This is a genomic window from Mesorhizobium sp. M0514, from assembly GCF_040321145.1.
Taxonomy (GTDB): Bacteria; Pseudomonadota; Alphaproteobacteria; order Rhizobiales; family Rhizobiaceae; genus Mesorhizobium.
Genome location: NZ_JAMYQZ010000015.1, coordinates 1 through 56,187 on the forward strand (window position 1 = coordinate 1; position 56,187 = coordinate 56,187).

The 56,187-nt window shown below is 64.0% G+C and carries 55 protein-coding genes and 1 pseudogene (1 of these 56 only partly in view); 29 read left to right on the forward strand and 27 right to left on the reverse strand.

Annotated features, from left to right (window positions below; translation table 11 throughout):
- Positions 1-645: cupin domain-containing protein (locus NKI61_RS08880; protein ID WP_352839202.1), on the reverse strand; the 645-nt coding region annotated here is incomplete at its 3' end.
- Between the two features lie 126 nt (positions 646-771).
- Between NKI61_RS08880 and NKI61_RS08885 the strand changes: the two genes are divergently transcribed.
- Both NKI61_RS08885 and msuE read left to right on the forward strand, forming a co-directional pair.
- A complete protein-coding gene (locus tag NKI61_RS08885; protein ID WP_352839203.1) occupies positions 772-1,428 on the forward strand; it encodes a glutathione S-transferase family protein in 657 nt (218 codons plus the stop codon).
- Positions 1,429-1,553: 125 nt separating this feature from the next.
- Positions 1,554-2,114 (forward strand): FMN reductase, encoded by a 561-nt coding sequence (msuE, locus tag NKI61_RS08890; protein ID WP_352839204.1) that lies wholly within the window; start codon positions 1,554-1,556, stop codon positions 2,112-2,114.
- A 160-nt stretch (positions 2,115-2,274) separates the two neighbouring features.
- Here msuE and NKI61_RS08895 read toward each other — a convergent pair whose 3' ends face one another.
- The 9 genes from NKI61_RS08895 to pcaQ form a co-directional block, all read right to left on the reverse strand.
- The gene (locus NKI61_RS08895) at positions 2,275-3,306 is read right to left on the reverse strand and encodes a hydroxyacid dehydrogenase (protein ID WP_023712123.1); all 1,032 of its coding nucleotides are present in this window, start codon (positions 3,304-3,306) and stop codon (positions 2,275-2,277) included.
- A gap of 253 nt (positions 3,307-3,559) precedes the next feature.
- Positions 3,560-5,005, reverse strand: coding sequence for an aldehyde dehydrogenase (locus tag NKI61_RS08900; protein WP_352839205.1), 1,446 nt, complete (start codon positions 5,003-5,005; stop codon positions 3,560-3,562).
- A 95-nt stretch (positions 5,006-5,100) separates the two neighbouring features.
- Entirely contained in the window at positions 5,101-5,886 is a 786-nt protein-coding gene (locus tag NKI61_RS08905) for a coniferyl-alcohol dehydrogenase (protein ID WP_031199494.1), read from the reverse strand.
- Positions 5,887-5,888: 2 nt separating this feature from the next.
- Positions 5,889-6,953, reverse strand: coding sequence for a branched-chain amino acid ABC transporter permease (locus NKI61_RS08910; protein ID WP_352839206.1), 1,065 nt, complete (start codon positions 6,951-6,953; stop codon positions 5,889-5,891).
- The gene (locus NKI61_RS08915; RefSeq protein WP_023712119.1) at positions 6,950-7,846 is read right to left on the reverse strand and encodes a branched-chain amino acid ABC transporter permease; all 897 of its coding nucleotides are present in this window, start codon (positions 7,844-7,846) and stop codon (positions 6,950-6,952) included. The genes NKI61_RS08910 and NKI61_RS08915 overlap by 4 nt, the downstream gene beginning before the upstream one ends.
- Positions 7,843-8,571, reverse strand: coding sequence for an ABC transporter ATP-binding protein (locus NKI61_RS08920; protein ID WP_023685278.1), 729 nt, complete (start codon positions 8,569-8,571; stop codon positions 7,843-7,845). Before NKI61_RS08920 ends, NKI61_RS08915 begins: the two co-directional genes overlap by 4 nt.
- On the reverse strand, positions 8,568-9,308 hold the full coding sequence (locus NKI61_RS08925) for an ABC transporter ATP-binding protein (RefSeq protein ID WP_023691339.1): 741 nt from the start codon (positions 9,306-9,308) through the stop codon (positions 8,568-8,570). The genes NKI61_RS08920 and NKI61_RS08925 overlap by 4 nt, the downstream gene beginning before the upstream one ends.
- Positions 9,309-9,331: 23 nt before the next feature.
- Entirely contained in the window at positions 9,332-10,630 is a 1,299-nt protein-coding gene (locus NKI61_RS08930) for an ABC transporter substrate-binding protein (protein WP_352839207.1), read from the reverse strand.
- A 276-nt stretch (positions 10,631-10,906) separates the two neighbouring features.
- Positions 10,907-11,824, reverse strand: coding sequence for a pca operon transcription factor PcaQ (pcaQ, locus tag NKI61_RS08935; RefSeq protein ID WP_352839208.1), 918 nt, complete (start codon positions 11,822-11,824; stop codon positions 10,907-10,909).
- A 92-nt stretch (positions 11,825-11,916) separates the two neighbouring features.
- Here pcaQ and pcaD point away from each other — a divergent pair, with 92 nt between their 5' ends.
- From pcaD to pobA, 6 genes are read left to right on the forward strand one after another with little or no spacing between them, the layout of a single operon-like run.
- Positions 11,917-12,726, forward strand: coding sequence for a 3-oxoadipate enol-lactonase (gene pcaD, locus NKI61_RS08940; RefSeq protein ID WP_352839209.1), 810 nt, complete (start codon positions 11,917-11,919; stop codon positions 12,724-12,726).
- Positions 12,719-13,132 carry a 4-carboxymuconolactone decarboxylase gene (pcaC, locus tag NKI61_RS08945; protein ID WP_023668153.1) on the forward strand — a complete coding sequence of 138 codons (414 nt, stop codon included), beginning with the start codon at positions 12,719-12,721 and terminating at the stop codon, positions 13,130-13,132. Before pcaD ends, pcaC begins: the two co-directional genes overlap by 8 nt.
- Complete coding sequence (gene pcaH, locus NKI61_RS08950; protein WP_352839210.1) at positions 13,122-13,877, forward strand: protocatechuate 3,4-dioxygenase subunit beta; 756 nt, start codon at positions 13,122-13,124, stop codon at positions 13,875-13,877. Before pcaC ends, pcaH begins: the two co-directional genes overlap by 11 nt.
- Entirely contained in the window at positions 13,877-14,491 is a 615-nt protein-coding gene (gene pcaG / locus NKI61_RS08955; RefSeq protein WP_352839211.1) for a protocatechuate 3,4-dioxygenase subunit alpha, read from the forward strand. Before pcaH ends, pcaG begins: the two co-directional genes overlap by 1 nt.
- A 19-nt stretch (positions 14,492-14,510) precedes the next feature.
- The gene (locus NKI61_RS08960) at positions 14,511-15,563 is read left to right on the forward strand and encodes a 3-carboxy-cis,cis-muconate cycloisomerase (RefSeq protein WP_023685270.1); all 1,053 of its coding nucleotides are present in this window, start codon (positions 14,511-14,513) and stop codon (positions 15,561-15,563) included.
- A complete protein-coding gene (pobA, locus tag NKI61_RS08965; RefSeq protein WP_023685269.1) occupies positions 15,563-16,735 on the forward strand; it encodes a 4-hydroxybenzoate 3-monooxygenase in 1,173 nt (390 codons plus the stop codon). The genes NKI61_RS08960 and pobA overlap by 1 nt, the downstream gene beginning before the upstream one ends.
- 13 nt (positions 16,736-16,748) lie before the next feature.
- On the opposite strand, the gene pcaF is transcribed toward pobA, so the two are convergent.
- Genes pcaF through NKI61_RS08980 form a run of 3 tightly spaced genes read right to left on the reverse strand, consistent with a single transcriptional unit; the run spans position 16,749 to position 19,598 of the window.
- The gene (pcaF, locus tag NKI61_RS08970; protein WP_023687925.1) at positions 16,749-17,954 is read right to left on the reverse strand and encodes a 3-oxoadipyl-CoA thiolase; all 1,206 of its coding nucleotides are present in this window, start codon (positions 17,952-17,954) and stop codon (positions 16,749-16,751) included.
- A gap of 1 nt (position 17,955) precedes the next feature.
- Positions 17,956-18,744, reverse strand: coding sequence for a CoA-transferase subunit beta (locus NKI61_RS08975; RefSeq protein WP_023685267.1), 789 nt, complete (start codon positions 18,742-18,744; stop codon positions 17,956-17,958).
- Positions 18,741-19,598 (reverse strand): CoA transferase subunit A, encoded by an 858-nt coding sequence (locus tag NKI61_RS08980; protein WP_023685266.1) that lies wholly within the window; start codon positions 19,596-19,598, stop codon positions 18,741-18,743. The genes NKI61_RS08975 and NKI61_RS08980 overlap by 4 nt, the downstream gene beginning before the upstream one ends.
- A 116-nt stretch (positions 19,599-19,714) precedes the next feature.
- Between NKI61_RS08980 and NKI61_RS08985 the strand changes: the two genes are divergently transcribed.
- The 12 genes from NKI61_RS08985 (at position 19,715) to NKI61_RS09040 (ending at position 31,473) form a co-directional block, all read left to right on the forward strand.
- A complete protein-coding gene (locus NKI61_RS08985) occupies positions 19,715-20,485 on the forward strand; it encodes an IclR family transcriptional regulator domain-containing protein (protein WP_023714833.1) in 771 nt (256 codons plus the stop codon).
- Between the two features lie 206 nt (positions 20,486-20,691).
- The gene (locus NKI61_RS08990) at positions 20,692-21,417 is read left to right on the forward strand and encodes a GntR family transcriptional regulator (protein ID WP_023687928.1); all 726 of its coding nucleotides are present in this window, start codon (positions 20,692-20,694) and stop codon (positions 21,415-21,417) included.
- A 3-nt stretch (positions 21,418-21,420) separates the two neighbouring features.
- On the forward strand, positions 21,421-22,455 hold the full coding sequence (locus NKI61_RS08995; RefSeq protein WP_023696232.1) for an ADP-ribosylglycohydrolase family protein: 1,035 nt from the start codon (positions 21,421-21,423) through the stop codon (positions 22,453-22,455).
- Positions 22,452-23,426: a PfkB family carbohydrate kinase gene (locus tag NKI61_RS09000; RefSeq protein WP_023733150.1), complete on the forward strand. Its 975-nt coding sequence runs from the start codon at positions 22,452-22,454 to the stop codon at positions 23,424-23,426. The genes NKI61_RS08995 and NKI61_RS09000 overlap by 4 nt, the downstream gene beginning before the upstream one ends.
- Before the next feature lie 33 nt (positions 23,427-23,459).
- Complete coding sequence (locus NKI61_RS09005) at positions 23,460-24,521, forward strand: ABC transporter substrate-binding protein (RefSeq protein ID WP_352797077.1); 1,062 nt, start codon at positions 23,460-23,462, stop codon at positions 24,519-24,521.
- Between the two features lie 66 nt (positions 24,522-24,587).
- Positions 24,588-25,457 (forward strand): ABC transporter permease, encoded by an 870-nt coding sequence (locus NKI61_RS09010; protein ID WP_352839212.1) that lies wholly within the window; start codon positions 24,588-24,590, stop codon positions 25,455-25,457.
- Positions 25,457-26,245 carry an ABC transporter permease gene (locus tag NKI61_RS09015; protein WP_352839213.1) on the forward strand — a complete coding sequence of 263 codons (789 nt, stop codon included), beginning with the start codon at positions 25,457-25,459 and terminating at the stop codon, positions 26,243-26,245. Before NKI61_RS09010 ends, NKI61_RS09015 begins: the two co-directional genes overlap by 1 nt.
- A complete protein-coding gene (locus tag NKI61_RS09020) occupies positions 26,245-27,312 on the forward strand; it encodes an ABC transporter ATP-binding protein (protein ID WP_352839214.1) in 1,068 nt (355 codons plus the stop codon). The genes NKI61_RS09015 and NKI61_RS09020 overlap by 1 nt, the downstream gene beginning before the upstream one ends.
- 103 nt (positions 27,313-27,415) lie before the next feature.
- Positions 27,416-28,504 (forward strand): Gfo/Idh/MocA family protein, encoded by a 1,089-nt coding sequence (locus NKI61_RS09025; protein WP_352839215.1) that lies wholly within the window; start codon positions 27,416-27,418, stop codon positions 28,502-28,504.
- 54 nt (positions 28,505-28,558) lie between these two features.
- Positions 28,559-29,473, forward strand: coding sequence for a sugar phosphate isomerase/epimerase family protein (locus tag NKI61_RS09030; RefSeq protein WP_023668170.1), 915 nt, complete (start codon positions 28,559-28,561; stop codon positions 29,471-29,473).
- A gap of 18 nt (positions 29,474-29,491) precedes the next feature.
- Positions 29,492-30,583 carry a fatty acid desaturase family protein gene (locus tag NKI61_RS09035; protein ID WP_352839216.1) on the forward strand — a complete coding sequence of 364 codons (1,092 nt, stop codon included), beginning with the start codon at positions 29,492-29,494 and terminating at the stop codon, positions 30,581-30,583.
- Between the two features lie 86 nt (positions 30,584-30,669).
- A complete protein-coding gene (locus tag NKI61_RS09040; protein ID WP_352839217.1) occupies positions 30,670-31,473 on the forward strand; it encodes a 3-methyl-2-oxobutanoate hydroxymethyltransferase in 804 nt (267 codons plus the stop codon).
- Here the strand turns inward: NKI61_RS09040 and NKI61_RS09045 are convergent, their stop codons facing one another.
- Entirely contained in the window at positions 31,474-32,982 is a 1,509-nt protein-coding gene (locus NKI61_RS09045; RefSeq protein ID WP_352839218.1) for an HAL/PAL/TAL family ammonia-lyase, read from the reverse strand.
- A complete protein-coding gene (locus tag NKI61_RS09050) occupies positions 32,979-33,980 on the reverse strand; it encodes an ornithine cyclodeaminase family protein (RefSeq protein WP_352839219.1) in 1,002 nt (333 codons plus the stop codon). Before NKI61_RS09050 ends, NKI61_RS09045 begins: the two co-directional genes overlap by 4 nt.
- Before the next feature lie 109 nt (positions 33,981-34,089).
- Here NKI61_RS09050 and NKI61_RS09055 point away from each other — a divergent pair.
- The 7 genes and pseudogenes from NKI61_RS09055 (at position 34,090) to NKI61_RS09085 (ending at position 43,263) form a co-directional block, all read left to right on the forward strand.
- A pseudogene (locus tag NKI61_RS09055) lies at positions 34,090-35,522 on the forward strand (DHA2 family efflux MFS transporter permease subunit).
- A 272-nt stretch (positions 35,523-35,794) separates the two neighbouring features.
- The gene (locus tag NKI61_RS09060; RefSeq protein ID WP_023668176.1) at positions 35,795-36,781 is read left to right on the forward strand and encodes an ABC transporter permease; all 987 of its coding nucleotides are present in this window, start codon (positions 35,795-35,797) and stop codon (positions 36,779-36,781) included.
- Positions 36,782-36,841: 60 nt separating this feature from the next.
- Positions 36,842-37,867, forward strand: a complete 1,026-nt coding sequence (locus tag NKI61_RS09065; protein WP_023668177.1) for a sugar ABC transporter substrate-binding protein — start codon at positions 36,842-36,844, stop codon at positions 37,865-37,867.
- A 78-nt stretch (positions 37,868-37,945) separates the two neighbouring features.
- Positions 37,946-40,069: an ABC transporter permease gene (locus tag NKI61_RS09070; protein WP_352839220.1), complete on the forward strand. Its 2,124-nt coding sequence runs from the start codon at positions 37,946-37,948 to the stop codon at positions 40,067-40,069.
- A complete protein-coding gene (locus NKI61_RS09075; RefSeq protein WP_352710906.1) occupies positions 40,066-41,115 on the forward strand; it encodes an SMP-30/gluconolactonase/LRE family protein in 1,050 nt (349 codons plus the stop codon). The genes NKI61_RS09070 and NKI61_RS09075 overlap by 4 nt, the downstream gene beginning before the upstream one ends.
- Positions 41,115-42,611: a sugar ABC transporter ATP-binding protein gene (locus NKI61_RS09080; protein ID WP_352597133.1), complete on the forward strand. Its 1,497-nt coding sequence runs from the start codon at positions 41,115-41,117 to the stop codon at positions 42,609-42,611. Before NKI61_RS09075 ends, NKI61_RS09080 begins: the two co-directional genes overlap by 1 nt.
- Before the next feature lie 244 nt (positions 42,612-42,855).
- Entirely contained in the window at positions 42,856-43,263 is a 408-nt protein-coding gene (locus NKI61_RS09085; RefSeq protein WP_352534406.1) for a carboxymuconolactone decarboxylase family protein, read from the forward strand.
- A 52-nt stretch (positions 43,264-43,315) separates the two neighbouring features.
- Here NKI61_RS09085 and NKI61_RS09090 read toward each other — a convergent pair whose 3' ends face one another.
- From NKI61_RS09090 to NKI61_RS09145, 12 genes are all read right to left on the reverse strand, one after another.
- Positions 43,316-44,203: an amidohydrolase family protein gene (locus tag NKI61_RS09090; RefSeq protein ID WP_352839237.1), complete on the reverse strand. Its 888-nt coding sequence runs from the start codon at positions 44,201-44,203 to the stop codon at positions 43,316-43,318.
- Positions 44,203-45,339 carry a vWA domain-containing protein gene (locus NKI61_RS09095; RefSeq protein ID WP_352839221.1) on the reverse strand — a complete coding sequence of 379 codons (1,137 nt, stop codon included), beginning with the start codon at positions 45,337-45,339 and terminating at the stop codon, positions 44,203-44,205. The genes NKI61_RS09090 and NKI61_RS09095 overlap by 1 nt, the downstream gene beginning before the upstream one ends.
- Positions 45,340-45,574: 235 nt before the next feature.
- Positions 45,575-46,456, reverse strand: coding sequence for an AAA family ATPase (locus tag NKI61_RS09100; RefSeq protein ID WP_023739929.1), 882 nt, complete (start codon positions 46,454-46,456; stop codon positions 45,575-45,577).
- A gap of 7 nt (positions 46,457-46,463) precedes the next feature.
- Positions 46,464-47,468: a xanthine dehydrogenase family protein molybdopterin-binding subunit gene (locus tag NKI61_RS09105; protein ID WP_352839222.1), complete on the reverse strand. Its 1,005-nt coding sequence runs from the start codon at positions 47,466-47,468 to the stop codon at positions 46,464-46,466.
- A 1-nt stretch (position 47,469) separates the two neighbouring features.
- A complete protein-coding gene (locus tag NKI61_RS09110; RefSeq protein ID WP_352839223.1) occupies positions 47,470-48,837 on the reverse strand; it encodes a xanthine dehydrogenase family protein molybdopterin-binding subunit in 1,368 nt (455 codons plus the stop codon).
- Between the two features lie 11 nt (positions 48,838-48,848).
- A complete protein-coding gene (locus tag NKI61_RS09115) occupies positions 48,849-49,331 on the reverse strand; it encodes a (2Fe-2S)-binding protein (protein WP_352839224.1) in 483 nt (160 codons plus the stop codon).
- 60 nt (positions 49,332-49,391) lie between these two features.
- Positions 49,392-50,186 (reverse strand): FAD binding domain-containing protein, encoded by a 795-nt coding sequence (locus NKI61_RS09120; RefSeq protein WP_023815619.1) that lies wholly within the window; start codon positions 50,184-50,186, stop codon positions 49,392-49,394.
- A 16-nt stretch (positions 50,187-50,202) separates the two neighbouring features.
- Positions 50,203-50,646, reverse strand: a complete 444-nt coding sequence (locus NKI61_RS09125; protein ID WP_023746977.1) for an SRPBCC family protein — start codon at positions 50,644-50,646, stop codon at positions 50,203-50,205.
- Between the two features lie 113 nt (positions 50,647-50,759).
- Complete coding sequence (locus NKI61_RS09130; RefSeq protein WP_023673046.1) at positions 50,760-51,587, reverse strand: AraC family transcriptional regulator; 828 nt, start codon at positions 51,585-51,587, stop codon at positions 50,760-50,762.
- A gap of 150 nt (positions 51,588-51,737) precedes the next feature.
- Positions 51,738-52,508 (reverse strand): SDR family oxidoreductase, encoded by a 771-nt coding sequence (locus NKI61_RS09135; protein WP_031246147.1) that lies wholly within the window; start codon positions 52,506-52,508, stop codon positions 51,738-51,740.
- A gap of 39 nt (positions 52,509-52,547) precedes the next feature.
- On the reverse strand, positions 52,548-53,546 hold the full coding sequence (locus NKI61_RS09140; protein WP_023673048.1) for an ABC transporter permease: 999 nt from the start codon (positions 53,544-53,546) through the stop codon (positions 52,548-52,550).
- 41 nt (positions 53,547-53,587) lie between these two features.
- Positions 53,588-54,328, reverse strand: a complete 741-nt coding sequence (locus NKI61_RS09145; protein WP_023673049.1) for an ATP-binding cassette domain-containing protein — start codon at positions 54,326-54,328, stop codon at positions 53,588-53,590.
- Positions 54,329-54,793: 465 nt separating this feature from the next.
- Between NKI61_RS09145 and NKI61_RS09150 the strand changes: the two genes are divergently transcribed.
- Both NKI61_RS09150 and NKI61_RS09155 read left to right on the forward strand, forming a co-directional pair.
- On the forward strand, positions 54,794-55,783 hold the full coding sequence (locus NKI61_RS09150; RefSeq protein WP_023673050.1) for a sugar-binding protein: 990 nt from the start codon (positions 54,794-54,796) through the stop codon (positions 55,781-55,783).
- Positions 55,784-55,962: 179 nt separating this feature from the next.
- On the forward strand, positions 55,963-56,187 hold the start of the coding sequence (locus NKI61_RS09155) for a FadR/GntR family transcriptional regulator (RefSeq protein ID WP_023673051.1). Its footprint extends 558 nt past the window's final position; the window shows 225 of its 783 coding nt (coding positions 1-225); it begins with the start codon at positions 55,963-55,965; the stop codon falls past the right edge of the window.

The following is a 56,187-nucleotide window of genomic DNA, read 5'->3' on the forward strand; positions in this document are numbered from 1 at the left end:
GTCGTGGCCATAGGCTTCATGCAGGGTCGCGAGCGCTCTGGCGATCGCGGGGTCCTGCAATCCCCTCAGCCAACCTGGATTGTCCATGCTTTCCAGACCGGAGCGCAAGGCGCGCGTGACGATGGCCCCAGATAGGCGAGCCATGACCACGTCGCTGCCGGGACCTTCGTCGGTCGCTTCCACCAGCAAGGCCTCGACATAGCCACGCAGCCATTTGGGCAGACGGCCATTCGATCCCCGGATGTGAACGATGCGCGGCAGGCCGGCAAGTGCCGGATGGTCGGCGTCGCGAAAGGCGAAGGCGCCGCACAGGATGACGGTCTTTTCGCCTTCGCCGCCGCTGCGAATACGCCCGGCTGCGGTTTGGGTCGCCAGTTCGGCGGCGGGGACGTTCGCGCTTTTGAGCGCGCCGGGCGACCGCAGCACATGCGGATCGGCGCGCGGTGCAATGATCAGGTCGCCGGCATCGAGAGGCTCGACATCTTCCTCACCGAACACCGCCTCGCATCGCCCCTTGATGACGACGTGAATGCCGCGAAGCCCAGCCTGGCTGAACGAGATCGCCCAGGGCGCGGCCAGTTCGAGGCGCCGGTACCCGGCGGCTGCGAAGTGCAATTCGCGCATGAGGGTAGCCAGGAGGTCCACGCTTCGCTCCAGAAACAGACGATCGATAAATTAATCTAGACGCTGTCGAATAGCGCGCCGGCCTTACTGGACCTAGCTATGCCCGACAGGCCGCTTGTCGGCGATAACGAAACTCAGGAGTTATTCATGCCGCCAATCGAGCTTTTTGTCGCGCAGCTTTGTCCCTATGCGCACCGTGTCAGGCTCGCCCTTGCCAAGAAAGGCCTGCAGGCGACGGAAATCGAAATCGATCTGCGCAACAAGCCGGCGTGGTTCCTGAAACTCACGCCGACGGGAAAGGTGCCGCTGCTGCGCCATCAGGGGCAATATGTCAGGGAGTCGGCGATCATCTGCGAATATCTCGATGATGCATTCCCCGAACGGCCGATTTTCCCCAGGGATGCTCAGGCCCGCGCTGAGGCGCGCATCTGGATCAGCTTCGCCGACACGCAGCTTTACGCCCGGACGGCAACCATGATGCACAGTTCCGACGCTATGGTTCATAAGCGGATCAAGGCCCAGCTTGCCGACGATCTGCGCTTTGTGGAACAGCATGCCTTCGCCCTGCGAGGGGCGGACGAACAGTTTTTGCTGGGCTCGGAATTCAGCGCCGCCGACATCGCCTTCTATCCCTGGTTCGAACAGCTGTGCGTGCTTGAGAAATATCTGGGCTTCGTCATGCCGACCGAATGCGAGCGCCTGCTGCGGTGGCAGGAAACGGTTGCCGCCAGGGAGGCGGTGCGGACCTGCGCAAGGTCGCCCGGCTTCTACCTGGAATCCTATGGCCCGCTTCTCGCGGCCTGAGACGAGCGGGCAAACGGAAAAAAATTCCTCACTATGGTGCTGCAAGGTCAGTCATTTGCTTCTTGCGGCAGGCGCAAGCCTGTAAATATGCGGTATGAAACCCCGCCGCGAGAGGTGAGAGAAACATGCCCAATCCAACCGTCGTCGGGTTTTCCGGCAATTTCACTAGGCCGTCCAAGACGCGTGGTTTTGTCGACCAGGTTGTCAGGGATATTGCGCGCCAGCATGGCCTGTCGGCGAGCACCTATGACATCGAAGACCTCGGCCCGTCGCTCGGCGCTGCCAAATGGGCGCGCGATCTCGACGGCCGGGCCCGGGCAGTCTTCGACAGCGTCGTCAATGCCGATGTGCTGGTGGTGGGGTCACCGACCTACAAGGGCAGCTACACCGGCCTGTTCAAGCACTTCTTCGACCTCTTCGATCCCGCTTCCTTGCGCGGCAAGCCGGTGGTGCTGCTTGCCACCGGCGGTAACGATCGCCACGCGTTGATCGTCGAGCACCAGTTGCGGCCGCTGTTCGGCTTCTTCGAGGCGCTGACGCTGCCGACAGGAGTCTATGCCACGGACAAGGATTTTTCCGATGGCGTGCTGCGGGCAGAACCCATCCTGAAGCGCGTCGAGCAGGTCGTCGGCGAGGTCGGGCTGGTGCTGGCCAATCGCTCAGCTGCCGGCGTCGCGGCCGGATAGCACGCAGATTTTTACGTGATCCGCAAATCAATACCCCGCCGGCCAGGCCTGGCGGGGTATCGCCGTGCAAAGGTTCCCGCGCTTGCGGTCATCCTGAGCGACGATGACAACGCGGCTTGGCCAACTCCGAAATCCATTTCAGACGGATTTATCGCGATAACTAGTTCCTGTCCGCCGGCTTCGAACGCATCCTTGACACGGTCTCGCGCTCGGCGCGCTTGGAGCGCAGAGGCGGCAGGCCGCGGTCGATCAGGTCCATGTCTTCCAGAACCATGTCGCCCATGCGCTTGAAGGCGATGTCGAGCGCGCCGGCGCGGTGGGCGGAGCGCAGGAAGCCGGGGATCGCACGGACCGGATGGTCCGCCGCCAGCGGCTCTTCGGGGAAGACATCGCTGGCGGCAAGGATGTGACCACTCTTCACCGCCGCCATCAAGGCCGGAAAATCGACGACGCCGGCGCGGCTGAGCAGGATGAAGGCGGCGCCCTTGCGCATGCTGGCAAAAGCATCGGTGCCGAGAAAACCCTGGTTCTCCGAGGTCACCGAAGCGACGACGAAGACGAAATCGCTGGTCGACAGCACCTCGTCCAGCGAAGCCGGCTCGACGCCACTGTCGATCAGGATCGATGGCGGCAGCCAGGGATCGAAGACCTTGGTGCGGGTGCGAAAACCCGACAGCAGTCGGTTGAGCGCACGGCCGAGATCGCCGAAGCCGATGATGCCGACATCGGCGCCGGACAGAAGCCGCGCCGTCAAATTGCCGTCGCCGCCCCACAGCTCTTCGCCTTTGCGGAAGGCGAGGTCGGCATCGACGATGTTGCGGGCGAGGTTGAGCGCCATGGCGAGGCCAAGCTCGGCCACCGGCTCGGCGAAGACGAGGCCGGTGGTGACGACATGGATGCCGCGCGCAAACAGCGTCTCATAGGGCATGTTGTTGATGAGGTTGGTCTCGACATTGAAGACGCAACGCAGCGCCTGCATCCGGTCCAAGGTCTCGGGCGAGATCGGCGGCTGGCCGATAATATAGCGGGCTTCGGCAAGCACGTCGGCGGGCAAGTTCGCCACGCCCTCGGCCGTCGTCTCGACGACGCGGTAATGCGCTTTGAGGCGCGCCAGCTGCGGTGAGGTGAAGATCAGGTCGAGCGTGCGTGGTTCCGGCGCGCTGATGACCAGCGGCAGGGTCTTGTTTGGCATGACGATTCCTCCCCGGCGCGATCCGTATCGCGTATTTTGCTTTGCGCTTGTGGTAGTCCCCAAAACCGCTTGCCGCCGTCCGGCGGCATGTGCTTGAGGGGTAAAATACCCACGATTAAACGATTTACAACTCCGGGAGGGGCCGCCGATCGCGTGGCTCGAGCCTTGCCGGGTTTTGATGCGGGAATCCGTTGGCTCGCCAGGCAACGGCCCTGAGGGCTCCTTTCCTTCTCCCCTGTGAGAGAAGGTGGAGTCAAAACGGATAGTGCTGCCCCGGATCCTCGATGGTCAGCCAGCGCAGGTCGGTGAACTCGGCAATCGAGGCCTTGCCGCCGAAGCGGCCGTAGCCTGAACCCTTGACGCCGCCGAACGGCATTTGCGCCTCGTCGCCGACGGTCGGGCCATTGATGTGGCAGATACCGGCTTCGATGCGCGCGGCAACCGCCATGGCACGGCGGATGTCGCGGCTGAACACGGCTGAAGACAGGCCGTATTCGGTATCGTTGGCGACACATACCGCTTCGTCCTCGCCCTTGACGCGGACCACCGGCTTGACCGGGCCGAAGGATTCTTCCGAATAGACGCGCATCGCTGGCGTCACGTGGTCGAGCAATGTCGCCTCGACCACGGTTCCGGTGCGCTTGCCGCCGGCCACAAGCCTGGCGCCCTTGGCGACGGCGTCGGCAACCAGTTCTTCCATCTTGTCGGCGGCTTGGTCGCTGATCAGCGAACCGAGCACGACATGGCCGCGCGGGTCGCCGGCAGGCAGCTGCGCGGCGCGGGCGGCGAGCTTGGCGACGAATTCGTCGGCGACCTTTTCATCGACGACCAGACGCTCGGTCGACATGCAGATCTGGCCCTGATGCATGTAGGCGCCGAAGGTCGCGGCATTGACCGCGGCGTCGATGTCGGCATCGTCGAGCACGACCAGCGGCGCCTTGCCGCCGAGTTCGAGCAGCGCCGGCTTCAAGTGACGGCCGGCGAGTTCGGCAATGATCCTGCCGACCTTGGTCGAGCCGGTGAAGTTGACACGCCTTACGGCGGGGTGCGCGACCAGTGCCTCGACGATTGTCGCTGCGTCGTTGGGATGATTGGTGACGACATTGATGACGCCCTTGGGCAGGCCGGCCTCGACCAGCACCTGCCCGATCAGCCGGTGTGTGCCTGGGCACATTTCCGAAGCTTTCAGCACAACCGTGTTGCCGCAGGCGATCGGCATGGCGATGGCACGGGTTCCGAGGATGACCGGTGCATTCCACGGCGCGATGCCGAGGCAGACGCCGGCCGGCTGGCGGATCGCCATGGCCAGCGTGCCGGGCTTGTCGGAGGGAATGACCTCGCCCGAAATCTGCGTCGTCATGGCGGCTGCCTCGCGCAGCATTTTGGCGGCGAGCATGACGTTGAAGCCGGCCCAGGGGCCGGTCGCGCCGGTTTCTTCCATCATCAATTTGGTGAATTCGCCGACCTTGGAGTCCATGACATCGGCCGCCTTGGACAGCAAAGCGCGGCGCTCGCCCGGACCGGTCTTCGACCACGTCTTGAAAGCGGCAGCAGCGGCTTCGACCGCGGCATTGGCGTCGGCGATGCTGGCTGCGGCAGCGCGGGTCGCCAGCTTGCCGGTGAACGGGTCCATGCGCTCGTAAGAGGCTGAGCCGGAGGCATCCCTTTTATCGCCGTCGATCAGAAGTCCGATGTCCATTGTTCTCTCCCTCGCTCGCCGTCGAGCGTCTTTTCTACCTATTATCGACTACGATCTGATTCCGAACACCGGCTCCCACTTTTCGGGATCATGGTCTAGAAGCCGAGCACCTCGGCATTGATCGATGCTTCAAGCCCACCGTCAACCGGCACATTGGCGCCGTTGATCCAGCGTGCGCCGTCCGAGCACAGGAACAGCACGACAGGCGCGATGTCGCCCGATGTGCCGGCGCGGCCGACACGGGCGATGTCGCTATCGACGCGGGCGTCGCCCAGCACATTGCGGAACTGTTTGAGGATCGGCGTCTCGACCGGGCCGGGGCTCACTGCATTGACGCGGATGCCGCGGCTCCTGAACAGGTCCTGATGCGCGGCGCGCTGCGTCCACAACAGCAGCAGCTCCTTGGAAACGGAATAGCCTTCCTCGTTCTTCACCTGATGGTCGGCGACCACCTCCGCCACATCGGGAAAGCCTTCGATGCCGACCATCGATGCCGCGCGGTTGAGATTGGCGCGCCAGCCATAGCCGGCGATCGAGGCGACGTTGACCACGGCGCCGCCTTCACGAAGTCTGGGTGCGAGGCCTTCCGAGAGCGCGCGCAGGCCATAGAAGTTGACGGCCAGTGTCGACACCGCACCGGTGTTGCCGGGGAGGCCGGCGACATTGCAGAGCGCATCGATGCGCTGCGGCAGGCGCCCGAGGAGATCGTCGACGCCGGCCTTGAACGAGATGTCGGCCTTGACGAAGAAGCCGACCGGTGCGGCAGGTTCACGCACGTCGACGCCGATCACGTCAGCGCCCAGTTGGCCGGCAAGTTCGGCCGTGCGAGCGCCGATACCAGAGGCGACACCGGTGATGAGGATGGTCTTGCCGAACAGCATGGTCACGCCTTTTCTGGATGCGTTGCGGCCTGTTGCGGCGAGGGCGCCGCGTCGCCATCTGCGGCGTTTGGCGGGAGCCTGACGCGATAGCCGACCGGCAGCAGGCGCAGGCCAAAGCGCTCCTCCAGCGTTCCCCACAGGCCGCGCGGCAGGAAGAGCGAGAACAGCACCGCCGTGGCGCCGAGGCCGATCAGATACCAGACGCCGGTGCCGCCGAACCAGGTCTCGATGAGGAAGAACAGCAGCGCACCCAGAATGGCGCCCTCGAAGGTGCCGATGCCGCCGACCAGCACCATGAAGATCATGTAGGCGGTCCACTGGACGTTGAAGTAGGTTTTCGGCTGGAAGGTGATCGACGTGGCCAACCACAGCGCGCCGGCCATGCCGATGCCGAAGGCGGCGAGCACGAAGAGCAGCCGCTTGGTGCCGGTGACGCGCACGCCGACCGATGCCGCGGCCTCCTCATTGTCCCTGATGGCGCGGATGGCAGCGCCCGTGCTGCCACGCAGCAGGCTAAACAGGGTGGCGAGCAGCGCCGTCATCGCGGCCAGCGCCAGCCAGTAGATCGTCGCCCGCCTGGAACCGGCGTCATAGACGTTGAGCGAGATCAGCGACGTCCCGGTCTCGCCTTGCACCAGCCGGTCGAGATTGACCAGGAGATGGGTGAGCGCCGCGATCACCCACATGCCGATGGCGAACTCGCCGTTCCTGAGCCGCAGCATGAACAGCGACATCGGCCAGGAGATCGCGCCGACAATGATCGCCGAGACAAACAGAGAAGCGAACGGGTTGAGGCCGGCATCGGCCAGGCGGATGGTGAAATAGGCGCCGAGGCCGAAGAACACTTGCTGTCCCACCGAAACCAGCCCGCCGAAGCCGGCCAGCGCGTTCCACATCGCCGCCAGGATCACATAGATGAACAAGGCGGTCATGCGGTCGACGGCGCCGGCCGACAGGAAATGCGGCGCAACAGCGAGCAGCGCGATGATGACGACGACCGCGATCGCCGAGATGCGCGAGGCGGAGGTGCCGCGCTCGATGACGGGGGCGTTTAAAACCGCGCTCATGATGCTTTCCTCGCGGGCAGGCGCAGCAGGCCGCGCAGGCCGAGGCCGGAGGTGGAGAGCCGGATGAACAGCACGATCAGGAAGGCGACATGGCCGCCGATCAGAAAACCTTGCGGATGGATCTGCGCGCCGAGGGTCTGGGCGAGCGCCAGCATGATGCCGCCGACCAGCGTGCCCCATAGCGAACCGGCGCCGCCGATCACCGCCGCCTCGAAAGCGAACAGCAATTGAGGTGCGCCGGTATAGGGATCGAAGGTGGCGCGCATGGCGAGGAAGGCGCCGGCCAGCCCAACGGTGACCATGGCGATGGCGGCGGCGAGGGCATTGGCGCGGCGCGCATCGACGCCGACGAGACCGGCCGTGTCGGGATCTTCCGACGTGGCGCGGATCGAGCGGCCAAGCCTGGTGCGGGTGAGGAACAGCTGCAGTCCGCCAAGCAATATGACGGCGGCGGCGAACATGATCACGGCAAGCTTGCCGACATAGATGCTGCCCGGCCATTCCCAGGAATCGTAGGAGAGGCTGCCGATATAGGGCGCCAGCGAACGTGTGTCGGCGCCGAACTGCTCGAACAGCGCATTGTCGATGACGATGGCGAGGCCGAACGTGGTCAGGATCGGCAGGAGCGCGCCGCCGCGGGCGCTGCGCTCGAGCAGGAAGCGCTGCAGCGCCCAGCCGATGGCCGCCATCAGCGGCAGCACGATGAGCAGGCCGACGAAGGGCGAGATATGGAATTGCGAGGCGAGCCACCACAGCGCGTAGGCGGAAAACACGGCCAGGCTGCCATGCGCGAGGTTGATTATGCGCATCACCGAAAACATGAAGGAGAGGCCGCAGGCGATCAGCGCGTAGTAGCCGCCGAGCAGGATGCCCTGGACGATCTGGTTGCTCATGCCGGCACACTCCCGGCGCTTTTCCTGTGCAGGCCGAAATAGGCTTTCGTCACTTCATCGCGGGACATGCCCTTGCTCGGGCCTTCCAGCGCGACGCGTCCTTCGAGCATGCAGATGACCTTGTCCGAGACCGAGAGCGCGCGATTGAGGTCCTGTTCGACCAGGATGATCGTCGTGCCGGAGCTGATCAGGCCTTGCAGCGAAGCGTATACGCGGTCGACCACCAGCGGCGACAGGCCGAGCGAGACCTCGTCGAGCAGCAGCAGTTCGGGATTGCTCATCAAAGCGCGGCCGATGGCGGTGGCCTGCTGCTCGCCACCGGAGAGATGCCCGGTCTTGGCATGGCGGCGCGGCTTCAGATTGGGGAACGTGTCGAGCACTCGTTCCACGCTCCAGTCGCCGGGACGGCCGGCGGTCTTGCCAAGCAGGAGGTTCTCCTCGACCGTCATCTGCACGAACAGTTTTCGCCCTTCCGGCACCAGCGCGACGCCCATGCCGACGCGCTTGTGCGAGGGAACGCCGGTGATATCGGCGCCATTCAGCAGCACGCGGCCGGCCGTCGGCTCATGGGCGCCGGCGATCGCCCGCAGCAGCGTCGTCTTGCCGGCGCCGTTGGCGCCGACCAGCGCCAGCGTTTCGCCGCGCTCGATCGTAAAGCTCACACCGCGCACCGCCTGCAACAGGCCATGGCGGACGACCAGATTCTCGATTGCGAGCAGGCTCATTTCGGGCCTCCGCCGAGATAGGCGCGCACGACTTCCGGGTCGGCCATCACCGCTTGCGGCTCGCCATCGGCGATGATCTTGCCGGCGTCCATACAGATCAGCCGCTCTGCCACCTGCAGCAGGATGTGGACGATGTGCTCGATCCAGACGATGCCGATCTTGCGGCGGCGCAATTCCTTGATGGTATCGACAAGTTCGCTCGCCTCGCCATCGGTCAGTCCGCCGCCGATCTCGTCGAGCAGAAGCAGCGTAGGCCTTGCCGCGAGCGCGCGGGCAAGTTCCAGCCGCTTGCGGTCGAGCAGGCCGAGCGTTTCGGCGCGCCGGTTGGCCACGCCCATCATGCCGCACAGTTTCAGCGACTCCAGCGCCTCTTCATAGGCCTCGTCGCGGGCGAGACCGGCGCCATGCGACGCGGCAACAAAAACGTTCTCGAACGTGGTCATGCCGCTGAACGGCTTGGGCACCTGGTGCGTGCGCACCAGGCCGAGACGACAGCGCGCTGTAGCCGGCATCGCGGTCACATCGCCACCCTTGAAGGCGACCGTGCCGGCGCTCGGCGGGAAGGCGCCTGATAAGATGCTGAGCAGCGTCGTCTTGCCGGCGCCGTTCGGGCCGACGATGCCGACGGCCTCATCGGCATTCATGGCGAAGTCGACATCGTCGAGCACCACCAGCGCGCCGAAGCGTTTCTGGATGCCGGCAGCGCGGAGGATCGCGGCGTTTGCTGAACCGTTCACGATGCGATCCCCGTAGCCGTCCGTCAGCCGTTATACGGCTGGAGCTTGGCCTCGACCGGAACCTTCGGGTCGGTGGCGTTCTCGGTCACGACGTAGTCGAGCGGGAATTTGCCGCCTTCCTTGGCCGCCACCCATTGGGTGCCGATGATCGGGCCGGGAGAGACATTGGCGACCGGGCCGCTGGTGAAGTCGACCTTGCCGATCATGGTCTCGGTGTTGAGCGTGCTCAGCGCCTTGGCGACGGCCGCCTTGTCCTTGGCGTCGGTGCTTGCCTTCAGCGCCTCGAAGCCGGCGTCGAACAGCGACATCGAGGCGCCGAGCTGCTGCGTCCATTGCTTGCCGCTGGCGGCCTCATAACCGTCGGCCAGTTCGATTCCCGAAACGCCGGTCAGCGGCGACTTGTAGGGAAAGGCCTTGTGCCAGTAAGCGGCGCTCGAAATCTTGTTGCCGAGATCGCCCAGCGCCTCGATGTCGGACGGGAACAATCCGGTCTTGGCGACCTGGCAGATCTTGATCTGCTTGATCAGGCCTTGCTGTGCAGCCTGACGCCAGAAGGCGGCGAAGTCCGGCGGGATCGGGAAGGAGTTGAAGATCTCGACGCCTTCCTGCTTGAACAGCGCGATCTGCGAGGAATAGTCGGTGGTGCCGGTCTCGTAGGCGCCGGGATCGACGATGGTGAAACCCTGCTTTGCCAGCAACGGCGCCAGATGGGTGCGGATGGCATTGCCGTCTGCGTCGTTGGGATACATGACGCCGACCTTCTTGTTGGTCTCGATCAGGTTCCATTGCGAGATGTAGGTCCGGAAGAACTCGTCGACGCCGAAGCCGAAATGATAGGTCCATTTGAACGGCGAGGGTTCGCCGGGCTTGGCGCCGCGGCCGAAATACCAGGCCTCCCACGGCATGACGGTGGAGAGGCAAGGCACGCCGGCGGCTTCGCAGGCGTCGGCGACCGGGTTGATCACCTCCGGCGTCGACACCGCCAGCATCAGGTCGACGGCCTGGTTGTTGATGAGGTCCTTGGCGAGCTGGCCGGCGCGCGACGGGTCGGATTGCGTGTCCTGGTCGATGATCTCGACACTGTATTTCTTGCCGCCGATGTCGAGGCCGTTGGCGAGCGCCTTGCGGGCGAGATCGAGCACATAGCCGTCGGTCTGGCCGAAGCCGGCGAGCGGCCCGGTGCGCGGGCTGACAAAGCCGACCTTCAGCGTGTCGGCGGCCTGCGCGAATGCCTGGCCGCGGCTGAGCGCAAGTGCCGCGCCGCCGGCGAGCGATGTGGCGATGAACTGGCGCCGCGAGACGCCGGATTTGCTTGAGGTCATGCTGGTATTCCTCCCTTTCCTGACGGCACCTGGAGGTCACCGCCGGCCTGCTCAAAATCGATGCCGCCCGTTCTTAAGATCGGAGATCGCCCCGGCAGGCCTTGAGGCGGCAGCGGAACGCCGCCAATGCCGATAACGGCACGATTTCGATCCTCCCATCGTCACAGTGCCCTAGGTGTTTGGTTTGGTAAAATGATATTTTGCGGTGTTTCGTTAACCAACAGGTTATGGAAATACGGTTGAAGGCCCGCTCTGCGCCAGATTGGCGAAAGGTGCTCAGGCGTTCTGGCTGGCCGCCTCGCGAATGGTCTGCAGCAGGATGGTGAAGGCCGGCGAAGGCGCAGTGTCGGTCCGCATCGTCAGGCCGACCGGCCCTTTGGTTTCCTCGGTGTTGACGGGCAAGGCGACGAAGGCGCCGCTGGAGAGTTCGTTGGCGACGACGCCTGTCGATATGATCCAGACCGCATTGCTTTGGCGCAGGAAGGCACGGCCGAAGGAATCCGAGACGGTCTCGATCTCGGTCGCAGGCGCCGTCATGCCGTTGGTGATGAACAGGCGGTCGACGAAGGGGCGGATGACCGACTCCCGCGTCGGCATCAGCACCGGGAATTCATCGAGCCGGGCGAAGATGTCCTGGCCCGGCTGCAGCAGCGGATGGCCGGCCCTCACCACGAACAGCACCGGTTCGGAATAGAGATGCTCGAAGAAGAAGCCGGTCATGTTTTCCGGCGCCGCAAGCCGGCCGACGACGAGATCGAGCGCACCGACGCGCAACTGTTCCAGCAGGACCGCGTTCTCGCCGGTGACGATCTTGATCGCAGCACCGGTATTTTCACTCAGGAACAGGCTTATGGCGCGTGGCATCACCTTGGCCGACACTGTCGGGAGCGCGCCGATGCGGATCGGATGCCGGTTGATGGCGCCGTCCTGGCGGACGGAATCGACGCCGCGCTTCAGTGCCGTGATCGCCGTGCCGGCATGGCCGAGAAAGATTTCGCCAAGCCGTGTCACCCTGATGCCGCGGCCGTCGCGTTCGACGACAGCGATGCCAAGCGCCTCCTCCAATTCGCGCAACGTCTTGGTCACGGCCGGTGGGCTGACATGGAGAAAGTCGGCCGCCCTCGCCACGCTGCCTTGCCGCGCTACCTCAAGGAATGCCCGCAGGTGACGGAACCTTATGCGGCTTTCGGACATGTTCTCATAACCTAGCAGTTAATGAAACGGCGTAAAATATCATTTTACCAAACCAAATGCCTTGTGCAATGTGAACACGGAGGATCGAAATCGTGCCATTCGTCAACATTGGCGGCATCACGCTGCACCATGGCCATATCAAGGCGAAGGGAAATGCGCGGCCGATCGTGTTCATCAATTCGCTGGGCACCGACTTCCGCGTCTGGGACGAGGTGTTGTCCGAACTGGGTGGCGAAATGCCTGTGTTGGTCTACGACAAGCGCGGCCATGGCCTGTCCGACATTGGTGGCGTCAGCTCGATCGACGAGCATGTCGATGATCTGTCGGGCCTGATCGATCATTTCGAACTGAACAATGCGGTGCTGTGCGGCCTGTCGGTGGGCGGCCTGATTGCGCAAGGGTTTTATGCCCGGCGCCCCGAAATCGTCGACGGCCTCATCCTGTGCGACACCGCCCACAAGATCGGCACGGCCGACAGCTGGAACACCCGCATCGAAACGGTCGAAAGCAAAGGCATCCAGGCCATCGCCGATGCCGTGCTCAAAATGTGGTTTACGCCTGCCTTCCACGCGGACCGTGTCGCCGAGCTCGACGGCTACTGGAACATGATGACCCGGCAAGCCGTCGCCGGCTATGTCGGCACCTGCGCCGCGGTGCGCGATGCCGATTTTACCGAGGCTGCGCAGGCGATCGCGGTGCCCACGCTTTGCGTCGTTGGCGACCAGGACGGCTCGACGCCGCCGGATCTCGTCCGCTGGCTGGCCGATCTGATCCCAGGCGCACATTTCGAAATCATTCGTGACGCCGCGCACATCCCTTGCGTCGAACAGCCCGAGGCGCTGACCACCCTGATCCGCGATTTCGTCGCGGCGCTTCCCCTGAGAAAGCAGACCCATGGATGAACTGCCCAAAAACGAAACCAGATACCGAACCGGGCTGACCGTCAGGCGCTCGGTGCTCGGCGACCCTCATGTCGATCGCAGCGAGGATGCCGTCACCGATTTCGACCGGCCGTTCCAGGAGCTAATCACCGAGGCAGCCTGGGGCACTGTGTGGGCGCGTCCGGGCTTCAGCAGGCGCGAACGCTCGATCGTGACGCTGGCACTGCTGGCCGCCCTTGGCCATGATGAAGAGGTCGCCATGCATGTGCGCGCCACTGCCAACACCGGTGCGTCGCGCGACGATATCTGCGAAGCGTTCCTGCATGTCGCGATCTATGCCGGCGTGCCGGCCGCCAACCGCGCCTTCAGGATCGCCAAGGAGGTGTTTTCGGAAATGGACGGAAGCAGGGCTGGCCATGCCAGTTGATGCCGGCTCGAACCGCAGGCCCGAGAGCGGAGCCTTCTTCCAGCGCGACCGCGGCTGGCATCCGCCGGCGCTGACGCCCGACTACAAGACGTCGGTGCTGCGCTCGCCGCAAAAGGCGCTGCTGGCCTTCGACAACACGGCGTCGGAAATCACCGGTCCGGTGTTCGGCCACGCCATGCTCGGCGAACTCGACAATGACCTGACCCACAACTTCGCCAAGCCCGGCGAGAGCGCAATCGGCGAGCGTATCATCGTCTATGGCCGCGTGCTCGACGAGCGCGGCCAGGGCGTCTCCGGCGCGCTGCTCGAATTCTGGCAGGCCAATTCAGGCGGCCGTTACCGCCACAAGAAGGACGGCTATCTCGCGCCGCTCGATCCGAATTTCGGCGGCTGCGGCCGCACCATCACCGATGCCGATGGCGGCTATGCCTTTCGCACGGTGAAGCCCGGTCCCTATCCCTGGCCGAACGGGCCCAATGACTGGCGGCCATCGCACATCCATTTCTCGGTGTTCGGCCACGGCTTCGCACAGCGGCTGATCACGCAGATGTATTTCGAGGGCGACCCGCTGATCTGGCGATGCCCGATCGTGCGCGGCATCCGCGACAAGGCGGCGATCGAGACGCTGGTCGCCGCGCTCGATATGCAGGCGACAATCCCCTTCGACGCGCGCGCCTACAAGTTCGACATCGTGCTGCGCGGACGCCGTGCCGCGCTGTTCGAAAACCGGCCGGAGGGCAATTGATGGCGCAATCGCTGACCCGGCTGAAGGAGAGCCCGTCGCAGACCGCGGGGCCCTACGTGCATATCGGGCTGACGCCGAATTTCGGTGGTATCGGCGGCGTCTTCCCGACAGACCTGGGCGCCACGATGCTCAACGACAACGCCAAGGGCGACCGCGTTGGTTTGCGCATTCGCGTGCTCGACGGCACCGGCACGCCGCTCAGGGATGCCTTGATCGAAATCTGGCAAGCGGATGCCAATGGCTTCTACAATTCGCCGGCCGAATTGCGCGGCGATGCCGATCCGGATTTTCAGGGCTGGGGCCGTCAGCCGACCGACATGGAAACCGGCCTGTGCAGTTTTCAGACGATCAAGCCGGGACGCGTGCCGTATGGCGACGGCCGGCTGATGGCGCCGCATATCAGCCTGTGGATCGTCGCCCGCGGCATCAATATCGGCCTCCACACGCGGCTCTATTTCTCCGACGAGGCCAAGGCCAATGCCGAGGATCCGATCCTGGCCCGCATCGAGCACAAGGTGCGCGTGCCGACGCTGATCGCCGAGCGGCAAGGCGACAACTATATTTTCGACGTCCATCTCCAAGGGGAGAAGGAAACGGTCTTCTTCGACAGCTGACGGTCAGGAAACCAATGACATGACCGTATCGCCCTTCGACCATCCGCTGCTCTCCGGCCTGCTCGGCGACGAGGAGGCGGCTCGGCATTTTTCGGTGGATGCGGAAATCGCCGCCATGCTCGATTTCGAGCGCGCGCTGGCGCAAGCGGAAGCCGAAAGCGGGACTATCGGCACGGATGCCGCCGCGGCGATTGTACCTGTCCTGTTGTCATACAAGCCGGACACCGCGCGGCTGCGGGCCGGTGTGGCGAAGGATGGCGTGATCGTGCCCGAACTGGTGCGCCAGTTGAAGGCAGCGGTCGGGGCGCCGCACGACGCCGGCGTGCATTTCGGCGCAACCAGCCAGGACGTCATCGACACTGGCCTGGTGCTTCGGCTGCGCCGGCTCATTGAACATCTCGACCTGCTGCTGACTGAAAACATTCTGCGGCTGGTGGGGCTGGAAGAACGTTTTGGCAGCCGTGCATTGACAGCGATGACGCGCATGCAGCCGGCGATCCCAATTCAGGCGTCGGACCGCGTGGCGGTGTGGCGCACGCCGCTGCAACGGCATCAGCAGAGACTGTCGGAGCAATCCAAGCGTCTGCTCGTGGTGCAGTTTGGCGGCGCCGCCGGCACGCTGGAGAAGCTGGGCGACAAAGGACCTGCCGTGCGCGCGGCCCTTGCCGCAAAGCTCGGCCTTGGCGACGCGCCGCAATGGCACAGCCAGCGGGATGCGCTGGCCGAATTCGCCGGGCTGCTATCGCTCATCACCGGCAGCCTCGGCAAGTTCGGCCAGGACATTGCGCTGATGGCTCAAGATAGAACCGACATCAAGCTGTCCGGCGGCGGCGGCTCGTCGGCCATGCCGCACAAGCAGAACCCGGTGAAGGCGGAAGTGCTGGTGACGCTGGCGCGCTTCAACGCCACCCAGCTTTCCGGCATGCATCAGGCGCTGGTGCATGAGCAGGAGCGCTCCGGTGCTGCCTGGACGCTGGAATGGCTGCTCTTGCCGCAGATGGCGGTTGCGACCGCGGCTGCGCTACGGCTCGCCGCCGAACTCGCCGGACAGATCGAAAGCCTGGGACACTGATGCGCACCCGGATTGTCATTGTCGGCTCCGGACCGTCCGGGCTGCTGCTTGGCCAGCTTCTCGGCACCATTGGCGTCGAGACGGTGATCCTCGAACGTTCGAGCCGGGAGCATGTGCTTGGCCGGGTGCGGGCAGGGGTGCTCGAACAAGGCACCGTCGAGTTGCTCGAAGAGGCGGGCGCAGCTGCAAGGCTGCATGCCGAGGGCCTGCTGCATGCCGGCATCTCGCTTGCCTTCGGCGGCGGCCTGCACCGGCTCGACCTCACGGCACTGACTGGGGGAAAGCATGTCACCGTCTATGGCCAGACCGAAGTGACGCACGATCTGATGGACAAGCGCGAGGCGGCCGGGCTGACCACCGTCTATGAGGCGGCCAACGTCGCGCTGCATGGTTTCGATGGCGAAGCGCCTTACGTCACCTATAGCAAGGACGGCGTCGGCCATCGCATCGACTGCGACTTCATCGCCGGCTGCGATGGCTATCACGGCGTCAGCCGCAAATCGGTGCCTGAGCGGGCGCTGAAAACCTTCGAGCGGACCTATCCCTTCGGCTGGCTCGGCGTGCTGGCCGAAGTGCCGCCGGCCGATCACGAACTGGTCTACGCCAACCATGAGCGGGGCTTTGCGCTGTGCTCGATGCGCTCGACACATCGCAGCCGCTACTATGTGCAGGTTCCGGTTGATGAGAGCGTCGAGGCCTGGAGCGACGACCGCTTCTGGGATGAGTTGCGCCGTCGCCTGCCCGAGCAGACTGCCGCCGCCGTTGTTACCGGGCCGTCCTTCGAAAAGTCGATCGCGCCGCTGCGCTCCTTCGTTGCCGAGCCGATGCGCTTCGGCCGGCTGTTCCTGGTCGGCGACGCCGCCCATATCGTGCCCCCGACCGGCGCCAAAGGGCTCAACCTCGCTGCCAGCGACGTGCGCTATCTCTTTGCCGGACTTCGCGAATTCTATCTGGACAAATCGCAGGCCGGGCTTGACGCCTATTCAGCCAAAGCGCTGGCTCGGGTGTGGAAGGCGGTGCGCTTCTCCTGGTGGATGACGACGATGCTGCACCGCTTTCCCGATACGGGCGAGTTCGGCCAGCGCATCCAGGAAGCCGAGCTCGACTATCTCGTGCATTCGCAGGCGGCGTCGACCGCGCTGGCGGAGAACTATGTCGGTTTGCCCTATTAAGGGCAGTGCGATCTCAAACCCGTTCGAGCGCCACTGCGATGCCCTGGCCGACGCCGATGCACATGGTGGCGAGCGCATAGCGGGCGCCGCGCTCGCGAAGCTCCAGCGCAGCCGTGCCTGCAATGCGCGCGCCCGACATGCCCAAGGGATGACCAAGCGCGATGGCGCCGCCATTGGGGTTGACGTGCTCCGCATCCTCGGCGATGCCGAGTTGGCGGAGCACGGCGATGCCTTGGGAGGCGAAGGCTTCGTTGAGTTCGATGACATCGAATTGGTGCGGTGTCAGGCCGAGGCGAGCGCAGAGCTTTTGTGTCGCCGGAGCAGGGCCGATGCCCATGATGCGCGGCGCCACGCCGGCGGCAGCGCCGCCGAGGATGCGGGCGATCGGCGTCAGGCCGTGTTTTTTCACAGCCGCTTCGGAGGCGATGATCAGCGCCGCCGCGCCATCGTTGACGCCCGATGCGTTGCCGGCGGTGACCGTGCCGTCTTGCCGGAACGGCGTCGGCAATTTGGCCAGCGACTCGACCGTGGTGCCGGCGCGGGGATGCTCATCCTTCGATACGATAGTCGCATCGCCCTTTTTCTGCGGGACCGTCACCGGGGTAATCTCCTTCGCCAGCCGGCCATTGGCCTGTGCCGCGACGGCCTTGTCCTGGCTGCGCACGGCAAAGGCGTCCTGGTCGGCGCGCGACACTGAAAAATCCTCGGCGACGTTCTCGCCGGTCTCCGGCATGGAATCGACGCCATATTGTTTCTTCATCAGCGGGTTGATGAAACGCCAGCCGATGGTGGTGTCATGGATCTCGGCATGGCGTGAAAAGGCGGTCTCGGCCTTGGGCATGACGAAGGGCGCGCGGCTCATCGATTCGACGCCGCCGGCGATCATCAACTCGGCTTCGCCCGCCTTGATGGCGCGGGCGGCAATGGTGAGCGCGTCCATGCCGGACCCGCAGAGGCGATTGACGGTCGAGCCTGAAATTTCCTTCGGCAGTCCGGCCAGGAGCAGCGACATGCGGGCTACATTGCGGTTGTCCTCGCCGGCCTGATTGGCGCAGCCATAGACGACGTCGTCGACAGCCTGCCAGTCGATGCCGGCATTGCGCTCGACCAGCGCCTTCAGCGGGATGGCGCCAAGATCGTCGGCCCGCACCGACGACAGCGAGCCGCCGAAACGGCCGATCGGGGTGCGGATGTAATCGCAGATGAATGCCTCGGTCATGTCATGCGGCCTTTTCTTTTCCGCTTCCCTCATGCGCCGCCTTGGTGCGGGCCTGCAGGTCACGCAATGTCGTCAGCTCGAGTTCCGTCGGCGCCGGCGTTTCGTCAAGCGCCTCGGCGAACTTTACGATCCAGCCGCAGCTGTCCTGCACCTGCTGCCGCGTCACGCCGGGATGCAGCGACACCACGGTGAATTCCTTGCTCATCGGGTCGGGCTTCCAGATGGCGAGGTCGGTGATCAGCAGCGTCGGTCCAGCGGTCTCGATGCCGAGGCGCTGGCGATGGTCGCCGCCATTGCCATGGCCGAAGGAGGTGAAGAAGTCGATCTTCTCGACCATGCCGCGCTTGGACTGCGCCATGGTGATGTAGATCTCCTTCGACGAGGTGGCGATCTCCGGCGCGCCGCCGCCGCCGGGCAGGCGGGTCTTGGGATGCGCATAGTCGCCGATGATGGTGGTGTTGATGTTGCCGAACTTGTCGAGCTGGGCGGCACCGAGGAAACCGATCGAAATGCGACCGCCCTGCAGCCAGTAGCGAAACATCTCCGGCACCGAGACGGTCGTGACGGCGGTGTCGCAAAGTTCGCCGTCACCGATCGACAGCGGCAAAACATCGGGCGCGGTGCCGATGGTGCCGCTTTCATAGATCAGCGTGATGTCGGGCGCATGCGTCAGTCGCGCGACGTTGCAGGCGGCCGACGGCGCGCCAATGCCGACGAAGCAGACATCGTCGTTTTTCAGGGCTCGGCTGGCGGCAATCGTCATCATCTCATTGGGAGTAAAGCCGCTCATGCCGCGCTCCTCAGATGCTTTACGCGGCCGGCGAAATCGTCCGCCGTGCGCTCAAGGACATTGGCCTGCATCCAGGTCTGGAATTTTTCACGGTCGGCGGCGATGTCGTCCCATTCGAGATAGGCGGCGTTGTCCCTGGCATAGTAGCCGTGCGTGTAGGAGGGATGCGAACCGCCTGATACCACCGAGATCGCAGCGATGGTCCAGCGCGGCAGCACGGTGAGGTTGGGATGCAGGTCGTCGAAATTGTCGACGACTTCCTCTACCGTCACCACGGCGCGCTTGGCCGCGAGCACCGCTTCCTTCTGGATGCCGATAATGCCTTCGACCAGCACATTGCCTTTTTTGTCGGCCTTCTGAGCGTGGATGAAGGTCACGTCCGGTCGGATGGAAGGAACGGCGGCAAGCACCTCGCCGGTGAACGGGCAGGTGACCGAGCGGATGTTGGGATTGACTGCCGCCAGCCCGGCGCCGCGATAGCCGCGGAACACCGCGCAAGGCAGGCCGGCAGCTCCCGCCTCGTAGGCGTTGGCCATGCCGGCATGGCTGTGCTCCTCGATCTCGATCGACCGGGGGAAGCCGTTCTCGATGGCGTCGCGGGCGCGGCGCAGCAGGCCGACGCCGGGATTGCCGACATAGGAGAAGATGATCTTCTTGGCCATGCCCATGCCGATCATCTGGTCGTAGATCAGGTCGGGGGTCATGCGGATGAGCGTCAGGTCGCGAAAGCCCTGGCGGATGGCCTCATGCGCCGCCGCCGTCGGGATCAGATGGGTGAAGCCTTCGAAGGCGACCGTATCGCCATCATGCAGGTTCTCAGCCACGGCCTGTTTGAGCGGCAGGAAATTGACCATCGCCAAGAACTCCGAAGTTCAAAAAGTTCGTATTGCGAACATTTGTTTTGTATGAGATATTTTTACATCGCGCCGCCGAGACGAGTCAAGGCGGCGCATTGTCTTGCGGAGGCCGCATGGAGGACGAGGCAACGACACGCGACCATGTCGGCTCGCTGGAGCGCGGCCTTGCAGTCATGGAGATACTGGCCCGGCATCCGGCCGGGATGACGCTGACCGAAATGGCGGAGGAGGCGGGGCTGACCCGCGCCGGCGCGCGTCGCTTCCTGCTGACGCTAACCGCGACCGGCTATGCCACGCAATCCGGCCGGCAGTTTTCGCTATCGCCGCGCCTGCTCACCATCGTGCGCTCCTGGCTCGGCGGCGCCTCGCTGTGGACATTCGCCGCACCCATCATGCGCGACGTGGCCGCCCAGTTCGACGAGGCCTGTAACGCGGCGGTGCTGTCGGGCGAGGAAGTCGTCTATGTCGCGCGCATTCCTGGCCGCCGCATTCTCAGCGTTTCGCTCGATGTCGGCACCAGGCTGCCGGCGCATTGCACCTCGATGGGGCGCGTCCTGCTTGCGGGGCTGGGCGCGGATGAGCTGAAGGCCTTGCTTGCAGAGGCGAGGATCGAACGGCGCACGCCGAAGACGATCACCAGCCGCGCCGCGCTGGCCAAGGCCATCGACGCAGCGAGGGCGGATGGCTTTGCCGTCGTCGATGAAGAGCTGGAACTTGGCCTGCGCTCGATAGCGGTGCCGATCTATGACCGCGCCGGCAAGACCGTGGCGGCGATCAACGTCTCGACGCAGTCGGCGCGGTTCTCCGTCGAGGCGATGGAGCGGGATATCCTGCCAGCGCTGCGGACGGCCAAGCAACGGATTGAGGAATTTTTCTTCGTGTGAGCGCAAGGCTAATCGCCTGAGGGAAGCGCTGCCCCCGCTCTGTCTCGGAGACGGGACGCCCTGCGCGGTTAGCGTCGCCATGCGAACAAACGATGCCCGGGGCACCTGAGCACAACGCATATGCGTGAATCCAAATATATCGTTGACGTCGCCCTTCAACTCCAATATCGAACAGGACTATACAGGTTTACTGAACAGGTACCCATATGAAGCGGCGCGCGGTTCAACTTTCGCCCGGCACGGGCAAGCCCGAGCAGATCGCCACCGTTCTCGAACATGAGATCCGCTCCGGCGTGCTTGGCTTCGGCGACCGCCTGCAAAGCGAGAACGAACTCGTCCAGCGCTTTTCCGTCAGCCGCAACACGGTCCGCAAGGGCCTCGAGGAGTTGTCCAGCCGCGGGCTGATCACCACCAAGGTCGGCATCGGCTCCTTCGTCACTTTCGACGGCAAGCCGGTCGATGACAGCATTGGCTGGTCGCGGGCGCTGGCCAATGCCGGCGCCAATGCCGAGACGCGGACGCTGCGGCTTGAAGTGATCGAGGATGCCGATCTTGCCGCGCTGCTTGGCATCGAAAGCCCGTTCTTCATCGCCGTCGACCGGGTGCGCACCAATGCCAGCGACGGCCATGCGATCTCCATCGAACGCAGCCGCCTGCCGCTGTCGCCCGAACTGGAGGACGTGCCGCTGCGCGGTCTGCGCGAAGGCTCGCTGCACCAGACGCTGCGCGGCGCCGGCCTCATCCCAGACCATGGCGAGGAATGGGTCGGCATCGAGATGCTGAATGCCGAAGACGCCGCCATTCTCGGCTGCCCGCAAGGCACGCCGTTCCTGCGCGGACGCCGGCTGACGCGTGCGGCCGACGACCGGCCGATCGAATATGTAACCAGCCTGCTCAACCCGGCGCATTTCGCGCTGCATATGAGGTTTTGAGCGATGCCGGACAGAACCAACGACACGCTCGATCGCGCCATGGGCGCGCTTGTCGGTGGGGCGCTCGGTGATGCGCTGGGCATGCCGACGCAGCTTCTGTCGCCGGCGCGGATCGCCGAGCTATACGGCCATGTCGAGGATTTCGTGGCGCCGTTTGCCGATCATCCGGTGTCGAAGGGGCTCGTTGCCGGCACCATCACCGACGATACCGAACAGGCGCTGCTGCTTGGTCGCATTCTGGTCCAGTCCGGCGACCGCTTCGATCATGCGCGCTGGGTGAACGCACTGCTCGACTGGGAGCGCGAGGTCAAGGCGCGCGGCAGCTATGACCTGCTGGGACCATCGACCAAGCGCGCCATCGACGCCATCAATGACGGCGTGCCGGCGGAAGAGGCGGGAAGCCGGGGCGACACCAATGGCGCGGCCATGCGCATCGCGCCGGTCGGCATCATGATGCCGCTGGAACCGCTCGACGCTTTCGTCGCCAAGGTGGCCGAAACTTGCCGTGCCACGCACAACACCTCGATCGCCATCGCTTCGGCCGCAGCAGTTGCCGCCGCCGCCAGCCACGGCGTCGCCGGTGGCGACTGGCGTGCCGCTTCCGACAGCGCGGTAGCAGCCGCGCGGCGAGGCGCCCGGCTCGGACATTGGGTGACTGGTGGCGATATCGCCGCGCGTATCGCCTGGGCGCAGGAGCTCGTGCGCGGCAAGACCATGCGGGATGCGATCGGGCTCATCACCGATCTCGTCGGCACCGGTGTGGCCAGCCAGGAGTCCGTGCCGGCAGCTTTCGCCGTGCTTGAAGTCGCGCAGGGCGATCCCTGGCAAGCGGCAATCATCAGCGCCAATCTCGGCGGCGACACCGACACGATCGGCGCGATTGCCTCAGGCATGGCCGGCGCCTGCGTCGGCTTTTCGCAACTGCCGCAACAACACATTGCCGGGCTCGTCGGCATAGATATGGGGGAGGTGCGCTCGCTTGCCGAAGACCTCGTCGCGGCGCGCACGGCAAAGGCCAGCAAGGATGCCGCGGCATGAGTGGGCGTCTGGTCCATATCGGCAGCGCCGTCGTCGACTATGTCTACCGCATCGACGCCTTGCCGGCGCCGGGCTGCGAGAAGACCGCGTCGAGCTTTGCGCAGGTCGCCGGCGGCGGCTTCAACATGATGGTCGCGGCCAGCCGCACCGGCATGACGGTGGTGTTCGGCGGCCAGCTCGGCAGCGGACCGAATGGCGATTTTTTGCGCGCCGCCTTTGCGGCCGAAGGCATCATAACGCTGACGTCGCCATCGCCGGTCATGGACAGCGGCAATTGCGTCGCCATGATCTCCGGGGATGCCGAGCGCACCTTCGTGTCGTGGCCCGGTGCGGAGAGCATTCTCAGCCTCGAGATGATGAGGCCCGTGGTGGTCGCGCCTGATGATTGGGTGTTCACGTCGGGCTATACGCTTAGCTATTCCGGCAGCCGCGACGCGCTGACCGACTGGATCGAGGCGCTGCCAGAAAACATTCCCTTCGTTTTCGATCCAACGCCGGTCATCGCGGATATCCCACGTCCCATCCTGTCGCGGGTGCTTGCCCGTACGACATGGCTGAGCTGCAACATGACGGAAGCGGTCGAGATCGCTGGGCAAGGCGATGTCGAGGCACTCGCCGCCCGGCTGCTCGCCGACCACTGCCCAAAGGCCGAAGGCGTCGTTATCCGCGCCGGCGCCAAGGGCTGTTTCGTGAGGTTGGTCAATGGCGAGACGCAGACCATTGCCGGCTTCAAGGTCGATGCCATCGACACCAATGGCGCCGGCGACACCCATATCGGCGGTTTCGTCAGTGCACTCTCGCGCGGCGTGCATCCCTTCGAGGCGGCGCGCTATGCCAATGCGGCGGCAGCACTTTCCGTCACCCGCCATGGCGGCTCATCGGCGCCGACCGACAGCGAGATCCAGACTTTCCTGAGCCAGGCCGCCACGGGCGAGCCGGGCCAGAACCAGAAGGCCCATCAGACAGCCTGACCCGCCAAGCGGGCAAACAAGAGAGGAACGAACATGCGCATGCCAAGACTGACTGCCCTGCTGACGGCGACCGCCGTCATCACCTCCGCGCTCACGCTGGCCGCCAGTGCCGCCGAAGTGCATGTGCTCAACTGGAAGGGCTACGGCGCCGACGAGCCGTGGGCGATCGAAGCCTTCGAAAAGGCGACCGGCAACAAGGTCGTCAACGACTTCTTCAATTCCGAACAGGAAATGCTGACCAAGATCCGCACCAATCCGGGCCTCTATGACGTGGTCATGATCAACGCCGCCTTCAACGATCAGGCAATGGCGGAAAAGCTGATCCAGCCGATCGATACCTCCAAGCTGCCGAACTATGCCGACATCAGCAAGGACAAGGCGCAATCGCCGATGCTCGACCATGACGGCAAGGTCTATGGCGTGCCGTGGGTGTGGGGCCTGACGGCGCTGGCCATCAACGAAAAGTCCTTCGACAAGCCGCCGACCTCGATCGCCGAAATGTGGGACCCAGCGCATAAGGGCCGGGTCGTCATTCGCGACGACGCTGTCGAAGCGGTGCAGTTCGGCGCCATCGCCACCGGCCAGAATATCAACGACATCAAGGATATGGAAGCGGTCAAGGCGAAGCTTACCTCGCTGATGCCGCAGATCAAGACGTTCTGGAGTTCGGAGAACGACTGGAACCAGATGGTCGCCTCCAACCAGATCGACATCGGCACCTATTGGAGCGGCTCGGCCGATCGCGCCAAGACCCACTTCAAGCTGCCGGTCTCGCTGGTCGTTCCGCAGGAAGGCGCCGTCGCCTGGCTCGACGCGTTCTCGATCCCGGTGGGCTCGAAGAATGTCGAAGGTGCGCAGGCCTTCATCAACTGGATGATCGATCCGAAATTCTATGTCGAATGGGTCACCAAGGTCGGCGCTCCGGTGTCGGCCAACACCAAGGCGGTGGAAGCGCTGCCTGAAGACTCCTTCAACCGCAAGGTGATGGGCGATCCCGAGGTGGCCAAGCGCATCCAGTTCCAGGCGCCGATCACCGACGCGCAGCGCGAGGCCTATCTGGCGCTGTGGCAGCAGCTCAAAGTCGACGTGAAGTAACGCTCACGTCCGGACCAGCCGGCGGTTGGCGCCGGCTGGCCCTTCAATCCTGGGGAGGAGGGTATCATGGCAGTACAGGGTGCGGTCGCGTCGCGCAGCGGGCTGAGATCGGCCCTGCCGCTGCTGGCGCCGGCCTATCTCTGGCTGATGGTGGCGATCTTCCTGCCGCTCTCGGCCATGGTATTCTTCTCCTTCATGACCGACCTGCCGCTGTCGGGAAAGCCGTGGGCGTTCACCCTTGGCAATTACGCCGCCTTCTTCTCGCAGAGCCTGTACCTGACGCTGCTGCTGGCTTCGCTTCGGCTCGGCCTTGAGGTGACGCTCTGGTGCGTCGTCATCGGCTATCCCGCGGCCTATGTGCTGGCCAAGGTGCTGAAGGGGCGCAGCCGCGAGGCGATCTTCCTGCTGGTCATCTTGCCATTCTGGTCGAACGGGCTGGTGCGCATCTTCTCCTGGGCGATGGTGCTGCGCGAGGGCGGCATCCTCGACACGGCACTCAACGCCGTGCTGCCGTTCAAGATCAACATCGATCTGATGTATTCCTACCCCGCAGTCATCATCGGCCTGGTGCACTCCTACGTGCCCTATATGGTGCTGACCTGTTACCTCACTTTGCAGGCCATCGATGACTCGCTGATCGAGGCCGGACGTTCGCTCGGCGCCTCGCGGCTGCAGGTGCTGAAGCGGGTGATCATCCCGCTGTCGATGCCCGGCCTGGTGGCAGGTGCGGCACTGATCTTCGTGCCGGTCGTCGGCTCGTTCATGGAGCCGCGCATTCTCGGCGGCCGCACCGGCACGTTCTACGGCACGGTGATCGAGGACCAGTTCGTCGCCGTCTTCAACTGGCCGCTGGGGGCGGCGCTTTCCTTCATCCTGCTGGCGGTGGTGCTGGTGATCCTGGCGGTTGCCTCGCCGGTGCTGCGGAGGGCTGCTTGATGATGACGACCCGCATCCTCGAAGGACTAGGCCGCTTCTACATCGGACTGCTGCTCGTCTTCCTCTATCTGCCGATCATCATTATGGCGCTGATGTCATTCAACGTCTCGCCCTTCTACCAATTGCCGTTCGAATGGACGACGGAATGGTATGCCTCGCTCTGGCAGAACGACCAGCTCATCGCCGCGACCTGGAACAGCCTCGAGATCGCGGTCATCACCACGCTCATCTCAGTGGTGCTTGGCTCGGCCGCTTCGCTAGCGCTGTTCCGCTATGATTTCCGCGGCAAGAAAGTGCTGCAGGCGCTGCTGTTTCCGCCAATCGCCATTCCGTGGCTGATCACCGGCACGGCGATGCTGATCTTCTTCTTCGGCGTCGGCATTGGCCGCGGCCTGTTCGCCATCCTGCTCGGCCATGTGGCGCTGGCGCTGCCCTATGTCATCGTCGTCGTCTCGGCCCGGCTGCAGACTTTTGCACCGGAGCTGGAAGAGGCGGCGCGCTCGCTCGGCGCCAACCAGTGGCAAGTGACGAGGCGTGTGACGCTGCCGTGGATCATGCCCGGCGTCATTGCCGGCGGCTTGTTCGCATTTGCCGTGTCGTTCGACCAGTTCGTCGTCTCCTACTTCCTGGCGACGCCGGGGCAGACGACGCTGCCGGTGGAAATCTACGCCGCGATCCGCAAGGGGTTCACGCCCGAGATCAACGCGGTCTCGACCATCATCATCGTCGTGTCGATGGCGCTGATGCTGCTCACGGCGCGCTTCTTCAAATTCGGCGGAGAGAAATAATGGCCGGCGTGCAGGTATCGAACGTCTCCCGCAGTTTTGGCGCGCACAAGGCGCTGGACCACGTCTCCATCGATTTCGCCGATGGCGGTTTCTATGGGCTGCTTGGCCCCTCGGGCAGCGGCAAGACCACGCTGCTCAGGCAAATCGCCGGTTTCGATTTTCCGGATAGCGGGCGCATTTCCATCGGCGGCGAGAGTGTGGAACGCGTCCCGGTCGAGAAGCGGCGCATCGGCATGGTGTTCCAGAACTATGCGCTGTTTCCCAATATGAGCGTTGCCGACAATGTCGCCTTCGGCCTGTCGGTGCGCGGCGAAACGAAAGCGACGATCGCCACCGAAGTGCAGCGCGCGCTCGATCTCGTCCAACTCGGCAAGCTCGGCGAGCGCCGGCCGCACCAGCTCTCCGGTGGCCAACGCCAGCGTGTGGCGCTGGCGCGCGCCATCGTCACCAAGCCGCGCGTGCTGTTGCTCGACGAGCCGCTCGGCGCGCTCGACAAGGCGCTGCGCGTCGACATGCAGATCGAGCTGAAGCGCATCCAGCGCGAGATCGGCATCACCACCATCTTCGTCACCCACGACCAGGAAGAGGCGCTGACGATGAGCGACCGCATCGGCATATTGCGGGACGGCAGGCTCGTGCAGGAAGGGCCGCCGGAGGAAATCTACGACCGGCCGAAGAGCGAATTCGCCGCCACCTTCCTTGGCGACGCAAACATTTTTCGCGGCGATGCGACCGGCAACGGCATCCGGCTGCCTGACGGCACGGCGATCGCCGCCGGGGTGGGTGATCGGCTTGCCGCCGGTACGAAGGCCAGCTGCGCCGTGCGTCCCGAACGCATTCGCATCGCGACCGATGCCGGGGTTGCGGATGCGGCCAATGCCAACGCTCTGAAGGGCCAGATCTCCAAGCGCATTTTCGCCGGCAACAACAGCACCTATTTCGTCGAGCGCGCCGGCCAGACGTTAAAAGTCATCGTCCAAAATACCGGCAGTGACCGGCTGGCCGAGGGCCAGGATGTGGTGCTCAGCTGGTCGCCGGAAAGCACCGTGCTGATTGCCGCAAACTAGTTCGCACCGTCACCCCGGCATGGTTCTGATGGGAATTGATGGAGCGGACCTTGGCTGATGGGCCGGCCATGGCGTTATATCCTGTCGTCCAAGGGAGGAATGGATGGCAGGCCAGGGTTTCGAGCCGGATGTGAGGGTTCGCACCAGCGAATATCGGATCGGTTGCATCGGCGCCGGCATGATCATGGCCGAGTGCCATCTGGCAGCCTATCGCGAAGCGGGGTTCAACGTGATGGCGATCGCCTCGCGGACCCGTTCCAATGCGCAGAAGGTCGCCACGCGTTGGGACATCCCGACCGTGCACGACACGCCGGAACAGCTGATCGAGAATCCCGAGATCGAGATCGTCGACCTTGCCTTTCCGCCCGACCAGCAGCCGGCGCTGATCCGCCATGCGCTGAAGCAGCCTCACATCAAGGCGATCCTGGCGCAGAAGCCACTGGCGCTGTCGGTCGATGAAGCCGTGAAGCTGCGCGACGAAGCATCAAAGTCCGGCAAGATCCTCTCGGTCAACCAGAACATGCGCTACGACCAGTCGATGCGCGTTCTGAAGCAGATCATCGACAGCGGCGCACTGGGCGACATCGTCTTTGCGCAGATCGACATGCATGCGATCCCGCACTGGCAGACTTTCCTTCAGGACTACGACCGGCTGACGCTCGCCAATATGAGCGTGCATCATCTCGACGTGCTGCGCTTCCTGTTCGGCGATCCCTCGGAAATCACCACGCTGACACGCAAGGACCCGCGCACGACATTCGAGCATAGCGACGGCATCACCGTCTCGACGCTGCGCTTTCCCTCCGGCGTGCTCGCCGTGTCGTTGGAGGATGTCTGGTCCGGACCGCGCCAGGAGGGCTATCTGGACGACCAGCACATCAACTGGCGCGTCGACGGCACCAAGGGTGTCGCGAAGGGCACCATCGGCTGGCCGAAAGGCGCTGCCTCGACGCTGACCTATGCGTCGACCGAGACGACGGATGGCAAGTGGGTCAGCCCGATCTGGGACACGATGTGGTTCCCGCATGCCTTCATCGGCGTGATGGAGCAATTGCAGCATGCGGTAAAGACAGGCGCGCCGCCGGCATTATCGGTTGCCGACAACGTCAAGACGATGGCGCTGGTCGAGGCCGGCTACCGCTCGATGGCGCAAGGCCGCACCGTCAAGCTGTCCGAGATATCGATCGACTGAACATGCCGCCGAATAGCGTGGCGGCTGAATCGCTCACAGGGAGGAGTTCACATCATGATGCAGGCAGGTATATTCACCGGCTATTTCCCCTATGAGCTCGCCGAGGCCGCCCGCCGCATCCGTGCACTCGGCTTCAACACGGTGCAGCTCGACATGCATTTCAGGGATGTCGATCTCACGGCCGGGCAGATCACCGGGGACAAGGCGAGGACAGTGCGCGACACGTTTCGCGACCACAATCTGCCGGTCTGCTGCATCTCGGGCTACACCAACATCATCCATCCCGACAAATCCGAGCGCGAGAAGCGCGTCGGCTATCTCAAGGAAATCATCCGCAATGCGCGCGACTTCGGCTCGCCCTACGTGATCTCGGAGACCGGCACCTACAACACCGAATCCGACTGGGTGCATCATCCCAAAAACAAGACCGAGGAAGGCTTCGAGGAATGCCGCAAGGTGATCTCGGATCTTGCCCAGACGGCTTACGACCATGGCGCGGTGTTCCTGCTCGAAACTTATGTCAACAATGTCGTCGGTTCGGTCGAGGAGACGGTCAAAATGTTCGCGCAGGTCGACCATCCGGGCCTCGGCCTGCTGATGGATCCGACCAATTATTTCGAGGCGCACAATATCGACCGCATGGACCAGGTGCTAAACCAGGTGTTCGACACGCTGGCCGACAAGATCCGGATCGCGCATGCCAAGGATGTGAAACGCTCCGGCAGCGACAAGACGGAAAAGCATGCCGATATCGGCGATGCGGATGCGCATGAGGGGCTGACCTTCCGCGGCGTCGGCGAGATCGAATTGCCGGCGCCCGGTCTCGGCTCGCTCAACTACGACCTCTATCTGAAGCGGCTCAGCGAAAAGCACCCGAACATCCCGGTCATCATCGAGCATCTGACCGAGGACGACGTGCCGCGCGCAAAGACATTCCTCGACGGGAAATTCCGCGCCAACGGTCTCTAAGGGCAGGGCGAGACGGTGATGCCGACGGCCAAGACAAAGCGCGATTACGGCCTGGTCGGCGAAAGCACCCGCCGGGCGATCGAGACCGGGCTGGCCTCGGCCGAGTGGTATCACACCGACGTGCCGCGCAAGGCAATGAAGGAACTGATGCAGCGCTCCGACGGGCCGGCGATCCGCGATACCATCATCTGGATCGCAGCCATCCTGGGCTCGGCCGCCGGCATCATCTGGTTCTGGGGCACGTGGTGGGTGGTGCCGTTCCTGCTCGTCTATGGCGTGCTGTATGGATCGTCGAGCGACTCGCGCTGGCATGAATGCGGCCATGGCACCGCTTTCCGCACACGCTGGATGAACGATGCGATCTACGAAATCGCCAGCTTCATGGTAGTGCGCAATCCGGTGCAATGGCGCTGGAGCCATGTGCGGCATCACACCGACACGATCATCGTCGGCCGTGACGCCGAGATCGCGGTAATGCGGCCGCCAAATCTGGTCAAGGCGGCGCTTGCCTTAACCGGCATTCTCGATTTCCGTTATTCGCTGCCGATCCTGGCGCGCCAGGCGTTGGGCAAGCTGTCGGACGACGAAAAGAGCTACATTCCTGAGACCGAACAGGGCAAGGCCATCACGGCGGCGCGCTGGCATGTCGCCGTGTACGTTGCGACGATCGCCCTCGCGATCGCGCTGGGTTCATGGCTGCCGCTGGTGCTGATCGGCCTGCCGCGTCTTTATGGCAGCTGGCACATGGTTCTGACCGGCCTGCTCCAGCATATCGGGTTGGCCGACAATGTCGTCGACCACCGGCTGAACACCCGCACCGTCTACATGAACCCGGTCAGCCGCTTCATCTACTGGAACATGAATTACCACGTCGAGCATCACATGTTTCCGATGGTGCCCTACCATGCGCTGCCGAGGCTGCACGAGCTGATCAAGCACGACCTGCCGGCGGCGAACCCGTCCATGTGGCATGCCTATCGCGAGGTCTGGCCGGTGCTGCTGAAGCAGCTGCGGTACGAGGATTATTTCCTCAAGCGCGAATTGCCGCCGACGGCGCGGCCCTATCGCGGTGAATTTCACGAGCTCGATATGTCGGCGGCGGCCGAGTAGCGAATAAACCAGCCCGCCTTCTATCCGGCCTGTTACGGGGCCGGTAAGGTGACCGGGAAAAGCAACCAGCCAACAGGGACATCCCGATGAGCCGAAAGAGACCGACCGTCGCCGATCTGCGCGCCATGAAGGGCAAGCGCCAGCTGACCATGCTGCGCGTCCTGACCATGGACGAGGCCGAGGCTGCCGAGCGGGCAGGGGTCGATATCGTCTCGGTGCCGCCCGAGCTGGTGCTCAACCCTGAGTATCGCGATGCGGCGCCCAGCCTGTTCACCATGCCGGGCGAGAATTTTTATGAGATCGGAACGGCAGACGATTTCCTGCGCTGGGCGTTCCGGCTCTACAAGGCCGGCGCCGATGCGGTCTATTGCAGCGCCGGCTTTGCCACCGTGAAGCGGCTTACCGACGATGCCATTCCGGTGATCGGCCATGTCGGCCTCATTCCGTCCCGCGCCACCTGGACCGGCGGCTTCAAGGCCGTCGGCAAGACCGCCGACACCGCCATGCAGATTTTTGAGGCGGTCAAGCAGTATGAGGCCGTTGGAGCGCTTGGCGCCGAGATCGAAGTGGTGCCGGTCGAGGTGGCGAAGGCGATCTCAGAACGGACCTCGCTGATCATGCTGTCGATGGGTGCCGGCACCGGCTGCGACGCGCAGTATCTGTTCGCCGACGATATTCTTGGCCAGAACCGGGGCCACATGCCGCGCCATTCCAAGGTATACCGCAACTTCGCCGCCGAGTACGATCGCCTGCAGGCCGAACGCGTCGCGGCGTTTTCCGAGTACGTTGCCGACGTCGATAGCGGCGCCTATCCGGAAGACAGGCATGTCGTGCGCATGGATCCGGCCGAGCTCAGCCTGTTCATGAAACGGGTGGACGCAAAGGGCTGACTACTCGGCCTCCTTGCCGATCATCGCTGCACCTTGCCATGTTCCGTCGGCGAGCATGGCATGGAGTACCTCGGCATCCGTTCCCAGCGGCCGGTCCTCCCTCAGCATCGCCACATGCGCGCGCACCGCAGCATGGATCGCTGCGGTGCCGGGCGCCAGCTTGAGGCTATCGCGCAGATCGACGGCTTGCGCGGCGGCCATCAGTTCGAAGGCGATCAGCCGGCGCCATAGCGCGATCATTTCGGCGCATTTCGACACTGCCAGAGGGGTCTGCGTCGCATGGTCCTCGACGCCTTCGGACACGGGAAGGAAATCCAGCATCACCGGATTGGCCTTGTGGCGGATGCCGGCCAGGATTGCCGTTGCCGTCTTTTGCAGCGGCACGAAACCGGCCGAGGCGCCGCCGACCGGCGACAAATATTTCGGCAGGCCGTTGCGGCCGGAGCCGGCGAGCTGGATCAAGCGGGCAACGCTTGCCGCGGCACATTGCGCGATCCCCAGGCCGAGCGTCTCGAAGGCAAGTGCCAGCGATGCGGTGTGGAAATTGCCGGTCGACAGAACCAGCCCGTCATCGCCCAGCACCAGCGGATTGTCGGCGGCGGCATTGAGTTCGATCTCCAGCGCCAGCCGCGCCTGGTCGATCCCCTGGATCAGCGCGCCATGGATCGACGGCATGCAGCGGATCGACAACGGGTCCTGCAAGGTGGTCGGCGCCGGCTCTTCGTCGCGGGCAAGCAGGTCGCGCAGGCCCCTGGCCGCCAGCTGCTGGCAGGCTGCCGGCCGCGCCAGATGCAGGCGCGGATCGAGGATGGTGCGGTTGGCGCCAAACCCTTCCATGGTCAGCGCTCCCGCCTGCTGCTGTTGCACAAAGGCAGCCAGCGCGTCGGCCAGCGCCAGCGCACCGCTGCCGGTTGAAACCGCCGAGGCGTTGATCAGCGACAGGCCGTCTTTCGGCGCCAGGCTGATCGGAGCCAACCGCGCCATCATCAACGCCTTGGCCGCCGGCATGCGCCGACCCTGATAGTCAGCTTCGCCGTCGCCGGTCAGCAGACGGGCGAGCGCCGTCATCAGCACGAGATCGCCGGCGCCGATCGAGCCCAGCTGCGGCATTACCGGATGCACGCCGGCATTGAGCGCATCGACAAGGGCGGTGAAAGCCGCCGGCGAAATGCCGGAACCGCCAACAGAGAACATCGCGGCACGGGCAAACATGGTCGCCCGCACCGCTTCTTGCGGCAGCGGCTCGCCGACAGCGCCGCTTCGCCCTTCCAGCAACTGGCGCTGGAAGGCGCTGGCATCGCCCTCGACCGACGTGCCGAGATTGGCGCCCAGCCCGGTGTTGAGGCCGTAAATCTGCTGGCCGGACGCGGCGACCTGGTCGAGCACTTTTCGCGCTTTGTCGAGCCTCTCGATGACAGCAGGCTCAACCTCCACCTTGCGGCCGGCGCGGGCGACCGCCGCGACATCCTCGACGCTGACGCCGGCGCCGGTGAGGACGAGCGCGCTCATGCGAAGCGCAGCCTCTGGCCGATGCCTTTATCAGCAGCCTTGGCCAGCATCGCCTTGCCCAGCGCAATGTCGGACAGCGACAGGCCGCGATGCCAGAACAGGATCGTCTCGTCGTCGCTCTGGCGTCCCGGCTTGAGACCGGCAGCGATCTGGCCGAGCTCGGCGTGCAGCGTCGCTTCGCTCAGCCGCCCGGTCTCGACATGGGCGCGCAGCGAGCCGAACTTGCCGCCTTTGCACTGGCCCCAGTCGTCGACGACCATTTTCTGCATGATGTCGGTCAATGACAGCTCCACCGCGCTCATCGTACCATAGGGCACGACCAGCGCACCGGGCTTGATCCATTCGGTCTTGAGCAGCGGCTGCGGCTCCGGCAGCCGCGAGGCCTCGACGACGATGTCGGCGCCCTTGACGCAGCTCTCCCAGTCGGCGACCGCCGTGACGGTCTTGCCGAGATCGGCGGAGAGTTTGGCGGCGAAGCCGTCGCGGCTTTTCGGGCGGCGCGAATGAACGTGGATCTCGTCGAAGTCGAAGAGATGGTCGAGCAGGCGCACATTCCAGTAGGCGGTGCCGCGCGCGCCGATATGGGCCAGCACCTTGGAGTTCTTGCGCGCCAGATGTTTGGCGCCGATAGCGGTGACGGCGCCGGTGCGCATATCGGTGATGACGGTGGCGTCGAGAATGGCGCGCGGCGTGCCGGTGCGCGGATCGAACAGGTTTAGAATGCCAAATTCTGAAGGGAGCCCGTGCAGATAATTGTCGACATAGTCGCCGACGATTTTCACGCCCGCCGTATCGAGCGGCGCAACGTAGCCGCGCAGAACGTTGAAATGGCCATGGAAGGAAGGGTCGGGTTCAAGATGGACGCGCGGCTGGATCACCGTCTGGCCATTGCCTTGCGCGATAAGCCCGGCTTCGACAGCGGCAATGATTTCGCCGTCGGTCATCTCCAGGGCTTCGATATCGAGGCCATTGAGGTAGTCGATATAGATAGGCTTCATGCAATCTCCTTGGCCGCCCGCCCATCCATAACAGGCTGCGAGCCGACACGGAAGTTTGTTGGATAAGCTCTGGACGGGGCCAGCCATATGCTGTTCAACGCGGTTCGCCATGACTGCCGTTCCCGACACCGAGGCCTCCGCCGCAACCGCCAGCAATGCGCGGCGCGTGGCGCTGATCGTCGCCATCGCGTTTTTCATGCAGCTGCTGGATTCGACGATCATCTCGACCTCGCTGCCGCAGATGGGACAATCCTTCGGCGTGCCGGCGGTGGCGATGAGCATCGGCATCACCGCCTATATGCTGACCATGGCAGTGTTCGTGCCGCTGTCGGGCTGGCTTGCCGACCGCTTCGGCGCGCGCAACATCTTCCTGCTGGCGATCGTACTGTTCACGCTGGCCTCGCTGGCCTGCGGCTTCTCGCAAAATCTGACCCAGTTTGTCGCCGCCCGTGTCGTGCAAGGCCTTGGCAGCGCGCTGATGACGCCGGTCGGGCGAATTCTGGTGCTGCGCAATGCGTCGAAATCGGAGCTGCTCAACGCCACGGCGCTGATCACCTGGCCGGCGTTGTTTGCGCCCGTGGTCGGGCCGGTGCTTGGCGGCTTCATCACAACCTATCTCTCCTGGCACTGGAATTTCTTCATCAACATCCCGCTTGGGCTGGTCGGGCTGGCGCTGGTCGCGCGCTTCATTCCGGGCGACCGCGCGGCCGATCCCAAGCCGCTGGATTGGCCGGGTTTTTCCTCACGTCGCTGGGGCTCGCGCTGCTGCTCTACGGCCTTGAGCGCATCGCACATCCGGAAGACGGCGCTTTGCCCGCCGTGCTGCTGATTGCCGCCGGTATCGTCATCGGCTGGCTGGCGGTGCGGCATCTCCGGCGCGCGCCGCATCCGCTGCTCGATCTCAGCGCGTTCAGGGTGCAGACCTTCGCCATCTCGACGCTTGCCGCCGGCACCATTTTTCGCGTGGCGATCAACGCCACGCCGTTCCTTTTGCCGCTGCTGTTTCAGGTCGGCTTTGGCCTTTCGCCGGTCGATGCCGGCTTGATGATCCTGGCCTATTTCCTCGGCAATCTCGGCATGAAGACGGTGACGACGCCGACGCTGCGGCGCTTTGGTTTTCGCACGGTCATGGTCGTCAACGGCCTGATCGCCTCGGCCTCGATCATGGCCTGCGCGGCGATCTCGCCCGAAACGCCGCAGGCGCTGGTAGTGATGCTGATGCTGATCGCCGGCCTGACGCGCTCGATGCAGTTCACGGCGCTGAATACTCTGGCCTTCGCCGACATCGATGCCGCGCAGCGCAGCTCGGCGGCGACTTTGTCGTCCATGCTGCAGCAGATATCGATGCTGTTCGGCGTGGCGGTGGCGGCTGCCATTCTCAACCTGTCGCAGATCGTCAGGGACCGGCCGGCGCTCGACCTCGTCGATTTTCGCATCGCCTTCCTAATCATCGGCGCCATCGGGCTGGTGGCGGCGTTGCGGTTCCTCGTGCTGCCGCCCGGTGCAGGCGCCGAAGTTTCAGGCCACACGTCCAGGACCTGAATTCGCGATTTTCGCCGCTCAGGCGGCAATTAATTCCGCCTTGTGCTTTCGCCTCAGAACGGCACCTTCGCGCATACGCGCAATGGCGCAACCAAATGCCAAAAGCGCAGCCTTTTCGTAGCATTGCGCCAGTTCTAGCAATCGGTGCGTCCACTGGAAGATTATCACTGCCAACGGGTGTTCCGAGCGCGGATTCATTTGACGAAGCGGCGCCGAGCCGATTAGCTTTCTTCGGAAGGGGTGGCAGAGCTGCCATCGGGGCGAATGCAGACATGAACACGATTGGCTGGCCAAATGTCAGGAGCCTGAATCAGGAAGGCATTGTCTTTGCCATCGCCGTGGTGCTGTTCGTCGCCGCTGCCATTGGGCTGCCTGGTTTCATCGCTGCCAACAATCTCGTTGCCATCGTCCGCTCGGTGTCGGTGCTAGGCATTTTGGCGCTCGGCATGGCGGTCGTCATAATCGGCAGGGGCATCGACCTGTCGGCGGTGGCGATCATGGCGATGTCGGTCGCCTGGTATCTGCAATTGCTCAACGCCGGAACGCCTGATGGGCTCGCCTTCGCCTATGTGCTGGCAGGCGTGCTCGCCATCGGCCTGCTCAACGGTTTTCTCGTCGCCTATGCCGACGTGCCGGCGATCTTCGTGACGCTGGCGACCGGCTCCTTCGTCTTCGGCTATGTCCGCTCGCAACTGATCACACAGGATGCGGTGCCGGTGCCTCAGGGCCATTGGGTGGAGTTGCTCGGCGGCCTGCGTTTCCTCGACATTCCGATCGAAGTGTTCGTCTTCGCCGGGCTCGCCTTCCTGTTCTTCCTGTTCCTGCGCTACACCAAATGGGGCCGCTACATCTATTTCGCCGGCGACAATCCGGTCGCCGCGCGCAACATCGGCATTCCGGTGCGGCCAATGCTGGTGCTGCGTTATGTGGTTTCGGCCTTCGTCGCGCTGATCGCCGGCCTGCTGACGGCGTCGAGCCTGCACTCGATCAACACCCGCGTCGTCAACTCGACGCTGCTCTATGACATCGTGCTGGTGGCGGTGATCGGCGGCATCGGCCTTTCCGGCGGGCGGGGCGGGGTGCGCAATGTGCTGGTGGGCGCTGCACTTATCGGCATCCTGTCGAACGCGATGACCATCATCGACATTCCGCTGCTCTATCAAAACCTGATCAAGGCGGCGATCCTGCTCGGAGCCATCATCGTCGACGGCATCATCAATCCGCGTGACGAACAGACCGCGCAGCAGGGCGACATCTAAGGGGTACCCGACCGGGTCATGCCGACCGGCCGGCAATAAGTGAAAAACAGAGGATGTGACATGAAACTGATCAGAACACTGATGGCCGCCGCCACGGCGCTGGCCGCTACCGCCTTCGTCGCGCCGACCTTCGCCGCCGACGATCCGGGCCCGGCCGCATACGCGCAGGCGCTCAAGGGCAAGCGCGTCATGCTGGTGCCGCTGGCGATGGGCTTCGACCTTGCGCAGGGCTGGTCGCACTATCTGAAGACGGAAGTCGAGGCCTGGGGCGGCACCTTCGAAACACGCGATCCGAACTGGGTCGTCGATGCCGGTGCACAGGCGATCACCGACGCGATCTCGTCCGACACAAGGCCGGACGTGTTGATCATCCATGCGCCGGACCTCAACTCCTATTCCAAGCTGATGAAGAAGGCGCAGGCCGCCGGCACCTACGTCATACTGGTCGACAATCCCGCCAACTTCCCGGCCGACGCCTTTGTGGGCAGTGACTGGGACCGGCTCGGCCAACTCGAGGCCGAAGCGGCGATCAAGGGCTGCGGCGAGAATTCGTCGAAGAAGATCGGCCTTGTGCAGGGTGATCAGGCCAACTCGTCCAGTCTCTACCAGTATGCCGGCATCATGAAGGTGCTGGAGAAGCACCCCGACTTCAAAGTCGTGGCCAAGCCCGACTCCAACTGGGATCCGACGACGTCGCGCAACGTGACGACGACAATGCTGCAGCAGAACCCGGACATCTGCTCTATCATCGACTTCTGGGATGGCGACGCCACCGGCGCATCCGCCGCCATCCGCGACGCCAAGCTCGACGGCAAGGTGTTTTTGGTCACCACCGGCGGCGGCGAAAAGGCGGCCGATTGCGACAAGCTGCAGGACGGCACCTATGGCGCCGTTGTCATGACAGACCTTGCCCGCCAGTCCGGCGACATGAACGCTATCATCAAGTTCCTGCTGCAGAGCGGCCAGCCGGCCGGCACGTCGCACACCTACATCTACACACTGGAGAAGGCTACGACCAAAGCCGACCTCAAGCCCGACAGCTGCTGGGACCTGAAGGCGCTGCAGGCCGAAGCGGCGGCGAAGTAAGCCGCGCTTTTCGACTGAAATAAACGAGGTGACTGGACAATCCGGTCACCTCGTTCCCTCATGGAATAGCAGCCGCCGATGTCCTTTCGCGAACGCCTCCAGTCCTGGCGCTACAATCTCGTGCCCGACCATCTGGTCGGCGAAATCCTGACAAAACGCTGGACCGACAACGCCATTCCGTTCCTGGCGCTGGTGGCGACGCTCAGCGTGTTCGGCTCGATCATTCCCGGCTTCTTCAAGCTGACCTCGCTACAGGAATCGACCCGCCAGCTCGGCGAGTTCTCGATGGTGGTCACCGGCATGACGGTGGTGATGCTGGGCGGCGGCATCGATCTGTCCGTCGGTTCGATCTTCGCGCTGTCCTGCTTCTCCGCCGTCTATGTCTTCTTCATTCTCGAACAGTCTATCTGGCTGGCGCTGGCGGCATCGCTCGCCACCGGCCTGATCTTCGGCGCCGTCAACGGCTACCTCGTCGGCTACCTCAGGCTGCGCGCCTTCCTCACCACCCTGGTGACGTTCATCTTCGGCCGGGCGCTGTTCGATATTCTCGTCACCACCTATGCCGCCGACGTGCAGCTTTCCCAGGCGACATCGGATGTGCTCGACTTCATCGGCGACAGCACCTTCTGGGGGCTTTCGGTCTCGGTGTGGCTGGCGATCATTCTTGCCATCGTCACCCATATCGCGCTGACGCGCTCACGGCCGGGCTGGCATGTGCTGGCGGTCGGCGGCTCCAGGCGCTCGGCGCATAATGCCGGCATTCGCGTGCGCCGCACCGTGTTCATGACCTATGTCTTTTCCGGCTTCTGCGCCTCGATCGGCGGCTTCCTGATCGCTTGCCGCCTGAGTGGGGCAGGGCCGGGCACCGGCCTCAACCTGGAGATCATGGCGCTGACGGCGGCGGTGGTCGGCGGCGTCAGCCTGGGTGGTGGCCGCGGCTCGGTCATCAAGGGGCTGATGGGCGCCATCATCGTCTTGACCATGACCAACGGGCTGATCCGGCTGGGCTATGGCACCGGCACCAACCAGATGGTGCTGGGCATCATGCTGGCGGTGGCGGTGACGATCGACATCCGCTGGCTGAAGAACCGCCATAAGGTGCTGAACGAGATCTATGTCGCGCCGGTCTATCTCAAGATGGGCGAGACACAGTCTGCGGTGCCGGGCTCAGGCACGCCCTACGCGCTCGACAACCGGCTGTCGGCGGCCGACCATATCGGGCTCGGCGAGTTGGAAGGGCCGGAAGACGTCATCCTCGACCGCGACGATCATCTCTATTGCGGCACGCGCCATGGCGAGATCGTCCGCTTCTTCGCGCCGGACTATGTGAAATCGGAGGTGTTTGCCCACATCGGCGGCTTTCCGCTGGGCCTGGCCTTCGACAAATCGGGCAATCTGATCAGCTGCGTCGGCGCCATGGGGCTCTATTCCGTCTCGCCGGATCGGGAAGTGAAGCGCCTGTCGGCCGAGACGTCGCGCTCCTGGACCTCGATCGTCGACGATGCGCGGCTGCGCGACCCCAATGATTGCGACATCGCGCCGGACGGGCGCATCTATTTCACTGACTCCACCAAGCGCTATGACGCCCACGATTGGGCACTGGACTCGATCGAGAACCGCGCCACCGGCCGGCTGCTGGTCTATGACCCGAAGGACGGTTCGACGAAGACACTGCTCGACGGCTACCGCTACACCAACGGTGTGTGCATGGCGCATGACGGCAAGTCGCTGTTCTTCGCTGAGAGCTGGGCCTGCCGCGTGCATCGCTACTGGCTGGAAGGGCCGAAGGCGGGCGCCGCCGAATGCGTCATCCGCGACATGCCGGGCTATCCCGACAACGTCAACCGCGCCTCCGACGGCAATTACTGGATGGCATGGCTCGGCATGCGCACGCCGAGCTTCGACCTGTCGCTGCGCCATCCTGATATGCGCAAGCGCATGACGCGCCGGCTGCCGCAGGACGAGTGGCTGTTCCCCAACATCAACACCGGCGGCGTGGTGAAATTCAACGACAAGGGCGGCATTATCGAGGCGATGGGCGACCTCACCGGCGGCGCGCATCCGATGGTCACCTCGATGCGCGAGCACAAGGGTTTCCTGTTCGTCGGCGGCATCCTTAACAACCGCATCGGCCGCTACAAGATTGCGGGCGCCGACCCGAACTGGACCAGTTCCGCTTCTTATTGGGGAGCGAAGCCATGATCCTCGATCCTGTGCTCGACCTGTTTCGTGGCAAGGCGGTGACCATCCCACCGCTCGACGGCGCCTTCCGGCCCAACACGCGGCTCGATGATGCGCCGGTTTTTGCCGGGCTGATCGAGCCCGACAATCTGCTGGTTGCCGATGGCCGGCTGCTCGCTTCCAGCGGCAACGCCATCTATTCGCTTGCCGCAGGAGTGGAGCCGAAGGTTGTCGAGACCTTTCCTTCCCACATCACTGCGCTGGCTCTATCACTGTCGGGAGAACTGACGGTCGGACTTGAGAGCGGCAAGCTGCTGGTTGCCGGCAAGGAGGTTTCGCTGCCGGCCGGCGTCAGCTGCATCACCGCGCTTGCCTATGCAGACGACGGCACGTTGTGGCTGGCCAATGGCTCGGCTGAGCACACGCCGTCGCAATGGGCCGCCGACCTGATGAAGAAGGGCGCGTCCGGTTCGCTTTGGAGGCGGGACGCGGCCGCCGCCGAGTTCCGCAAAGTGGCCGGCGATATCGCCTTTCCCTATGGGCTGCATCCCATTGGGCGGGATGTGCTGGTCAGCGAAAGCTGGCGCCATCAGCTCGTTCGCTTCGATGGTGCGACCGGTAGCCGCTCGACCATGCTGACGCATCTGCCCGGCTATCCCGCGCGCCTCGCGCCGGCCGGCGATGGCGGCGCGTGGCTGGCTCTGTTCGCGCCACGCAACCGGCTGATCGAATTCGTTCTCCAGGAAACCCACTATCGGCGCGACATGCTAGACCAGGTGGCGCCGGCCTACTGGATTGCGCCGGCTTTGGCCTCCAATCGCAGCTTCCTCGAACCGCTGCAATGCGGCGGCATCCGCACCATGGGCATCCACAAGCCCTGGTCGCCGAGCCGCTCCTATGGGCTGGTGGTGAAGCTCGACCGGACCATGCAGCCGCAATTCAGCCTGCACAGCCGCGCCGACGGCACGCGCCACGGCATCTGCAGCGTGGCGGAGAAGGACGGCCGCCTGTTCATCGCCTCCAGGGGCGGCGATTGCGTGCTGGCCATCGACGCAGGAGGTCTCTGATGGAACCGATCGTGCGCCTGGAAAACGTCACCAAAAACTATCGCGGCGTGCCCGCGGTCAGACAAGTCAGCTTCGAACTGCGCAAGGGCGAAATCCACGCGCTGCTCGGCGAGAATGGCGCCGGAAAATCGACACTGACCAAGATCATTGCCGGCGTCGTCGACGCCACTTCCGGCAAGATGTTCCACAAAGGCCGCGAGATCGCCTACGCCTCGCCGCATGCGGCGCTCGAGGCCGGCATCGCCATGGTGTTCCAGGAGACCAGCCTGGTGCCGTCGATGACAGTGGCGCAAAACCTCTATCTCGGCACCGAAAAGTTTCTCAACCGGCTGCGCGGCACCTACATTTCGGCGCAACAGTTTTTGCAATCGCTGAACTTTCCGGTCGACCCGAACGCCATGGTGGCGACGCTGGGCGCGGCCAAGCGTCAGATGGTCGAAATCGCGCGCGCCGTTCACCACAATGCCGAGATCATCATCTTCGACGAGCCGACGGCGACGCTGACGCCGGAGGAGAAGCGGCACTTTTTCGCGCTGATCCGGCGGCTGAAGGCGAACGGCGTCTCGATCGTCTTCATCAGCCATGCATTGGAAGAGGCGCTGATGATCGCCGACCGCATCACAATCCTGCGCGATGGCGAACTGGTGATCACCGACGACAATTCGGCCTTCGACCGCGATAAGATCGTCGCCGCCATGGTCGGGCGTACGCTGTCGGGACAGATCTATCGCCAGCGCGACGAGGCCAGGCTGCGCAAGGCGGGCAAGAAGGTGCTGTCGGTGCAGGACATTTCGATGAGCAATGTCGTGCGCAACACCTCCTTCTCGATCTTCGAGGGACAGATCACCGGCGTGTTCGGGCTGATCGGCTCCGGCCGTACCGAGACCTTCAAGATCGTCTCCGGCATCTACAAGCGCGATTTTTTGCGCGGTGGCGCGATTGAACTCGACGACAGGCCGGTGCGCTATATCGTGCCGAGCGAAGCGGTCGCCGACGGCATCGTCTATGTTACCGAGGACCGCAAAAGCGAGGGCATTTTCGAGACGATGGGCATTGCCGAGAATTTGTTCGGCGGGCTCCTGGCGGCGGGTCGCGAAAAGGCCTGGGTGATCAACCAGCAGGAGATGCGCACGCTTTCCGCTGAATGGACGAAGACGCTGAACATCAAGGCGATCAACGACAATGCCCGCGTGGTCGAACTTTCCGGCGGCAACCAGCAGAAGGTGGTGATCGGTAAGGGGCTGGTGCAGCAGCCGCGCATCGTCATCTTCGACGAACCGACGCGCGGCGTCGATGTCGGCGCCATCGCCGAGATCCACCAGATCATCAACCGGCTGGCCGATGAGGGGCTGGCCGTGGTGGTGATCTCGTCCTACCTGCCGGAAATCATGAACCTGTCGGATCGGATTCTGGTGTGCCGACAGGGGCGCATCGTGGAGGAGTTCTCGCCGGCGGAGGCGACGGAGGAGAAGATCATGTATGCGGCAGTGCACTAGGTTGCCGGTCGGTGTTTGACGGTGCGCATAGGTCACCAATTGGCGAAGGCCTCAGCGCCTTCGTCGTCTTCGGGTCTCCGCGACGGCGCTTCGCGCCTGCTTCGCCCGTGAATGACCAAGCTGAGATGCCTCGGCCAATCGCCATGGTTCCGCGCGTAAAACCGAATCAGAAAAGTTGGTTAGCCGTCTTTGCTCCAGACCTGATTCAACGACCTGATCCACCGATTCAACGAAAGGAAACGCCATGGCCGCCACAAAACTCCTCAGCGATGCCGAGGTCGAAAGAATCCCGGTTGCGAAGGCTGTGTTTGACGACATCCGCGCGACGCGCAAGTCGGACTTCGTCAATAATTTCTGGCGCGGGCTGGCCAACGATCCGGCCTTGCTGAAACGGACATGGGACCAGGTGAAGGTGGTGATGGCCACGGAGAGCGCGATCGACCCGCTGACCAAGGAGATGATCTACATCGCTGTATCCACCGCCAATGGCTGCTCCTACTGCGTCCACTCGCATACGGCAGCTGCCCGCGCCAAAGGCATGACCGATGCGCAGCATGGCGAGCTGGTGTCGATCATCGGGCTGGCCGGGCAGACCAACCATCTGGTGACTGCGATGCAGATTCCGGTCGATCCGCAGTTCGACTTAAAGTAGGCAGTCGCGCGCCTTGCCTCCTCCCCTTGCGGGGGAAGGGACGGCGCCCGCTCTACACCGGCCGGTACACCTTCTCCGCCGTGTTCCAGAAGATATCGGCCTCGGCAGTTGCGCCGTGCTTGCCCACCGCGGCGCGGTGCGCCTCGATCAGTTCGGCATGGGTCGTCCAGAGTTTTTCGATCGGGAAGTTGGAGCCGAACATCAGGTGGTCAGCGCCCAGAATGTCGATGGTATTGTCGACGATGTAGGCAATCAACGCCGGATCGTTGCGGTGGGCGAAGGTGCCGAGGCCCGACAGCTTGGCGTAGAAGTTCGGCGCTGTTGATAGCGTACTCAGGCCGGCTTTCCAGGCCTCGATCGTCTCAGCCTCCATGCCGGTCAGCATGCCGGCATGGGTGAGGATGAAATTGGTGTCGGGGTTCTCGCCGACCAGCGTCAGCCCGTCCTTCATCTGGGCAGGGAAAAGCTGCAGGTCGAAGGACAGGCCATAGTCTTTCAGCCGCGCCACATTGGCCCGCACCTTGGGGTCGATGACCTGATCGGCCGAGGCAGCGAAGCGGAAGGCCGGCGTCTCGTGCCAGTGCAACTGCATGCGCACGCCGCGCAACAGTTTGTATTTCATAAGTCGGTCGATCTGGTGGCGCACGTCGTCGACGGTCATGTCGGCATAGCCGACGATGGCATGCGGCCAGCCGGTCTCGTCGGCAGTCTTCTGCAGGAAGGCGACTTCTTTTTCGAAATCCTCCTTGGCCCAGTTGGTCTGGACATAGACGGCCTTTTCGACGTCGGAGTCTTTCTGGTCTTCGAGGAATTCCGTAATTGGGTAGTCGCGGCGGATGGGTTCGTAGGGGCCGAAAATGCGCGGCACCATCGGCCCGACCAGCCATGGCTGGTCCTGCTGGCGCCAGATGTGGAAATGCGCGTCGATGGCTTTCTGCATCACGATACCCTTTTCCAGATTGCCGACGCCGCCGGGGCCGGGCGGGCGAGCGACAGGATGAAATCGGTGAGACTCCCGAGCGACGAGCCGTCGATGAGATCGTCGAGATCAGGCAGGATGGCGCGGAGCGCTGCCGTGGCGGGAAGAAAACGCGGGTCGCCGGCCAGCGGTGTGGCCAGCGAGAGCCTGAAGGCGCGGGCGCTCAGCCGGCGCATTGCGGTCTCGAGATCGGCATGGTCGCCGCGCTCCAGCGCGTCCGACAGGATGATCACAGCAGCACCGCGGGCGAAAGCTGAGAAACGCGGCACCGAGAGGAAGGCGAGCAGGGTCGGTCCCATGCGCGTGCCACCGTCCCAGTCGTCGACGAGTGCCGCCGCGCGGGCGAGAGCCTGGTCGCGATCGCGGATACGCAGTGCGGACGTGATGCGGGTGAGCCGCGTGCCGAAGGTGAAGATTTCGGCACGGTCAGCAGCTTGTACGGCGGCGTGCGCCAGTTTGAGATAATCCGATGTGTGCAGCTTCATCGAGCCGGAGACGTCGATCAGGATCAGCAGCTTGCGCGGCACCGTCTGGCGGCGGCGGAGCTGCGGCTCAGGGATATCGCCATCGGCGCTGACGATTTCCCTGAGCGAGCGGCGCAGGTCGAGCTTGCCGCGCGAATGGGTGCGCACGGTGCGGAATGAGCGGCGTGCGGGGAGGGCTGAAGCGAGCTTGCGGCGGAAGGGCCCAAGGCCATCGTCGTCGCGGAGGAAGTCGCGGCTGCTGAGCTGTTCGATTGCCGACGACAGCTCGCCGCCTTTCTCCTGGCGCGTGGTCTGTTTCTCCTCCTGGCGCGTGCCGTGATCGTCCTTGATGCGGGTTTCCTCGTCTTCCTCGCCTTCGATCGAGGGTTGGCCATCGCCATGGAAGTGATTGCGAAAATGCGCCTCGAATTCGCCGCGGCGATCGGGCGGGGGGGCAAGCGTTGCGAGCGCCGCCTCGCGGATGTCGGCCATGGAGCGCGGGCCGAGCAGGGTTATGGCCTGCATGAAACTGGAGACCTGCTCGGGGGCGACGGCAAAGGCGTGGCGGCGCAGCAGCCGGGCGAAGTGGAGGAAGGGCGCGGAGGCGAGAGGAAGGGTTCCCTGACGCATCATTCCTTCGCGCCCCCCTCTGTCCTGCCGGACATCTCCCCCTCAAGGGGGGAGATTGGCGGCTTCGGCGCTTCGGTTCTTTCTGCGCCGCTGGAGATTGGCGAAAGCCAGGATGACGGCTGATCTCCCCCCTTGTGGGGGAGATGTCCGGCAGGACAGAGGGGGGCGCTGTCCCGCCAGCGTTGCAGAGTGCCCAGGTGAGGCCACCTCGCTGTGAACGAGCTGTTGACCTCACACGTCACCCCAGCGCCTCCTCGACAATCCGGCCAAGCTCCGGCGCGATCGCGGACAAATCCTCCTCGTCCTTGATCAGCACGCCGATGGCGCGGCGGAAGGCTTGCGGCCATGGGCTGCCGCCTTTCTCCAGTATGGTGGCGGCGTTGGCCCATTCGACGGCCTCGGAGATGCCGGGCGGCTTGGCCAGCGGGCGGACGCGGATCTCCTGCACGGCGGCCGCCACGGCGCGGGCGGTCGCTTCGGCGACCCCGCCGGCGCGCAGCATGATGATGGCGGCTTCTCGCTCGGCGTCGGGATAACCGATCCAGTGATAGACGCAGCGCCGACGCAGCGCCTCCGCCAGTTCGCGGGTGCGGTTCGAGGTCAGGAGGACGATCGGCTGCGCTTCGGCGCGGATCGTGCCGCGCTCGGGGATGCTGATCTGGAAATCGGAAAGGAATTCGAGAAGCAGCGCTTCGAACTCATGATCGGATCGGTCGATCTCGTCGACCAGCAGCACGCGCTGCCGGGGCGCTCGCAGCACTTGCAGAAGCGGCCGGGCGATCAGGAAACGGTCGTCGTAGATGTCGACCTCGTGCTCGCCGGCATGGCGGATGGCGAGCAGCTGGCGCTGGTAATTCCATTCGTAGAGCGCGTGCGCAGCGTCGATGCCTTCATAGCATTGCAGCCGCACCAGATCGCGGCCGAGGAGCTGTGCGACCGCCTTGGCAGCTTCGGTCTTGCCGACGCCGGGCGCGCCTTCCAGCAGCAGCGGCTTGCCGAGCCGTATCGCCAGGAAGATGGCGGTGGCCAGGCTGTCGTCGGCGAGGTAGCGCGAAGCAGCGAGATGCTGTGCCACCGCCTCCGGCGAGGTCGCGACAGTCTCGGCATTCGGCTCCTGCATGTCGTCCTCAGTTCGCCGCTTGCGCCTTCAGCGCGCGCAATATGCGCTCCGGTGTGATCGGCAGCGTGTCGATGCGCACGCCGACGGCGCCGAAGACGGCATTGGCAACCGCGGGGATCTGCGGGTTCGCGCACATTTCGCCTGGCCCTTTGGCGCCATAAGGCCCGTCGGCCGAAGGCCGCTCCAGCACGATGATCTCGGTTTGGGCGAGATCGCCCGGTCCCGGCATCAGATACTGGTTGAAGTCGGTGCCGCCATGGTCGCGGTTGGGATAATAGGGCTCGGTCGTTTCGTATAGCGCATGGCTGATGCCCATCCAGGAACCGCCGACCAGTTGCTGCTCGACCATTTTCGGGTTCAGCGCGCGGCCGATCTCGAAGACGTTCTTGACGGTCAGCACCGTAACCTCGCCCGTCTCGTCATCGACCTCGACCTCGGCCACCGTGCAGGCATGGGCGTAGCAGGTCGACGGCTTCATCGCGCCGGTCTCTTTCTCCGGATAGGAGCGCGGGATCAGGAACATGCCGCGCCCGGATATCGAGCGCCCGCGCTTGAAATGCGCCGACAAGGCGACATCGAAGATCGAGATCGACTTTTGCGGCGCGCCCTTGACCAGAATATTGCCCTGGCCGTCAGTTTCAAGGTCGGAAGCGTTGACCTCCAGCTCTTCCGCCGCCACTTCCAGCATCACCTGGCGCGCTTCCTTGGCCGCCTGGATGACGGCGTTGCCGGCGCGGTGGGTGCCGCGCGAGGCGAAGGTGCCCATGCAGTGCGGACCGGTGTCGGTGTCGGCGGTGTCGATGGTAACCCGGTCCGTCGGCACGCCGATGGTCTCGGCGCAGATCTGCGCCATGATCTGCTTCAAGCCCTGACCGAGATCGACGCTGGAAAGCGTCACCATGAAATTGCCGGTCGGCGTCGAATGCACCAGCGCCTGCGTCGGGTCGCCGCCAAGGTTCATGCCCGTCGGATAGTTGATCGCGGCGACGCCGCGTCCGCGCCTTAGCGCCATCTCAAGCTCCCTTCTTGTAGGAGGACATCGCCATATACTTCTCCGCCACAGGCCAGTTGGCGGCGCGCGACGCCTCCTGCATACACTCGATCAGCGCCGCTCCTTCGGTCGGCTGGCGATGCGCCTTCATGTCGCCATCGCGATAGGCGTTGATGAAGCGGAATTCGAGCGGGTCCATGCCGATCAGCCGCGCCAGCTTGTCCATCTGCACCTCAAGCGCGAAGTCGCCGATGGTGACGCCGAAGCCGCGCATGGCGGAGGAGGGTGTACGGTTGGTGTAGACGCAGTAGGTGTCGATCCAGACATTGGGGATGGTGTAGGGGCCGGGATAGTGCGCGGCACCCTTCTGCGCACCGTAGGGCGAGTGCCGCGAATAGGCGCCGGCATCGGTATAGCCGGTCACCTTGCGCGCCACGATGCGGCCATCGTTCATCACGCCATCCTTGATGATTATCTTTTCGGCGGCGCGCGGCGAGGAGATCTGCATCTCCTCTTCGCGGCTGTAGATGAAGGAGACGGGACGTCCTGTCAGCTTGGCGCCAAGAATGGCGATCGGCTCGACGATGACGTCGACCTTGCCGCCAAAGCCGCCGCCGACGGTGCCGCCGGCGAAATGCAGTTTGGAGCCGGGCATCTGCAGGATGATCGAGGCGTTGTCGAGGGTGAAGAACATCGCCTGGGTGTTGGTGTAGCAGGTGAAGCGGTCATTGCCTTCGGGCACCACGACGCAACCGGTGGTCTCGGTCGGCGCATGCTCGATCGGCGAGGATTGATAACTCTGTTCGAGGATGTGGTCGGCGCCGGCAAAGCCCGCCTCGACATCGCCGAAGCGCACCTTGCGGCACTCGCCGCTGTCATAGAGATAATAGTTCTGGCCGTGATATTCGTTGACCAAAGGCGCGCCGGGCTTCAGCGCTTCCTCCATGTCGAAGACGGCCGGCAGCACCTCATAGTCGACCTTGACCTTGGCTGCCGCTTCCTGAGCCGCGCGCTCGGTCTCGGCCAGCACCGCCACCACGGCCTCGCCCTTCCAGCGCACCTTGCCGTCGGCCAGCACCGTCTCGTCCTCCGGCCCGACCTGGATCAGGATCAGGATGGTGTAGACATTGTGCGGAACGTCCCTGGCAGTGAGGATTTTCACCACGCCGGGATGCTTCTCCGCTTCGGAAGTGTCGATCGAACGGATGCGGGCATGGTGGTGCGGACTGCGCACCATTTTCAGGTGAAGCATATTCGGGACGTTGCGGTCGGCGAAATAGGCGGTCTTGCCCGTCACATGTCCCGGCGAATCCAGCCGCGGCCGCCCATGGCCGATCTCGTGCAGGCCGTCCTTGCGCTGATCGGCGAAATAGTTTTTGCGCAGTTCCATTCTTTTGGTCCTTAGGCCGCGTTCTGCGAATTGGCTCGGGCCGCCGTCAGCACCGCCTGGATGATCGGCTCGTAGCCGGTGCAGCGGCAGATATTGCCGGACAGCGCCTCGATCACGTCCTCGCGGCTCGGATTGGGGGTATGGTCGAGCATCACCTTGGCGGCCATGATCATGCCCGGCGTGCAGAAGCCGCATTGCGTGGCGAAGGCGTCCAGGAAGGCACGCTGCAGCGGATGCAGGACGCCGGCCTCAGCGAGGCCCGATGTGGTGCGGATGTCGGCGCCGCTGCAGGTCTCGGCCAGGGTCAGGCAAGAGAGCCGGAGTTCGCCGTCGATGATCACCGAGCAGGCGCCGCAGGTGCCCTGGTGGCAGCCGCCCTTGGGCGAGGTGTCGCCGATCTTGTCGCGCAGCGCGTGCAGCAGTGTCGTGCCGCTGTCGACAAATTCGGCCTTCTCCGAGCCGTTGAGCGTGAACTGAACCGGAACCTTTGCCATGTTTTCCTCCCAGCGCGCCTGCCCGATTGATCGGACAGACGCGCGCCCCCCAAGCGGTGGTTAAGTAAGCAGCAGCCGGCCGAGATGGACCGGGAGAACCTCGGCGCGATACCAGGCGCTGGCGATCGGATCGGTGATTGGCGAAGTGCCTTCACCGGCTGCAGCCAGCGCCGCTGCGATGCCGCCCTGGTCAAGCCTGCTGCCGATCAGTGCCTTTTCCGCAGCGCGGGCGCGCATCGGCCGGTCTGCCATGCAGCCGAGCGCGATCCGCGCCGAGGAGACAGTGCCGTCGCCGGCCTGTTCGAGAACGGCGGCGATGCTGAGCACCGAGACGCCCTTCGGCTTGACCCGCGACACTTTCAGAAAGCGGAAATTCTCAGCCTTCGGCAGTGCGAAGGCGACTGACGTGACGATGGCGCGGCTGCCGTCCCGCTTGGCCAGGAAATCCTCGATAGGCAATTCCCCATCATCGGTGCCAACCGTCGCATCCAGCGCCAGCAGGGCGACAGCGAAATCACCGTAGGGCGCGGGTGCGAACAGATTGCCGCCGACAGTCGCCATATTGCGGATTGCCGGGCCGCCGACGGCGCGTGCGGCCTTGGACAGCGCCGCAAGCTCCGGATGGCGGGCGATAGCCGCCATCGTCACCGAAGCGCCTATGCGGACCTTGCCGCCGGCAACAGTGATCCCGGAAAGGGTCGGATCGGTCGAGCGGACAAGGCCGGAGACGGAGATATCGCCTTCATTGGCGGCGCGCACGACCAGTGTGCCGCCGCCGAGATAGCGGGTGCCGGGCGCCTTCAGCGCCGCGTTGGCATCCCTGACGGCCGAAAAGGTCTGGAGGGCAAGCGCCATGGCAGTCTCCCCTGACTCAGCTCTGGCCAGAAAAATGGCTCTTCAACGCATTGAAGCCACCCTGGAAGACATTGGCGGCCATGCCGGCGGCGATCTTGTCGGCCTCGTCGGGTGCCGCGTCGAAGCTCGCGGTCCATTCGGCATAGGTGCGGTCGCCGTCTGTCACGCGGCGCAATTGCAGCGTCGCCTTGTGATTGGTCAGCGGTTGCGGCGTTTCGAGGATCGAATAGCTGACGCGGAAATCCGCATCCGAGAAGTCGAGCAGTTTTTCGCGGATACGCGCGCCGCTGGCGAGCTCGAAACTACGCACGCAGCCGATGGTTTCGGCGCTCTTGCCGTCTTCGATATGGCTCTTGACCATGCGCGGATGCCAGCCCGGCAGGCCGTTGAAGTCGCGGATGCGCGCCCAGACCTTTTCGACCGGCGCGTCGATGACGCTGGAGACGGTGACTTCAGCCATATGATCATTCCCCTACGAATTCGATACGCTGCAGGGTAGGGCGGCGGCCGGCGCTGCGCTTATCAATGGGTCTTGCGGCCCTATCAAGGAGTCTGAAAAACGAGCGGCTTGGCTCAGGCCATGGCCCGCGCCGCCTCGCGGTAAAGCGTCGGCGGCACGCCGACATGGTCGCGGAAGAAGCGCGAGAAATTGCCCTGGGTGGTGAAGCCGAGATTGCAGGCGACCGAGATCAGCGGCTCCTGCGACCACTGCAGCTGCCGCACGGCTTCCTCCATGCGCAGCGTGTTCCAGTAGACATTGGGCGTCAGATTGGTCTGTTCCTTGAATAAAGCAAAGAAGTGCGGCCGCGACAGGCCGACGCTGCGGGCGACGTCGTCGAACGAGATGCGTTCGCAGACATTGGCCTTCATCAGCTGGATTGCCTTGCGGACGCGGAAATCCTGCATTGTGTTGACCCGGATCCGCGCCTCCTGCGGCGCCGAGGCGTCGGCGGCGTCGAGCAGGCTATCGATGAAGCGCTCGATCTCGTAATTGGCGACGTCGTCGATGCTTTCATTATCGCTCAAATGGTCGAGCAGGTTGGCGGCGGCCTGGTGCAGCCAGGGTTCGAGCGTGATCGCAGCCTGTGCAAACAACGGCGCCGACGAAGGCAGGTCGCGGCGCCGGCGCGCCCAATCCGGATCGATGTAGAAAGCGAGGAACAGGCCGGGCCTGCCGTTCTGCGACAGAATGTGGCTGTGCGGCTGGTAGGAATTGATGCCGGCGGCGGTGCCGGGACCCAGCGGCACCGTCTCGCGGCCGACGGTCATCTCGCCGGCCGTGCCCTCCAGCCAGATGATGATGTGGGCCTCGACATGCGCATGGGTGACGAAGTCGCTGGCGACATTCAGGACAGAAACATGTCCGAACCGGCCCCAATAGAGCCTGATCGCGTCCGTCATGGGTTATACCTCCCGCAGACGACTGGCCTCCCTTCGCCTGCGACGGGATTGTGCGGCTGAGTTCGGGCTCGCGTCAAGGCGCGGGGCGAAAGCCGCTGTGTGCTGCCGGCCGTAGTGGTGGATTTTCAGACTGAGCGATAGGGTTTCCCGTCAAACCGAAGCCGTCATGCCGCCGTCGACATAAAGCGTATGGCCGTTGACGAAGGATGAGGCGTCGGAGGCGAGGAACACGGCGGCGCCGATCAGTTCGTCGACATACCCCCAGCGGCCAGCCGGCGTGCGCTTTTCCAGCCAGGCGGAGAATTCCTGGTTGTCGACCAGCGCCTGGTTCATCTCGGTGCGGAAATAGCCGGGGGCGATGGCATTGACCTGCAAGCCGTATTTCGCCCAGTCGGTGCACATGCCACGTGTCAAATTGCGGATTGCGCCCTTGGTGGCCGTATAGGGCGCGATGTTGGGCCGGGCGAGTTCGCTCTGCACCGAGCCGATGTTGATGATCTTGCCCTTGCCGCGCGCGATCATATTGCGGGCGACCGCCTTGCCGGCATGGAAGGCGCCGGAGACATTGGTCTTGAACAGCCGCTCCCACTGCTCCTCGGGAAAGTCCTCGAGCGGAGCGCGGAACTGCACGCCGGCATTGTTGATCAGGATGTCGATGGCGCCGATCTCGGCCTCGATGCGGGCGACATCGGCATCGACCGCGCGAAAATCCGTCACGTCGAAGGTCGAGGGGTGCGCTTTGAAGCCAGCGTCGCGCAAGCCGGCGACAGCACCGGCAACCTTGCCGGCATCGCGGCCGTTGAGCACGACACTTGCGCCATGCTCGGCAAGGCCGCGCGCCAGCGCCAGACCGATGCCCTGGCCGGAGCCGGTGATCAGCGCCAGCCGGCCGTTGAGCTCGAACAGGGATTTCGATGTCAAGGCAACGGTTTCCAGCCGAAAGGTTCAGTCCAAAAACATTCAGTCATTGCGCCTGAAGTTGCGGATCCGGTCGAACAGCACCGCGAGCAGGATGGCGCCGCCGATGAACACGCCTTGCCAGAAAGCATTGATGCCGAGCAGACCAAGGCTGTTGCGGATCACTTCGATGAGCGCGGCACCGACAATAGCGCCGAAGGCGGTGCCGACGCCGCCGGCGAGATTGGCGCCGCCAATGACCGTGGCGGCGATGACCTGCAGTTCCATGCCGGTTCCGAGATTGGTGGTGACGGCGCCCAGCCATCCGGTCTGGATGATGCCGGCAATGCCCGCCGCCAGCGCCGAGATCATATAGACGGCGACCTTGATCTGCTTGACGGGAACGCCGGTCAGCGTCGCCGCGTGCTCATTGCCGCCAATGGCGAAGATGTGGCGGCCAAACTTGGTCCAGCGCAGCGTGAAGCCGGTGATCAGCGCCAAAAGGATCATGTAGAGCACCGGATTGGCGATGCCGAACACCCATGCACCGCCGCCCAGCGCCAGAAGCTTGTCGTGATCCGGGCCGAACTGGAAGACGACGGTGTTGTTGGAGGCGACCATGGCGAGGCTGCGGGCAATCGACAGCATACCGAGCGTCACCACGAAGGGTGGAAAGCCGAGATAGGCGATCATGATGCCGTTGAAGGCGCCTATGGCGAGCGCGGTGGCGATCGAGGCGAGGATGCCGACCTCGATGGAGTAGCCGGCATGCATGGTGACGGCCAGCACCATCGACGACAGGCAGAGCACCGAACCGACCGACAGGTCGATGCCACCTGTGATGATGACGAAGGTCATGCCGAGCGCGATGATGGCGACGAAGGTGATGTTGCGGGTGATGTTGTAAAGGTTCTTCGACGTGGCGAAGGCGTCGGTGGCAAAAGACAGGAACAGGCAGGCCAGGATGACCGCGATCACCACCCAGAAGGTCTGGCTGGCAAACAGTCTTGCCGGCAAGGATTGCTGCTTTTGTTCGATCGGCTGGTCAATTGTCAGTGCCATCGTCGACCTTCATGTGCTGTGCGTGGTGAAATTCGCTGAGATCAAACCTGTTCGATGGCGCCGGTGATCAGCCCGGTGACTTCCTCGGGCGAACTTGACGCAATCGTCTTGTCGGCGACCTTGCGGCCGCGCCGCATGACGATGACGCGGTCGGCGACGGTGAACACGTCAGGCATGCGGTGGCTGATCAGCACCACTGCGATGCCCTGGTCGCGCAAATGGCGGATCAGGTTCAGCACTTCGGCGACCTGGCGCACCGAGATCGCGGCCGTCGGTTCGTCCATCAACACGATCTTCGCCTGCGACAGCATGGTGCGCGCGATCGCTACTGCCTGGCGCTGGCCGCCCGACATCTGCTTGACGAGGTCGCGCGGACGGGTCTCGGACTTCAACTCGGCGAAGAGCTGGCCGGCGCGCTTGTACATGGCGGCATAGTCGAGGATGCGTAAAGGGCCGAAGCCGCGGCGCAATTCACGGCCGAGATAGACATTGGCGGCAGCGGTCAGATTGTTGCACAGCGCCAGGTCCTGGTGGACGATCTCGATGCCGTGCTGGCGAGCTTCCGCCGGCTTGTGCAGGATCAACTCCTTGCCGTCCATGCGCATGACGCCATGGCTGGGGCGGAAATTGCCGGCGATCATCTTGACCAGCGTCGACTTGCCGGCGCCGTTGTCGCCCATCAGGCCGACCACCTGTCCGGGCTCGATCGACAGCGATACGTCGTTGACCGCCTGGATGGCGCCGAAATGCCTCGAGATATTGGTGAGTTCGAGAACCGCCACCAGTCTTTGCCTCCCCGTGTTTTGCGACCCGCTGCTGTTCCCGGCGTGAATGCCGGCGCTGCTTTGGCCCCGCTCTCCCCATCTCCTCCCGGAAACAGCGTCAGCGTTCTTTTACGCAAAAGCCGGCGCTCGTCAATCAATTGTCGGACGAATTGAAGCCTTGGTTATCCAAAAATCCGTTTTGTAGGACAAATAGCATTGACGTTGGCCGCAAGCCGATATTAGCTAAGCGTCGGAGGAGATTATGCCGATGCCGCTGGCGGTTAGCCGGGCGGAATCGGCGGAGGTTTATCGGTCGAGGTTGCGGCGCCACCCTTGTGTGAGCCGGGCCAATGCCGCATCTGGAAATGCTTATCGATCTGTCTTGGCGACACGAGTGCTCGTGAAACGAACCTCGGTCATTAAGCATCCGGTCGATCTGTGTGGCGGGCACGCCGTGTCCGTCTGTTTCAAGGGAGGACTGACATGAGGAAAACACTTTTGCTCGCCGCCGTCGCCGCCATGGCGCTGGGCGCCGGGCCGGCTTTGGCCAAGAAACAGCTCGTCATCGTGGTGAAGGGTCTCGACAATCCATTCTTCGAAGCCATCCACCAGGGCTGCGAGAAATGGAACAAGGAAAATGCAAGCTCGGAATATGAATGCTTCTACACCGGCCCGGCATCGACCTCCGACGAGGCCGGCGAAGCGCAGATCGTTCAGGACATGCTGAGCAAGGCCGACACGGTGGCAATGGCGATTTCGCCATCCAACGCGCCGCTGATCGCTCAGACGATCAAGACCGCCAATCCGACGATCCCGATCATGACGCTCGACGCCGATCTCAGCAAGGAAGATGCCGCGCTGCGCAAGACCTATCTCGGCACCGACAACTATTTGATGGGTCACAAGATCGGCGAGTACATCAAGAAGGGCAAGCCGAACGGCGGCACGATCTGTACCATCGAAGGCAATCCCGCGGCCGACAACATCCTGCGCCGCGCGCAGGGCATGCGTGACGCGCTGTCGGGCAAGGAAGGCCTGGCGGCACTTGCCGGCGAAGGCGGCTGGACCGAAGTCGCCGGTTGCCCGGTGTTCACCAATGACGACGGCGCCAAGGGCGTGCAGGCGATGACCGACATCCTCGCCGCCAATCCCAAGCTCGACGCCTTCGGCATCATGGGCGGCTGGCCGCTGTTTGGCGCACCGCAGCCCTATCGCGACCTGTTCGGGCCGCTCAAGGACCGCATCGCCAGCAACGACTTCGTCATCGGCGCCGCCGATACGATCGGCGATGAAGTGGCGATCGCCCGTGACGGCCTTGTAACCGCTCTGGTTGGTCAGCGGCCGTTCGAAATGGGCTACAAGGCACCGTCGGTGATGATCGATCTGGTCGAAGGCAAGGCCGTCGCCGATCCGGTGTTCACCGGCCTCGACGAATGCACAAAGGACACGGTCGACACCTGCATCCAGAAGTAGGTTCTCGATTTCGGGGCGCCCTTTGACGGGCGCCCCGTCTCTTCCCGGACGGACGCAACGGTTGGGGCAGCAGGCTCCGGCTTTGACGCGTCTGTAGTTTGGATTTTCGGCAACGAGATCGGCGCGCCGTGCAGGTTCGGACCAGTCCGGACGCAGACGGCCGACGCATTGGAACGTGAATGCCGGACGAGAAATCAAAGAAGCGAACCGAGCGGGCCAAGGCACAAGCCAGCCGCGGTCCGGCTGTCATGCGCAGGGCCGGTGCCGCGCATTTTCCGGGAGCGAGCGTCCATGTCTCGCTGGCCGGCGAGATCGGCCTCAGAATCGTGCGCGGCGATTATCCGCCCGGCACCATTCTGCCCAACGAGGCCAAATGGGCCGAGATCTTCGATGTCAGTCGTTCG

Excerpts from the sequence above, each read along its gene's own strand:
- NKI61_RS09085 (WP_352534406.1), top strand. The coding sequence starts at position 42,856 with ATGGCCGCCACAAAACTCCTCAGCGATGCCGAGGTCGAAAGAATCCCG.
- pcaQ (WP_352839208.1), bottom strand. The coding sequence starts at position 11,824 with ATGTCCGAAAGCCGCATAAGGTTCCGTCACCTGCGGGCATTCCTTGAG.
- NKI61_RS08885 (WP_352839203.1), top strand. The coding sequence starts at position 772 with ATGCCGCCAATCGAGCTTTTTGTCGCGCAGCTTTGTCCCTATGCGCAC.
- msuE (WP_352839204.1), top strand. The coding sequence starts at position 1,554 with ATGCCCAATCCAACCGTCGTCGGGTTTTCCGGCAATTTCACTAGGCCG.
- pcaC (WP_023668153.1), top strand. The coding sequence starts at position 12,719 with ATGGATGAACTGCCCAAAAACGAAACCAGATACCGAACCGGGCTGACC.
- NKI61_RS08990 (WP_023687928.1), top strand. The coding sequence starts at position 20,692 with ATGAAGCGGCGCGCGGTTCAACTTTCGCCCGGCACGGGCAAGCCCGAG.
- NKI61_RS08960 (WP_023685270.1), top strand. The coding sequence starts at position 14,511 with ATGACCGTATCGCCCTTCGACCATCCGCTGCTCTCCGGCCTGCTCGGC.
- NKI61_RS09045 (WP_352839218.1), bottom strand. The coding sequence starts at position 32,982 with ATGAGCGCGCTCGTCCTCACCGGCGCCGGCGTCAGCGTCGAGGATGTC.
- NKI61_RS09005 (WP_352797077.1), top strand. The coding sequence starts at position 23,460 with ATGCGCATGCCAAGACTGACTGCCCTGCTGACGGCGACCGCCGTCATC.
- NKI61_RS09060 (WP_023668176.1), top strand. The coding sequence starts at position 35,795 with ATGAACACGATTGGCTGGCCAAATGTCAGGAGCCTGAATCAGGAAGGC.
- NKI61_RS08905 (WP_031199494.1), bottom strand. The coding sequence starts at position 5,886 with ATGCTGTTCGGCAAGACCATCCTCATCACCGGTGTCGCCTCTGGTATC.
- NKI61_RS09015 (WP_352839213.1), top strand. The coding sequence starts at position 25,457 with ATGATGACGACCCGCATCCTCGAAGGACTAGGCCGCTTCTACATCGGA.
- NKI61_RS09025 (WP_352839215.1), top strand. The coding sequence starts at position 27,416 with ATGGCAGGCCAGGGTTTCGAGCCGGATGTGAGGGTTCGCACCAGCGAA.
- NKI61_RS09100 (WP_023739929.1), bottom strand. The coding sequence starts at position 46,456 with ATGCAGGAGCCGAATGCCGAGACTGTCGCGACCTCGCCGGAGGCGGTG.
- NKI61_RS09035 (WP_352839216.1), top strand. The coding sequence starts at position 29,492 with ATGCCGACGGCCAAGACAAAGCGCGATTACGGCCTGGTCGGCGAAAGC.
- NKI61_RS09000 (WP_023733150.1), top strand. The coding sequence starts at position 22,452 with ATGAGTGGGCGTCTGGTCCATATCGGCAGCGCCGTCGTCGACTATGTC.
- NKI61_RS09010 (WP_352839212.1), top strand. The coding sequence starts at position 24,588 with ATGGCAGTACAGGGTGCGGTCGCGTCGCGCAGCGGGCTGAGATCGGCC.
- NKI61_RS09070 (WP_352839220.1), top strand. The coding sequence starts at position 37,946 with ATGTCCTTTCGCGAACGCCTCCAGTCCTGGCGCTACAATCTCGTGCCC.
- NKI61_RS09150 (WP_023673050.1), top strand. The coding sequence starts at position 54,794 with ATGAGGAAAACACTTTTGCTCGCCGCCGTCGCCGCCATGGCGCTGGGC.
- pobA (WP_023685269.1), top strand. The coding sequence starts at position 15,563 with ATGCGCACCCGGATTGTCATTGTCGGCTCCGGACCGTCCGGGCTGCTG.
- NKI61_RS09020 (WP_352839214.1), top strand. The coding sequence starts at position 26,245 with ATGGCCGGCGTGCAGGTATCGAACGTCTCCCGCAGTTTTGGCGCGCAC.
- NKI61_RS09075 (WP_352710906.1), top strand. The coding sequence starts at position 40,066 with ATGATCCTCGATCCTGTGCTCGACCTGTTTCGTGGCAAGGCGGTGACC.
- NKI61_RS09125 (WP_023746977.1), bottom strand. The coding sequence starts at position 50,646 with ATGGCTGAAGTCACCGTCTCCAGCGTCATCGACGCGCCGGTCGAAAAG.
- NKI61_RS08900 (WP_352839205.1), bottom strand. The coding sequence starts at position 5,005 with ATGGACATCGGACTTCTGATCGACGGCGATAAAAGGGATGCCTCCGGC.
- NKI61_RS08985 (WP_023714833.1), top strand. The coding sequence starts at position 19,715 with ATGGAGGACGAGGCAACGACACGCGACCATGTCGGCTCGCTGGAGCGC.
- pcaF (WP_023687925.1), bottom strand. The coding sequence starts at position 17,954 with ATGACCGAGGCATTCATCTGCGATTACATCCGCACCCCGATCGGCCGT.
- NKI61_RS08980 (WP_023685266.1), bottom strand. The coding sequence starts at position 19,598 with ATGGTCAATTTCCTGCCGCTCAAACAGGCCGTGGCTGAGAACCTGCAT.
- NKI61_RS08915 (WP_023712119.1), bottom strand. The coding sequence starts at position 7,846 with ATGAGCAACCAGATCGTCCAGGGCATCCTGCTCGGCGGCTACTACGCG.
- NKI61_RS09120 (WP_023815619.1), bottom strand. The coding sequence starts at position 50,186 with ATGGCGCTTGCCCTCCAGACCTTTTCGGCCGTCAGGGATGCCAACGCG.
- NKI61_RS09065 (WP_023668177.1), top strand. The coding sequence starts at position 36,842 with ATGAAACTGATCAGAACACTGATGGCCGCCGCCACGGCGCTGGCCGCT.
- NKI61_RS09105 (WP_352839222.1), bottom strand. The coding sequence starts at position 47,468 with ATGGCGCTAAGGCGCGGACGCGGCGTCGCCGCGATCAACTATCCGACG.
- NKI61_RS09090 (WP_352839237.1), bottom strand. The coding sequence starts at position 44,203 with ATGCAGAAAGCCATCGACGCGCATTTCCACATCTGGCGCCAGCAGGAC.
- NKI61_RS08920 (WP_023685278.1), bottom strand. The coding sequence starts at position 8,571 with ATGAGCCTGCTCGCAATCGAGAATCTGGTCGTCCGCCATGGCCTGTTG.
- NKI61_RS09080 (WP_352597133.1), top strand. The coding sequence starts at position 41,115 with ATGGAACCGATCGTGCGCCTGGAAAACGTCACCAAAAACTATCGCGGC.
- NKI61_RS08910 (WP_352839206.1), bottom strand. The coding sequence starts at position 6,953 with ATGAGCGCGGTTTTAAACGCCCCCGTCATCGAGCGCGGCACCTCCGCC.
- NKI61_RS09140 (WP_023673048.1), bottom strand. The coding sequence starts at position 53,546 with ATGGCACTGACAATTGACCAGCCGATCGAACAAAAGCAGCAATCCTTG.
- NKI61_RS08975 (WP_023685267.1), bottom strand. The coding sequence starts at position 18,744 with ATGAGCGGCTTTACTCCCAATGAGATGATGACGATTGCCGCCAGCCGA.
- NKI61_RS09110 (WP_352839223.1), bottom strand. The coding sequence starts at position 48,837 with ATGGAACTGCGCAAAAACTATTTCGCCGATCAGCGCAAGGACGGCCTG.
- NKI61_RS09030 (WP_023668170.1), top strand. The coding sequence starts at position 28,559 with ATGATGCAGGCAGGTATATTCACCGGCTATTTCCCCTATGAGCTCGCC.
- NKI61_RS09115 (WP_352839224.1), bottom strand. The coding sequence starts at position 49,331 with ATGGCAAAGGTTCCGGTTCAGTTCACGCTCAACGGCTCGGAGAAGGCC.
- NKI61_RS09040 (WP_352839217.1), top strand. The coding sequence starts at position 30,670 with ATGAGCCGAAAGAGACCGACCGTCGCCGATCTGCGCGCCATGAAGGGC.
- pcaH (WP_352839210.1), top strand. The coding sequence starts at position 13,122 with ATGCCAGTTGATGCCGGCTCGAACCGCAGGCCCGAGAGCGGAGCCTTC.
- NKI61_RS09095 (WP_352839221.1), bottom strand. The coding sequence starts at position 45,339 with ATGATGCGTCAGGGAACCCTTCCTCTCGCCTCCGCGCCCTTCCTCCAC.
- NKI61_RS09050 (WP_352839219.1), bottom strand. The coding sequence starts at position 33,980 with ATGAAGCCTATCTATATCGACTACCTCAATGGCCTCGATATCGAAGCC.
- NKI61_RS09130 (WP_023673046.1), bottom strand. The coding sequence starts at position 51,587 with ATGACGGACGCGATCAGGCTCTATTGGGGCCGGTTCGGACATGTTTCT.
- NKI61_RS08930 (WP_352839207.1), bottom strand. The coding sequence starts at position 10,630 with ATGACCTCAAGCAAATCCGGCGTCTCGCGGCGCCAGTTCATCGCCACA.
- pcaG (WP_352839211.1), top strand. The coding sequence starts at position 13,877 with ATGGCGCAATCGCTGACCCGGCTGAAGGAGAGCCCGTCGCAGACCGCG.
- NKI61_RS08995 (WP_023696232.1), top strand. The coding sequence starts at position 21,421 with ATGCCGGACAGAACCAACGACACGCTCGATCGCGCCATGGGCGCGCTT.
- NKI61_RS08895 (WP_023712123.1), bottom strand. The coding sequence starts at position 3,306 with ATGCCAAACAAGACCCTGCCGCTGGTCATCAGCGCGCCGGAACCACGC.